A 57,671-nucleotide genomic window follows, 5' to 3' on the forward strand; every position below is an offset into this window, starting at 1 on the left:
TCTTTCCACTACAACCATAAGCCATGCTGCAAAAATAACTGCAAACAATCCGCCTCTTCCAGGCACTAATGCTTCACCAAACAATTTTACGTTTGCCATCGCCGGATTGAAAATTAGAATACCAGCAATTGCCCCAAGAACCGGTGTCCCGCCAAATTCTTTCGCTGTATTCCAGCCGACTAAAATTCCTAAGAATGTAAAGATACCGCCGCCAATGAGTAGTAACATTTGTAACCACGTTGCATTTGGATCAGCACCAGCGTTTTTCGCAAAGTTAGCAACCCCGTTTATAATTCCTGACGCAACAAGACCTGGAATTAATGGGATGAAAATACTCCCTATTTTTCGTAAAAAGTTTTTCACCGGTGTATTATTTTTCTTCTTAATCTCTGATTTCATCTCTTGCCCAATATCTTCAAGGTGATGATCTGCTACCTCACCAATTCGTAGTCCTGTCAAACCTTCCATTTCAGCTGCTACTTTATTTACTGTTCCTGGACCAACGACAACTTGAAGCGTCTCATCTTCTATAACACCCATAACGCCTTCAACTTTTTTCAAAAGGTCCATGTTTACTTTACTTTCATCATGAAGCGTTAATCGTAGTCTCGTCATACAATGAGCAATACTACGAATATTTTTTATTCCTCCAAGTTGCTCCGAAATTTCCTTGGCCATTCTCTCTTCTTTCTTCATAATAGAATCCCCCTCCCTATTATTTTATAGTGCTTTCTTCACAAACCCTTTAGCGTATTTTAGTTTCTCCAGTGCTTCCCCATATTCGCACTGCAACAACACCATAACAATTGCAGCTTTTACGTTACGTTCTGCCTTTTCATAATACTCTGTCGCTACTTCATAACTAGCGCCTGTTGCTTCCACAATAATTCTTTTTGACCGTTCTACTAACTTTTCATTTGTGGATTGAACATCTACCATTAAGTTTTTATATACTTTTCCTACACCAATCATCGAAGCTGTTGAAATCATATTCAGCACTAATTTTTGTGCTGTACCAGCTTTTAAACGCGTTGATCCTGTTAATATTTCTGCACCTGTCTCTACTTCCACATTTAACTTTGCATATTTACTTATTTCAGCATTTTTATTACAAGAAATACTCGCTGTACTCGCTCCTACGCTCTGTGCGTATTTCAAGCCGCCGATTACGTAAGGAGTTCTGCCACTTGCAGCAATTCCAATCACTGTATCTTTCTCATTTAATCCAATACTTTTTAAATCTTCTTCCGCTAACTCTTCGCGATCTTCGGCACCTTCCACCGCTTTAGTAAACGCTTTCAATCCACCTGCTATAAACCCTTGCACCATTTTATCATCCGTGCCAAATGTCGGCGGACATTCCACTGCATCTAGAATACCTAAACGACCACTCGTACCAGCACCAATGTAAATTAAGCGTCCCTCTTCTTCAAAAGATTTAATAACAGTCTGTACAACCTTTTCAATTTGTTCTATCTCTTTTTCAACTGCTAACGCAACAGTTCGATCTTCTTCATTCATACTTTGCAACACTTCTTTTATGCTCATTTCATCCAGATTCATTGTTTTCTCATTACGATGTTCTGTCGATAAATTTTCTAACATATTGCCACCCTCTTTGAAATTATATTTCACACTTTTATTATAACTTTAAGAAACTAAAAATCAATAACTCTTTCTTATTTTATGAAATAAAATTTCACTACATGACATATTTTTGTCAAAGATCATAAAGTGAAACTTTAATCAGTGGGGTTTTGTTCATCCCCACTGATTATTAGCCCGCACCAATCGGGCTTTTACGGGCAGTTGATCCCCCACCTAACTTTCTTTGCTTCCGCTGAATTTTGAAGTGGGGGGCTTACTACCCGTTAACGGGATAAAAAAAAGATGAGTCTCCTCATCTTTTCTTCTACTTTAACTTCCGTAACCGCAGCGCTTCTTCTCGCGTCTCCATAAATTGATCCAATACTTTATTACCAATTCGATTGAAAGTAATAACATATAAAGCATCAATCATATTCAGTTGCGTCATTCTCGAAGCAATACTCGCAATACGATGATCTTGTTCTACATCTGGCATACAAAGGCGAATATCCGCTTCTTTATATAGGGGTGATGATTGATCTAATTTCGTAATTCCAATAACAGTTGCACCTTGTCTCTTTGCATACTGCGCCATTTCAAGCACATCTTTCGTTCGACCAGATGTTGAAATCGCAACAAATATATCGCCTTCTTTTAAATTTGTCACAAGCGGCAACATCATATGAAAATCAGATAGCATCATCGCTGTAAATCCAAGCCGCGTAAATTTATAAGCCCCGTCCATTGCTGGCGTAGCTGATCCGCCTACGCCGTAAAATATAATTTTATTCGCATTTACAATAAGATCTGCAGCTTTCTCAAGTTCCCTCTTATCTATTGCAGTAACACTCGCCTCAATTGCAGCTTTATTCACATAAGTAACTTTATTAAATAAATCATACGGTCCATCTTCTGTATTCATCACTGAAAAATCGTTAATATTATAATCAGCAATCGTTAATTCACGAACGAGTGCTATCTTAAATGCTTTAAAACTTCCGATTCCAATCGATTTACAAAAGCGAACGACACTCGCTTCACTTGCGCCTGCATTCGTTGACACTTCTTTCGTCGTTAAATTCGGTATAATCTCTGCATTCTCCATTATGTACATGGCAACCTTCTTCTCAGCTGGTGAAAATTGATCCATATTACTTTCAATTTTAAATAGTAATGTTGAAGCTTTCACTATTTAACCTCCACTTCTTACGGTTGCGTTCACTTATTTTCTCTTGCTTCAAGAAGGTAATAACCATCATCGCCAGGAGGATGAAACACATTTACAATGCGATTCCCTTTTTGATAAACAGTTCTTTCCCCTTCTGTCCACTTCTTTTCCCAACCGTTCATCCAAATCGCAACATCAGGTAAAAAAGCAGTATATTTCAGCTTCTGACCGTACTCACCATCTGCTTCTTCCGAAAAAATAGAAACCGGAAAATCTTTCACTTTTGATTCTTTCCATGCAGTAAATGGTATACATACTGCAATAAGTACGATTACACCGATAACCTTCTCCTTCGTAATCTTCACACTTCCCTCTCCTTGTCATATCACATACATAGATTTTACCATAATTACAAACCCTTCATGCTATATGACTATTGCTTTTGGGAATAAAAAAGAGCTTACCTACATCAGATAAGCCCTTCCCGTCTATACAAAATATTTCTTCAAAAGTGGCGGTGTAATAATCGTCGTCAATATAACAACAATAACAATCGCTGTGAAATTTTCTTTCGCTAATAAATTCGCCGTAAGTCCATTTGCAGCGATGATAAGCGCTACTTCACCACGTGATACCATCCCCGCGCCAATACTAATAGAAGATTGGAGATTAAACCCTGTCAGCCTTGCTCCTAAACCTGATCCGATTAACTTTGTGAAAATCGCAATGAGAGTCATAATAATAATGAACCAAAGCTGGCTTCCAATGCCTTGAAATGTAATTTCCATTCCGATACTTACGAAGAATACTGGAACAAATATTGCATAAGCGATCGGTTCAATTTTATGTTCCACTTCATGCTTATACTCTGTTTGAGAAATAGCAATTCCTGCTGCGAATGCTCCAATAATGCCTGCAATTCCCATCATTTCACTGTAATAAGAAAAAGAGAAGCAAATAATAAGAGCTGCACTAATTAACGCTTCTGTTACACGAAGCGGGACAAGCATTTTCATAATCCAAGGAACGACTTTCCAAGCAATAAAAACAATACTTACAAAGAAAATAATTTTCTTTACAATGACCAGTGTTATATTCACATCTTGTGTTCCTAAAAAACTCATTACAAATGCTAATAAAATAACGACAATGACATCATCAAATACGGCAGCACCTAAAATTGTTGTACTTTCTCTCGTATTCATTTTTCCTAGATCACGTAGCGTCTGCACCGTAATACTAACCGATGTTGCGCAAAGTAATAACCCTAAAAAAATGGCATGGGATTGTATTAATCCAAACAGCAATCCTGTTACATAACCACCGATGAAAGGAAAAATAATTCCACCGGCCGCTACTGCAAACGACGATTTCAAATTCCGATTTAACTCTTCTAAATCTGTTTCAAGTCCCGCCATAAACATAAGTAACAAAACACCAATCTCACTCAATTCATCAATCAGTTCAGAACTATTAATAATACCAAGTACAGCCGGACCGATAATAATACCGACAATTAACTTACCAAGTACAGAAGGCTGACCAAGTCTTACACTAATGTCACCAGCTAATTTCGTACAAAGTAAAATGACGACAAGTTCAAAATAAAATAACATAGCATCTGCTCCTACTTTAACTTTAATCAGTGGGTCGTTAACCCCCGTCCATTTCTGCAAGTAGTTTCCCCTATTGATCCGCATTTTATTTGTCATATTTTTATTTGACAAAATATTCTGAATTATATTAAGATTAATCCAGCAATTTTAAAAAACTACATACCATAACTGCACCTCCACTTCCTTACTTACTCTTTTTTAATGGGCTCATACTATAGTCGCAGTTATGGAAATGAAAAAACGGGGGGAGAGTCCAAAGTGAAGTCATTATTACGAAAAAAAGCGCTTAGTACTGAATCACCAAAGCAGCTAGCTAGAACATTAACTGCACTCGATTTAACATTTTTAGGAATCGGCGCCGTAATTGGGACAGGGATCTTTGTATTAACAGGTATTGTTGCAGCAAAACATTCTGGTCCTGGTATTATGCTATCATTCCTTATTGCTGCATTTACTTGTGCTTGTGTAGCCTTTTGTTACGCTGAATTTGCTTCTTCTATTCCTGTCTCAGGAAGTGTGTATACTTACGCATACATGACAGTCGGAGAAGTCGTCGCCTTCATCGTCGGATGGTGTTTAATGCTCGAATATTTACTTGCCGTTGCAGCAGTAGCTGTCGGTTGGTCTGGTTATTTGCAATCATTACTACAAGGGTTCAATATACACCTGCCCGCCATAATCGCCTCGGCCCCCGGCGTAGGAAAAGGTGGTCTCATCGATTTACCTGCTGTCTGTATTTTACTTCTTATTACGGGCCTTTTAAGTTTTGGTATACGCGAAAGCGCACGCATTAATAATATTATGGTTCTTATCAAGTTAGCCGTTATTATCGCCTTTATCGTAGCAGGTGCAAAATATGTAAAACCCGAAAACTGGACACCGTTCATCCCATTCGGATACGACGGTATTATTACTGGGGCTGCCACTGTGTTCTTCGCCTTCTTAGGATTTGATGCAATCGCAACAGCTGCAGAAGAAACGAAAAAACCGCAGCGTGACTTACCAATTGGTATTATCGGTTCTCTTCTTATTTGTACTGTTTTATATATGATCGTATCTTTCGTTTTAACAGGTATGGTTCCTTATACGCAATTAGACGTTTCTGATCCAGTTGCATTTGCATTGCATTTCGTTGGTGAGGATACAATTGCAGGACTACTCGCTGTTGGAGCGATGACTGGAATGACAACCGTTCTCTTAGTCGTTATGTATGGACAAGTTCGCGTTTCGTATGCGATGAGCCGTGACGGTTTACTTCCAAAAGCGTTAGCACGTGTAAATAAAAAAGTAAAAATCCCTTTATTAAATACGTGGATTACTGGCGTTGTTGCTGCTTTATTAGCAGGCCTTTTAGACTTACATTTGCTAGCGAATTTAGTAAACATCGGCACGTTAACAGCCTTTACATTCGTTTGCTGCGCAGTACTTATTTTACGAAAAACACACCCTGATTTAAAACGTGGATTCCGTACACCTTTCGTACCTGTATTACCAGTTGTCGCGATTCTTTGCTGCTTATATTTAATGATCAATTTGTCTAAAACAACATGGATTAGCTTTGCAGTTTGGCTTATAGTCGGCTTATGCTTCTATTTCTTCTACTCTAGGAAACATAGTCATTTAGCTATTGAAAAAACAAATGATGAAAAGAAAAAAGCATAACAAAATAGCTCGCCGTTTTAGCGGCGAGCTATCTTTCTGTACTATTATATTTTTTCGTCAACGATTGTAAAATGAAAAATATGCCGATGCAAGCTGTAAACCATGCCCAATTTCCTATTGATGTCGAGTATTTAACCATTCCAATACCTACAAGCAATAGAAAAATAATCACCTGATATATGAGCTTCCACTTTTGCATATATTCCCTCCTTTACTTCGTTCCCTTCTTTTTATTCTTCCAGGCATTCAAACTATCAAAGAAAAAGTTAATAAATAACGTTCCTAGTCCTGCTAATAAGAAAGTCATTAAAAATAAAACCCAAATACTTTTCTCTTTTAAGAGATAATATCCTACAAGGAGCACAACCGCGATCCATACATATTCAAGAATTCTTTTTAGCTTTTTCTGTTCCAAATTATTCGCTCCTTTTTTCTATGCTATTTTTAGTATAACAAAAAAGAAGCCTATCATGATAAGCTTCTTTTCTTCTCTCTTACTTGTTTATGCTTTTTTCAACGAGTGAAATTGCATATTCCATCGTACGATTCATTGTTTCTACCTGTGTATCTTTTACTTTTACATCTTTCACTACAGCTTCTGCCACTGTAATTTTTTGACTCAGTGCTTTCACTGAACCGTCCGTTACGTTTGCAGCTTGCGCCTTTTTCACTACTACTTTTGCAGATTCAATATGAACTTGTAATTTTTCTTTCAATGTTTTCGGTTGTTCTACTACTTTAGATTGTATAAATGTTTGATTTGCAGTTTTTAATTCATTATACGCTTGAATAATTTGCTCTCCATTACTTGCTACATTTTCAAACACTTGTTTTGCATTATTATAGCTTTTCTCTAGTTCTTGAAATGCTTCCTTTGAATATTGACCTGGCTTATCACCAAATTCATACGTACCAGCTAACACTTCTTTTACTTTTCCAAGTTCTTCAAATAACGCATTTACTTGCTCTAACTTCGTACGGTTAGAAAACTCATTGTACGCTGCTAATACTTCTGAAGAACTTAACGCTTTACTATATAATTTCGCAAGCGCGATTTTACCGTTTAACGGAATACCACCATTGCCGTTACTATCAGGATCAGCTCCAAGTGCAAATGGTACATTTGGATGATACACTTTTCCTGTAGCTGGTTGGCTATTTACTTTTTTACCATCGACATAAATAGCTACTTCACTTCCGTTATACGTTCCTGTTAAGTGATATGTTTTGTTTGCTTCTAATTGAACTCCAACACGTTTATAACTGCCGCCAATGTGAGCCCATAATTCAACATAGCCGCTTCCTGTAGACTCAAATCCAATTCCACCGCTCTCTGTATTTTGCAAAATACCTTGTCCACGGATTTGATTCATTGAAAATACCGTTTCTAACGTAAATGTATTTGCTACTTTCTCTTTTTGTGCTGCTGAAAATGGAAGGTATCCAAATGTATTAGATTGTCCGTTTAACTTCATAACATTCTTTTTCAATGCTTTATCATATTCAATAGTCACATTGCCCTTCACATCACCTTTTGTTCCAAATGGTGAATTGTCTTTAAATGTACCATCTGCAAAATTCACATCAAAAACATCAGCCTTTGGCACTTTTACATTCGGATCAATATCATCTTTTTTCGTAGTAATTTCTGCCGTTAACGGTTGCGCACTTTCATTACCAAACGAATCAATTGCAACGACTTCAAGTGTATATGTTTTCCCGCCATCTAACCCTGCAAGCGTAAACGTAAGATCTTTCGGCACTGGATCACGATAAAACTCTGAGAATGCTAACAATTTATTCTTTATTTCTCCCGTTTGCTTATCTCTAGCTTGTACACGGTAAGAATGAACAAGAAGGTTGTCCAACGCTTGTGGGAATGTTACTGTTGCTGCATTTGCTGTTACATTTGATACAGCAAGCTTTGCATCCTTAGCAAAGTAAGGCTTTTCTTTATCACGATCTTCTACATGTGTAAATGTTTCTTTCTTTGCTGGTAATTTAATTTTCCAAGGCTCGCCTGTCCAAGAATTTGTATGGAAATCACGGCGATTAATCGTCACTTCTTCTTCATCTACTTCTACTAATAAACCTTGGCTTAACGTACTAGCTCCTGGCGGGATATTCCCTTGTACTTTACCACCTTCAACTTCCATATAACTTACTGAAGATGTACCAACTGATGTAAAGTCTTTTTGATGTATCGATCTCGGATCATCTAACGGATAATGTGAATGACCTGAAAACGTAATAACTTGTGGATATTCTTTTAATACTGCATTAATTTTTGCGCTATCTTGCGTTCCCCATTCTTGGCTACCGTATACTGTATCTTTAATGTGCTGATGTAAAAATACAAAAATCGGTTTTTCTGGATCATCTTTTTGTGCTTTTACCATTTCTTCTTTTAACCAATTAATTTGCTTGTCCGAATAATAGCCATGAGTTGTTCCATTCTCGGGAGACATAACAAGGAAGTGATAACCTTTTACCACTTTATGATAATAAATTGATTCCATACCTGTTTTTTCTAAGAAACGCTTCTGTGCGCCCTCTACAGATAAACCGTTCCAATAATCATGGTTACCAAGAGAATTCATTCTCACGGCATCTTTATTTGCATTTTCATTATACACTTGCATGAAACGATCATATTGCTGCACTGACCCTGTATCCGTGAAATCACCTACAATAACAAATGCATCTTGCTTTGGTGCTAGTGTATTAAATTGTTCAATCGCTCTTTTCCAGCGAAATGTATCATCTGTTCCACTGTTTTTAATATGCACATCACTTACAACTGGAAAAACTATCTTCTTCTCACTTGATGCCCTTTCTTGCTTTTTCTCTTCCGCCTTGACTGATGTACTCCACGGAAATGATACGAATGCTAATACAAAAACCATTAATAATCCAATAAGGCCTTTTACTTTTCTTAAAGCATTTCTGTCCACTTGAATCCTCCTCATAATAATTGATTCATTACAAGGGCTATTTTATCTAATACATGTTAATGTCGTTTAAATAACAAATGAACTTTATTAGATTTTTGTAAATATACAGTTAATTAGAAATTAAGTCCAACATTCCTCGTACTATGGTATACAACCACCTTTTGTCTAAAAGAGTCTAATCATTCTTTTCCTATGACCATTTACATATAATCTTTTCTATAACACTAATGATAAGTTAAGGTTTAAGCCTATTAGACAATCTTAATTTTTAATATTTCCTTCTTTTTTTAACACATCGGCCATGCTTTTACATTTAATAGTAATAAAAGACAACTTAAAAGGAGGGGTTGTATTGAAGAACAAAAAAAATATTGGCTGTTTCGCTCCTTTATCTATCATTTATCCAGACCCTTGTCCACCGCCCCCTCCTCCAAATCCAAATTGTGAACGAGTAACAAATGAATTTGCAGGAAATTTCCTCATAACGAATAACACCATCCCCTCTGTCAAAGATGGATCACAATTAATGATACTGTGGCAAAGTGATGGGATACTACTTATATCAGGTACTGTCTCGGTTTACAATAGTACTAGCAGCACGGAAGCAATTATGATTCAAATTGTTGGAGCAGTAACTAATGTTTTCACTGTGTTTCCTGGTAATACAATATCTTACACAGGAAAAGACTTAGAGTCAGTCAGTATTATCAATATACAAAGTAACCCTTCACTATATTTAGAAGGTAAGTACTGTTGCGAATTTACATGTTGCTTATAGAATACCAATTTCATTGCTTTCTCAATAAAAAAGCATACCATTTACGGTATGCTTTTTTATGAAATCGGATAACGTACAGTAATACAAAACTCTCCTTGATTAACAGTTGTTCCTGTCGTAGTAATTCGAACAGTCGTAAAATATCGGACAGTGAAAGTACCACTACTTTGCGGTTGTACAGTAATTGTATCAATTACTGTAGCTCCAACTAAAAAATCAACTGTAATCGGGTTCGCACCTACATCATATTTCACGTAACCTGAACCATATACTTCTTGCGTGATATTATTTGTATATACAATTTGAGTACCAGCACCTGTAATAGACCAGTCTGTACATACTTGGTCTTGCACAAGTGTTTTATTAGAACAACAAGACAAACTGGAACTTCTCATTCCCATTTCGATCCTCTCCTATTCTGCTATGAAAGTGGATAACGTGTTGTAATACAAAATTCTCCCTGATACGTTCCAGCAGGTGTTGCAGGTAACACAACTTGTATACTATCAAAGCGACGATACGTAAAAGCAATACTCGTTCCTGGGTTTAATGTTTGTGTATCAATTGTACCCCCAGCAGAATCAAGCGCTTCTACAGTAATTGGGCCTGGTCCAACATCATATTTAACAAAACCAGTACCAACTACGTTTTGGTTAATATTATTTGTATAGAGAACATTATCAATTGCTGTTGCAACTACAGTAGCAGACCACGGACTACACACTTTATCTTGCACATAATTTTTATCTGGACAACAAGTTAATGCTGACCCTAAGCACTCACAAGACATAGTTGTTTCCCCTCTCTCTTTTATATTCCCTATATGTGTATGTCCCTCAGAGTCTTTTGCCTGTACTATTCATCTATTTTCAAAAAATATTCAAATGACTAGATAGATTCCGTTTTGTTTCTTTTCTTCATATATTTATAGACAAAGATACTAGCAACAATAAGAATAACGCCTCCTAATATCGGTAGCATATATTGTCCAACAACATCCGCTGCTTTTTCCCAATGCGGACCTAATTTCATTCCAAAATAAACATACAAAGTCGTTAACGGGAACATTGCTACAAATGTATATATGCTAAATTTCCATATGTTCATTTTCGCCATACCACACGGAACAGAAATAAGCGTTCGAACCCCTGGTACAAAGCGTCCAACAAATGCTACAACTGGTCCATATTTCTCAAAGAAATCATCTGCTTTTTGAATTTGTTCTTCTTTAATAAAGAAGTATTTTCCGTATTTTATTAATAGCGGACGACCACCATAATAACCAAGTGCGTATAACGTTAACGGTCCTGTCGTTCCGCCAAGTGTTCCAGCTAATACAGCTAGCCAAAAATTCATATCTCCCTCGTATACCCAATACCCAACCATAGGCAAAACAACTTCTGCCGGAATAAATTCGAACGTTAAAGCCAATACAACTCCAAAATAAGAAAACTGCTTTAAAAACTCGATTATATCTAAAATCATTTGCTCCATATTTTAACTCCTATCCTACGTTTACGTTATGCTTTTCTTGTAATTGAACTGGCGCCATTTTTACAATTCGGTTCAAAATAAATAACACAATTCCAATATCATCTAAAATACCGATAAACGGTAGGAAGTCTGGAATTAAATCAAGCGGCATCGCAACATAACCAACTAAAAAAGCAACAGATAAAATTTTCTTCTTTATTGAAACCTCTTTTGAAGTAAAAAAGTCAAATAGGAATGGAACAAATCGGCGAACATGAAATACAACTCTTAATCTACTAATAAGTTTTTTCATTTTTATATCTCCTCTCTTTGTATACGAAAAGGACCCTACCAAATATGGTAAGGGTCCTCAAAAAGACAGAAAGGGGCCTTTACCATTGCTGGTAAAGGTCTCACTAACAACGAAACGTTGCCAATAAAGCCGAGGGTTTCTCCCTGTAATGACGACTTTACTGTAATAAGTTACTCCCCTTTATACACAATTTTATACACTCACATTAAAATATTTCAGAGGGCTTGTCAATATATTTTATATCCCAATCCCTTTCGTAAAAAACAAAAAACGTATAGGAAATTTCTTACTATCTCATAATATACATAATCATTTTTGAACGAAAGGAGATGTTTCATTTGCATACCGTCTGGAAAGGTGCACTTTCACTTGGACTATTAAATATAGGAATTAAACTATACAGTGCCGTAGAAGAAAACGATATAAAATTTTTAAGCCTCCATAAAGAATGTTTAACACCTATTAAATATAAAAAATTTGCTCCTGATTGTACGGATGAAGAAATTGATGATAACGATATTGTAAAAGCCTATGAATACGCACCTCATAAATATATTATTATGGATGAAAAAGAATTAGCTGAATTACAACAAGCTCATGAACCACGATCCATTCGTATTATATCTTTTGTCCAAAATAACGAAATCGATTCTGTTCTTTATGATCGCTCTTATTTTATAGGTCCTACCCCAGGACATGAAAAATCGTATTTATTATTAAAAGAAGCTCTTGAACGTACAAATAAACTTGGGCTTATTCATATTTCTATTAGAAAAAAACAACATTTAGCTATTATCCGTAACTTTGAGGATGGTCTTATGTTGCAAACTATTCACTACCCTAATGAAATTCGCGCTATAACAAATACACCTAACTTACCAAGTAACGAAAATTATCCGATTCAAAAACAAGAACTCACAGCAGCAATCAATTTAATCCACCATCTTACAAATCCTTTTGAACAAGAGATGTATACAGATGAGTATAAAGAAGCCCTTACCGAACTAATCGAAAACAAAATTGAACAGCAGGAAAAAACCGAAACAATCTCTCCAGCTCCGAACATCATTAATATTATGGAGACATTACAGGCAAGCATTGAACAAGCAAAAATAAAAAGAGACAATAAAACAGAAAAAGAGGCCAAATAAAATTGACCTCTTTTTCTTTAAAGCGGATTACATTTCGGCATTTCAAGTCCAGACGATTGAGCTAGTTTTAATAAGTAGTAACATTCTTCTCTTGCCATATGATCTGCCATTCTAGCTGATAATGCACTTAATACTTCATGAGATAACTCGAGCTCTTCCACTTCATGTAAAAAATGCGAAAATAATTTCAATTCAAGTGAAACATCTTTCGTAAACTTCTTTAATGCAGGAAAATGATGCAGCTCTGTCCGTAAATACCCTGTCATTTCAACTGCCTTTAAGTAAAATTGTTCAAAATGCTTCGTAAATTCTTCGCTTTTCTCTTTCAATCTTTTTTCAACAAGATCTAATCCACCAGAAATAGAGCCTGCATGACCAGCCGCATCCGTTAACCAAACGAGATGATAATGTAATTCATGAAAAACAGGCGGAACTTCCCCTTTCTTCAAAAACTCTAAAACTGTTATATACTCTTCCACTTCGTTTACCATATGATTAATAAAAGTTGGCGTAAAATGAATCGTAATTTTCCCTTCCAGCTGTTTCTGTATAATATTTAATTTAAACGCCCGAATCTCCTTAGCGGCTTGTTCTGCCTCTTTTGAAAATGCCATCAGATTCACATTCCGAACTTTATTTAACAAATTCGTAAATGTTTCAACAAAGTAAGTAGCTTTTTTTATATCCTCTTTTTCCTTCGGAGCTAATGCATCCAGTAAAAATTGTGCATGATCAGTAAGTACCTTTAACCAAAATTGATGCTCAAACAACGCACTTTCTTCATAATTTCTCTCCACTAAATCCCCTCCGTCTATTCATCCTTCTCTATCACTTGAAGTTTATATCCATCCGGGTCTTGTACCACAATACTCTTCTCACTTTTGTTTTCTGTATATGCGATTTTATAAAATACTAACCTCTTCTTTACATTCCCTATGTTAGAAATTGAAAAGGTTAGAACATCAACTGAGTCCGTAACACTCTTCTCACGCCCGCCCAAACTGCGATTCATCACAAAACTAATTCTCGTTGAATCAGTATCATACCAAACCCCTGTAATATCTAATTGCGGCCTTTCTGAACTAGGTGTTATCCCTAAAATCCCTTCATAAAAATACAGAGTTTCCTTTAAGTTCTTTACTTCCAATACAATGAATTGTTTCACAGTCTCCACATTCATTCCCCCCGTACCTATTACTTTTTTATATGTGTCATAAATGCTCATTATGTCTGAATACAATACGTAGTAATGAACATGTAAGGAGGTTTATTCGTGAATAAATATATGAGATCATTCGTGCCCTATCATAGCCCTCTCGATCCTTGTCCTCCTATCGGAAAAAAATATTATTCTACTCCTCCTAATTTATTTTTAGGCTTTCAACCGCCAAACTTGCCGCAATTCACACCAAAAGAAGCACTACAAAAAGGGACTTTATGGCCTGTTTTTTATGACTATTATGAAAATCCTTATAAAAAAGGGCGGTGACTACTGACGTGAATCAATCGCTACCAGAAGAATACTATCAGCTTTTACTGGAGCTTCAAGAATTAGACTTTGTACTAGTTGAACTCACTCTTTATTTAGATACACATCCAGATGACACCGCTGCGATTAATCAATTTAATGATTTTTCCTATAAACGGAGAGTATTAAAACAAAAGATGGAAGAAAAATACGGACCACTCCAACAGTTTGGAAATAGCTATTCTAATGCCCCTTGGGAATGGAGCAAAGGTCCTTGGCCATGGCAAATATAAAGGAGAGAAACTATGTGGATTTATGAAAAGAAATTACAATACCCAGTTAAAGTGGGAACTTGCAATCCCGCACTTGCAAAATTATTAATCGAGCAATACGGTGGTGCAGATGGAGAATTAGCTGCTGCACTACGTTACTTAAATCAACGTTATACAATTCCTGATAAAGTCATTGGCCTACTTACTGATATTGGTACAGAAGAATTTGCTCACCTTGAAATGATTGCTACGATGGTTTATAAGCTGACGAAAGATGCGACCCCTGAACAAATGAAAGCTGCTGGTCTTGACCCTCATTACGCTGATCATGACAGTGCTCTTCATTACCATAACGCTGCTGGTGTTCCATTTACTGCAACCTATATACAGGCTAAAGGTGATCCAATTGCCGATCTATACGAGGATATTGCAGCTGAAGAAAAAGCACGCGCAACATATCAATGGCTCATTAACTTATCAGATGATCCAGATATAAATGACAGCCTACGCTTCTTACGTGAACGAGAAATTGTCCATTCACAACGTTTCCGAGAAGCAGTTGAAATTTTAAAAGAAGAACGCGATAAAAAAATATTTTTTTAAAACACGTATCCTAGCGATATGTGTTTTTTTATGTTAAAAGTTAAATCCTTCCTATTAAACATATAAATAGTATATTTATTCGATTTAATGCATTATTTTTTAATATTTTCAAAATTCCCTATTGCTTTCTAGTCATCAGACCTTTAAAATAATAACAGTTACTCGACAAATTATTTGAATTTTCGACAAAAACACTCATTAGGAGGATTTTCTTTATATGCATACAACTTTAAAACCAGCGCAAATACTTTCGATTAGTTTATTACTATTCGCAGTTTTCTTCGGTGCTGGTAATATGATTTTCCCGCCCCTTCTCGGTCTTTCTTCCGGAGAAAATATGTGGGTTTCCATTACAGGGTTTATTATTACAGACGTCGGTTTATCTTTACTTGCTATCGTTGCTGTTGCCCTTGCTGGTGGTAGTTTTAACACTTTAGCGAGCCGTGTTCATCCAAAATTCGCAGCAGTATTCGCTATCATTATTTATCTTTCAATCGGCCCACTATTTGTTATTCCACGAACTGGATCTGTATCTTATGAAATCGGGATTGCACCACTTTTCCCAGATCAATGGTATTCTATGTTAGTTTTTAGTGCGATTTTCTTTACAGTCGTTTACTTCTTATCATTAAATCCATCCAAGCTAGTAGATCATATCGGTAAAATATTAACGCCAATTTTACTTGTAATTATTGCAATTATGGCAACAAAAGCGATTCTTTCACCAGGGACGTTTGCAGAACCTATCGGTGACTATAAAGACATCCCGTTTTTCAAAGGATTTCTTGAAGGATTTTTAACGTTAGATGCAATTGGCGCTCTCGTACTATCAACAATTGTTGTAAATGCAATTCGTCAAAACGGTATACAAGAGAAGAAATCTATCGCGAAATATACAATCATTTGCGGAAGTATCGCTGCTCTATTCTTAACAATTGTTTACTTCTTACTCGGTTATATCGGAGCTTCAAACGGAAACTTAGGGCAATTCGAAAACGGTGGTCAACTATTAGCTACTGTTATGTATCAATTCTTTGGGACAAGCGGTAATATTTTATTAAGTATCGCCATTATCTTCGCTTGTTTAACAACGGCAATTGGCGTTGTAAGTGCATTTGCAAATTACTTCACAACAGTGCTAACAAATGTTTCATACAAAAAGCTTGTGCTATACGTTTGTATCTTTAGTTTCGTTATTTCAAACTTAGGATTAAGCTTATTAATTAAAATCACACTACCTGTATTAATTATTTTGTACCCAATTACAATCATTTTAATTTTCGTATCATTTATCGATAAATATACGAAACGTAAACCTTCTGTCTACATCGGAGCGATGATCGCAGCATTTATTATTAGCTGTATTCACGCACTTGATAATGTGGAAATGATACCAGATTTTATCGCTAATATCGTACACACCATTCCTTTTTATAACTTAGGAATTGGCTGGATCATTCCAGCAATAATCGGTGGTATAATTGGATACTTTATTCCGCAAACAGAAGCTGCAGGTGAAGTTTCTACAAAATAAAGAAAAGAAGCAAGCATGAAATCCATGCTTGCTTCTTCTTTCTCTTCACATCGTATGCTTAAAAGTAAATAACTCTTCTTTTGACTGCACAACAGATTGTTCCTCTTCTACAACATCCTTCTTTAGCTCTCCGCCTAACCTTACTTTCAACATCGCCTCTTCTATACTTTTCACAATCATATTTCCTGAAAAAATAGTAAGCCCAAAAAATGTAATTGGGACGAGAGGAATCCATGGATGCACTGTTAATGATCTAAAGTATACTCCAATTAAACCTGACCATTCATGCGTATAAGATTCCACCTCTTTTATAGGTCCACCAAACGTAACAGTCCCACCAAAGAACACTTCAAGTAATCCTAAGTGCAGTAAAATAGTAAGGCTCTGCGTAAACTGTTGAAGAAATACGAGTATAAAAGTCATATAGAGATGCGGAAAAAGATGTTTTATAACAATACGTCTTCTCGATCCGCCTAATATGCGCGCGGCATCAACAAATTCTTCCGTTCGCAATTTACGAACTTCCTTCGCAACATACAGTGCAATAACTGGCATTACAAGCAGTACAAGTAATACCACTTGAAACGAAGCCCTTTCAAAAAAGGTTGTTGTCTCCTCTCCGCTTCCAAATGCATTTGCAGATTGAAGAAAAAAATACGCAATCATAACTGTCGGAATAACTGTAAAACTATCAAAGAAAGCCTCAATTTTTGAAAATCCTCTTTTTATATACGTTCCGAGTACGACACCGAAAAACACACCTATTACCATTCTAAGTGCCGCAATTAAAATAGATATACCAATCGTCCACTTCGCGCCCTCAATGACTAAATGTAACAGGTCATACCCTTTCCGGTCTGTCCCGAGTAAAAATTGGAATGAAGGTGGAAACGGTGGCACTTGTGGATTTTCATCCGCATCATATTGCAATGTAACTTGTCTAATATGTCCATCATTCCATAACGTATTTCCGATGCTCAAAAGAACTAATAGGAGAAGAAACCCAATGCTTATCCAAAATCTTTTATCACGTTTTATATACGTCCACATATTATAATCTCTCCTTCATCGCAGCCGGAATGAGATAATGAAACAATTTAAATAAAATAAAAATCGGAATATATATAAGAAGCACACTAACGATGAAAACCTCAACTCTAATACCAAAATACGATTTCAAAAACATAAAAATACCACCCGTATTAAAAATCCATTCTATAATATATAAATTAGATAACATAAAAAAGATATTCGTTTTTGCAAAGAATAATGTACTAAGCAACACATTTCGTAAAATATGACGATTTAAAATATGAAAGCGCCCCAGCCCTTTCGCCTTAGCAAATAGTACATAATCTTTTTCTAGTTCATTTTCAAAACGAAGCACGACCATTTTTACAAACATAATCGTAGTCGGGATGCTCAAACACAATATTGGCAACCCCCTAATCGACTCGCCTCCAATTGAAGCAATTTGAAAAGGTAAAAAACCTGTTTGTTTAAAAAACCATACAACTAAAATTTGTGATACTAAAATAAGAAGAATATCTGGAATGGATTCTAGGAAGATAAGAAATGATTTAATTCGATGTTGTATACGCGGTGAACTACTCATAATTACATAAACGATACAAAATGCTACAAATAATGAAATAAAAAAAGCAGCCAAAAAAATAATAATCGTTTCTTTATAATGGACGAACAGCTGCGGAAATAAAAATTTACCTTTCACATATTGCAAATTGGAAATATCCATTAAGTTCACAAACACTTCTTTTAAACTCTGTATGTACTCTGATGCATGCAGCTCAAATCCATAAAATAATTTCGGCAGTGCTCCTAAACAAATAATCCCCAAAATCGAAATAAGAAATTGAATCGTCACTTCCATCCCATTCAAAAATACCTTTTTGACCATTTTCGCCCTTCTCTCTCTATAATTTACCTCTTAATTTTATTCTTAATTTTCTGAATTGTAAATATTTTAAAGGCAAAAAATCACTAGGCTATGATCCTAGTGATTCTTTATGCGCATGCCTTTCTCTTTTCGCAAACGGCATATACAAAATGAAACATCCAATAAGCGCAGCTATTTCTAATGAAATAATATAGTAAGGATGCGGCCCTAACATATCGAGTAATGAAGCTGTTTCTGGCTTATGAGCTAAAAACATATAATTACCACCTGTTTTGTAATTCACAAACGAAACAAGCGGAATCAATATGTTTAAAAATATCATCGTACGCTTAATAGATTGCAAGGTCGGTCTATAGCCTTCCACCCAAGTCATAAAGAGTGGTGCCCAAATAAGCAATACATGCGCGATAAAATATTCAATGAAACGAAAATGCGGAAAAGCATATTGCAAATTTGGTGTTAAAATGGCTTGTGATGCACCAATAACTCCCGTAAAAAATACAATCTCATATATTCGATAACTTTTCGTTACAATCATAATCGACGCTAACAACAAACTAATTGTACATAACTCAAACGGTAATGAAGTAGCTAGCTCAAAAATCCCCGCTTTCCACTCCCACATATGAAGCCCAATTTCACTACCTATAAATAAAAATGCAATCGCATATCGAACCGTTATATTCCACTCATTTTGACGTAATAAATCTTGGTATTGATACAGAAAAAATATCCCCACCAACATAATAAATAATATAATGGCATGTTGCCTTGAGTATGGAATAAACGGTTTTAATGGATGCGCACTAAAATAAGCTTCCATCTTCCTTCCTCCTCTCCTTCATACAATATTATTGTAAGAAAGAAACAACGAGTCAATTCATTTGCTTACAATAGGACAACCTCCACCTTACATTTACATATTCATACCTTACAAAACTGTAAGGTTATTGTAAGCTAAAACGATTTGTCAGATTCTTCACCTCTTCTATACTTAATGTAGATACTAAAACGAACGAAAAGGTGATAAATAGATGAAGAAGAAAAATAAAGTGTTAATTACTAGTGTAGTAGCAATCGGAATTGCAGCTGGATCATACTTTGCATTTGCTGGGGGCGGTTCCGAAGTAGCAATGGCATATAGCGGATACAAAGTAACTGAAAAACAAATCCAAAACGCGCAAAAATTTGGTGGCGAAGTTATTCCAAATGGAATTGAAACTATTTCATTCGATCCAACAAAAGGAACATATGAATTAGCTGTAAAAAAAGGCGATGAAGTGAAAAAAGGTCAGCTTCTATTTAAATACAATGACCCGACTGCTAAACAAGGTGTAACAGAAGCAGAAATGCAAAAGAAAATCGCCCAAAAAGAAGTAACGTTGTTCCAAAAACAAATTGATGCGGCGAAACAAAAATTACAAAAAGATAAAAATGCAGGCCTTCCTGCTGAAGCATTAAAAGCATCAGAAGCTGAAGTTGGGCAATTAGAATCACAACTTGAAATGAAAAAGTTTGAAGTTGAAAAAGCTGATGAAATGATTAAAGCAGCAAAAGAGAAAGTAAACACTCTTTCTGTAACAAGTCCTGCTGATGGCGTAATTGATGATATCGTGAAAACTGCTGACGAAAAAACAGGTATGAGCGGGGTTACTCTTCGTCACGCTGGTCAATTTAAAGTAAAAGGTCAACTTTCTGAATATGAGCTTGCTAGTATGAAAGTTGGGCAAGAAGTAACTGTTTCATCAAAAACTGTCGCTGGTAAGACTTGGACAGGAAAAGTAACAGAAATCGGTTCTACACCATTAAAGAGCATGGATGAAAATAAAACTGTTTCTAACTATCAATTCACTGTCACATTAGATAATAGTGACGAATTACAAAACGGCTTCCACGTTTACGTAACAAGTAAATCTGGCGAAGCAACTGGTACAATTGTTCCGAAAAGCAGTATCGTGAAAAAAGGTGACAAAAATGTTGTCTTCGTTGTAAAAGACGGTAAGGCGAAAGAACAAGCAGTTACTGTTGAATTTGAGACTGATAGCGAAGCAAAAGTTTCTGGAGTGAAAAAAGGAGAGGAAATTATCTCTAAACCTGAAAAAGACTTAAAAGATGGTATGGAGGTTGTCGCCCAGTGATTAACTTAAAAGGCATCACGAAATCCTTCCAAAATGGTGCAGAATCCGTTCAAATATTACACGGAATTGACGTAACACTGAACCAAGGAGAATTCACTTCTATTATGGGACCTTCTGGTTCTGGTAAATCAACATTAATGAACATTATCGGTTGCTTAGATAAACCGACGACAGGTACGTACGAACTAGCCGGTCAAAATATTTCAAACATGACTGAAACAGAACTTGCACACGTACGTAATAAAGAGATCGGATTCGTATTCCAAAACTTCATGTTATTACCGAGACTTACAGCGCTTCAAAATGTAGAACTACCTCTTATTTACGCTGGAGTCGATAAAAAAGAAAGACGCGAGCGCTCATTAGCTGCTTTAACAAAAGTCGGTTTAGCTGATCGCGCTACTCACTTACCGAACGAATTATCAGGTGGACAAAAGCAGCGTGTCGCTGTTGCACGTGCAATCGTAAATAACCCAAAGTTCATTTTAGCCGATGAACCGACGGGGGCACTTGATACGAAAACGAGTACACAAATTATGGACCTCTTTTACGAATTAAATAAACAAGGCTCAACAATTATTATGATTACCCATGACCGTGAAATCGGGGAAGCTGCAGCACGTCAAATTGTAATTCGTGACGGAAATATCGTCCAAGATTGGAGAGGTTAATTTTGAATACGAGTGAAAATATACGCATGGCCCTTTCCTCTATCTTTGCTCATAAAATGCGTTCTATTTTAACGATGTTAGGTATTATTATCGGTATTAGTGCCATTATTACTATCATTTCAATGGGTGATGGTACAAACGCAAAGTTTAAAAAAGAATTAGGCCAAGGAAAAGATAACGAAGTAACGATTTACTACAACAATCCTGATTACGGAACAGATAGTGCCAAAATCACACCTGATATGCTAAACCGTCTGCAAACTGTACCAGGCGTTAAAGATGTGTATCCAGACGTAAGTATGAAAGTAAAAGCATCTGCTGGTTCAAAAGATGTAAATCTTGATTTAAAAGGTGGAACAGGCGCCTTTATGACAGATTCGAAAATAAAATTAGTTCACGGTCGTGAATTAAATGACAGTGAACTAAATCAAGCAATCCCTGCTGTTATATTAAATGAAGAAGCTTTCAACAAATTATTTAGTAGTGGTTGGGAATCAAATCAATACACAGATATAAAAGGAAAGCCGTATAAAATAGTTGGTGTATACGAAACGAAAAATGACTTTGGAATGCCTATGCCTGAAGGTTATACATCACTTGAAAATGCGCCTGTCATTTCAGGAGTAAATGAGTATGACTCTGTAAGATTAACAATGACCTCTCCGACAGAACGTAAAAGTGTAGAAAAACAAGCTGTTTCTGTTTTAAACGAAATGAAAGCTCCTAAATTTGAGCACAAATTCGAAGCACAAGATTTAGGTGAATTTACGAAACAACTAGACGAATCAATCGGTATGATGAAAATGGTATTCGGTGGTATTGCCGCTATCTCCTTACTTGTTGGTGGTATCGGTGTAATGAACATCATGCTCGTATCTGTAACAGAACGTACACGTGAGATTGGTATTCGTAAAGCACTTGGTGCAACACGTGGTAAAGTATTAACACAATTCTTAATCGAATCTTGTATATTAACAGGACTTGGTGGTTTCATCGGATTCATGCTCGGTATTTTCTTCGCTTGGATCGTCTCAATCTTTGCTGGATGGCCACTCGTTGTCTCAAAAGAACTTGGACTTCTTGCAGTAGGTATCTCAATGTTAATCGGTATTATATTCGGTTTACTGCCAGCTAACAAAGCTGCCAAACTGGATCCAATTGAATGTTTACGATATGAATAAACAAAAACGTAGGAGTTTACACTCCTGCGTTTTTTATTTATCTACTAAATTGAGTTTCTTCTATTATATATGTTTCACGTTACAACTATCATTCAAATGCTCTTCATTATTTATAGATACTAAGGCTATTATCTAATTCTATTATTGCAAAAATACTATGTAACAGACGAAAATCAAGGCGTAATTTTTTCCATACTTCGACTGATTTTGTAACAATTATATCGATATTTTATTAAATTTCACCTCATTTATATATTTTCACGCCTAAAAAGATTATCGTTTCATAACTAAATTTCCATTCAAACAGTAAAATAAGCTATTTTTGTAACACTATAGATATCATCAAGAAATATTACTGTAACATTATTAACGTTACAGTAATTGAAATACTACTCATTTTGTGTTTCATATGCCCTAATACGCCAAAAAACAACAAGGAAGCGCTATTAGGAAATTCATGGAATTGTTACAGAATATTAATGCCCCATTACGAAAGCTTTGTAATTTTATGTTTTTCTCAAATAAGAAAATAATGGTTGCTATAATGAGGTCAACGAAAACAAATGCAATGGAGGCTATTATGAAAAAATTTATGGGTATAGCAACAGCAGCGGTTTTTGGTCTTGGGATTTTCACAACATCTGCTAAAGCAGAAACAATCGTAACGACTGACGTACTAAACGTACGAGAAAACCCAACTACTGAATCAAAAGTTGTAGGAAAATTATTAGATGGATATAAAGTAAATGTTTTACATACAGAAAATGGTTGGTCAAAAGTTCAATTGAATAGCGGTAAAGAAGCTTTCATAAGCGCTGACTATACAAAAGACACTTACTACGTAACAGCAAACGTATTAAACGTACGTGCTGGGGCAAACACAGACTCAGAGATTCTTGGTAAGTTGAAAAAAGATGATGTAATTGAAACAACACACCAAGTACAAAATGATTGGATTCAATTTGAATATAACGGAAAAACAGCTTATGTTCATGTTCCTTACTTAACAGGTAAAGCACCAGTTAAAGTTCAACCAGTAGCTAAAGTTGAAAAAACGACTACAGTTCAAGATACAGCTAAAGTTCGTGAAGCGGCTAAAGCTCAGGAAGTAGCTGAAACTCAAGCAAAAGCTAAAGCAGTGGAAGCAACTAAAGCTCGCGAAGCAGCTGAAGCCCAAGCAGAAGTTAAAGCTCAAGAAGCGGCTAAAGCTCGTGAAGCGGCTAAGGCTCAAGAAGCGGCTAAAGCTCAGGCAGATGCTGAAGCTCAAGCAGAAGTTAAAGCTCAAGAGGCTGCTAAAGCTCGTGAAGCGGCTAAAGCTCAAGCAGATGCTGAAGCTCAAGCAGCGGCTAAGGCTCAAGAAGCTGCTAAAGCTCGTGAAGCGGCTAAAGCTCAAGAGGCAGCTGAAGCTCGTGAAGCAGCTAAGGCTCAAGAAGCAGCTGAAGCTCGTGAAGCGGCTAAGGCTCAAGAAGCGGCTAAAGCTCAAAAACCAGCTACACAACAACCTGTTGCAAAAGAAACTGAAACAAGTGCACCATCATCTTCTCGTGAGTTACGTGTTGTAGCAACAGCTTACACAGCAGATCCACTTGAAAATGGTTATAAAGCAGGCGACCAAGTAAAATCAGCTTTAGGCCACAACTTAACAGCTAATCCAAACATGAAACTAATTGCAGTTGATCCAAGTGTCATTCCATTAGGTTCAAAAGTATGGGTTGAAGGTTACGGAGTAGCAATCGCTGGTGATACTGGTGGAGCTATTAAAGGTAATAAAATCGACGTTTTAATGCCAGATAAAGGTTCATCAAGTAGCTGGGGACGTAAAACAGTTACAGTTAAAGTATTAAACTAGTTAGTAAAAAAAGGAGTCAGTCTTATCGTTGAGACTGACTCCTTTTCTATAATTATTACATTCTTTCTTTCTCTTGAAAGTAAGCAATATTGTCTCGAAGCCATTCCCTCTCTGATATAAATAAGTTCCCTCGTTTTTTATATACTTTATCAAATATCTTTAAAACTTCTTCATGATTAGCAAACTTATGTAAGAAACGAAGAGCAATGATAATCTCTGCTTCATCCGTAGGCTCTACTTCATTTTTACGTCTTCTAGCAACAATTTTATTCACACGTTCGCAAATTGCTCTCATTGCCATTTCGTCGCCATACGTATAAATAGCTCGAACAGCTTCATATTTCACCATAACATTTCTATCATGTAAAGCTTCAATATAAACTATTTGTAAGTCCGATCCCCCTATTTTTGCTAACACCTCAATAACAGTTGAACGCACATAGGCACTATTACTATATAAAAGCTTTGTTAACGGCAGAATCGATTGCTTCGTTCCAATCTCAAACAATGTATAACAAATATGTGTAATCTCATCTTTATTTTCTTCAGTATCCAGCAACTTTAGCAACGCACTTTCCGCTTCTAACGATTTATATAACTTTAAGGAAGAAACTGCCCAATAACGAACACTATCGTTTTTATGATAAATATACGGAATGATTTTATTTGTACTACTTACTTCTGGCAATGTATAAATATTACTAAGCAGTTCACTTAACAAAGTCGGGCTTTGTTCACATTCCAAACGATCTATAAGATAATCAGCAATATAGATTTTCTTCGTATTGATAGCGAGTTTCGTCATTACATAATATATATCTTTCTTCATAGCTATTTTTTTTGCTTTGGTTACCTTCTGCTGTAAATAAGGAAAAGTTAATAAGTCATTTAACGCTTTTGCTTCATCATACGCACGATGCCAAATCTCTGTTTCTTCATCAGCCATCCGCCTTAATAAATCATCTATATACTCTCCCATCTCCTTCTCTCCCGTCCAAATTAAGTCTATCTCTTTGCATTCTATATACAATAGATTACTATTTCAACAGAAAAAAGAGGATGCCACAGCATCCTCTCTTTCTCTTCCCTATTCCACACAAGTAAACTGCGTCCAAGCTCCTACATAATCTAGTAAGAATAACTCCTCTTCCGCAATTGTACCGACGATATTTTTCCGTTCATCTATCGGCATTTCTTTCAAGATGATTTGCAGTTCACCTTTATACTTTCCGAATGAGTTATTACCAATTACAACTTGCCCTCTTTCCTGTAGCACGCTTTCACGCACTGGGAAGTCATAGTCTTTGTACTTTTTACGTACTTCTGTAGAACGTACCATATACTCTGTTATGTCGCCGCGTCTTACGTGTAATTCTTGCAGCGTAGCTCTCTTCTCTACTTCAGTCGCTTCGTCTACAAAGTGCACTTTTAGCTGTAACATGTAGCGATTTAAGTTTCCTAGTTTCTCTAACTCTTCCTCACTCGCATAAGCATTTCCGATAATGACATCATCAATTAACCCTGTTGCCCATAAATGCTTCGCTTGTACTTCAATTGGTAAATTACGATGCTCTTCTAATGTACATAATCCATCGTTAATATCCCATGGACCGATGTTTGCGACATGTGATGTAATAAAGGCTGCACTGCGAATACCATGCTTTTTAAAGCGTTCACTGCAGCGAATGAAATAATCGTACGGAAGACCAGTGAATTTTTGCGGATAAAAATTATGGCAACCAATTAAAGCTGATTTATTCGCTTGATGCGAAAGAATATTTTCTAAGTACGCAATATCGTTACTTACATTTAACTCAATTTTTAAACCGTACGGATTATTCGTCATTTTCGCTTCAGTTAACCCGTCGAAGCCTACATCTAAACGAATACCGTCTGCACCTAACTCCGCGAAGAATGATAAATCGCTATAACTAATACCAAGCTGATCAAAAACAGCCGGAGCTACATCTAAAATAACTTCCATATTGTTATCTTTTGCGTGATTGATAATCTCTTTAAATTCAGCTACAATTTCTTCTTTCGGACGATTCACAGATAACAAACAAGTAAATATTCTTGAAAAACCGTGTCGTGCCGCTGCGGAAATATAAGCCATATCTTTTTCTTTCGTTGAATGTTCTGGATAAAGTGAAATTCCTAATTTACGCTCCATGCTTTTGCATCTCCTTCACACGTTGTATTAATGCCATGCTCGTAAATCTATATTTTGCAGATAAACACGTTGCACATAAAATTGTCGGTACAATAATTACGTACGGTGATTGCAATCCTAACATTACATATGCACCCATTGAACAACCGATAAATAAAACTGATACTAGTAGTAACACTAATAAAGATTTACTTTGTACCCATTTCGAATAATGGGCAATACACTGTCCGACCACGAATGTAATTAAGATGATAATTGCTCCGAGCATTCTGTTTTCTCCTCTCCTGCTAATTGTTGTTTCTCATACATTTTGAAGAATGGATAGTAAATAACGAACGAGATAACAAAGTTAACAAGTACAAGTACACCAGCCATAATTGTCCAGTCCGTACTAATCACCGCTGCAATTGGTGCTAACATCGTAAATGGCAGTTTCGCCATCATAAGTGGAATCATACCTGAAACAACTGCGAAATATGATACTGTCGTTGTCACTAACGGTGTAATAACGAACGGAATAATTAAGATTGGGTTCATTACAATTGGTGCACCGAAAATAATTGGTTCGTTAATATTGAATAAACCTGGTACGAATGATAATCTACCTAACTCTTTTAGGAACTTAGATTTAGAGAACATAAACATAATTACTAAAGCTAACGTTGAACCTGATCCGCCAATCCATACGAACCATTGAATGAATTGCTCTGTAAATAAGTTTGGTAACTGATGTGCATTTCCTGTAGCCGTGAATACTTCCATATTTTCAAGAATTGCCGAATCCCACATCGGACGAATAATTGGTCCTAAAATCGCTGGTCCATGTATACCGAATGACCAGAAAAACACGATTAAGAATACTGTTAATAAACCACCGAATAAATTATTTCCTACTAATACTGATTTTAATGGTGCGATTAAATATGTGATCGTTGTATTCACATCAAATTTCAAACCGTAGCGAATACCCCAGAATAAAAGAATAACTGCTAGCGTTGGAATTAATGCTGCAAACGAATTTGAAACTGCGGGTGGTACACTATCTGGTAATTTAATCGAGATATTATGCTTAATCATAAAATGATAAATTTCTACTGCAATTAATGCTGTAACAATTGCGCCAAATAAAGACGTTGCACTTAATGTTCCTACTGAAATATATCTACCTGCATCAATAACACCTGGTACCGCTTTCGTAATTTGAATTGGTTCCACTGATGCTAGTAAAAAGGCGAGTACAGATAATAACCCTGCACTTAACTGATTGAGCTGATAAAAGTTCGCGAGCGAAGCCCCTACACCAAACGCCGCGTATAATGCCATTAGTCCTACTGTAAATCGGAATGGAATATCTAAAATATGGCGAAACGGTGCAATCCATTCCATATATGCATCAATTGGTAAATTTAAAAAGATAACGAAAAATGATCCGACGATCGTTAACGGCAATGTAGAAATAACCCCGTTTCGAATTGCTAATAAATGTCGTTGTCCTGCAATCTTTTGCGTTGTTGGCATAATCTTTTGTTCCATAAAACTCATAAACCCATTCATCAATAGCCCTCCTCTTTCTCTCTACTATAAAAGAATGAAATAAACTTTATAACATTATAATGTTTATATTTAAAAAGATATAATTATGCTAAAACTAATTGTTCTGCTTGCTTAAGCACCTTCAAACCATCACACATGCCATAATCTCGTTGGTCTATAATCGCAACTGGTATATTGTATGAATTTGCAAGAAACTCTACAGCTGGAAATAAGTATTTCACCTGTGGGCCAATTAAAACGACATCGGCTTCCTTAATTTCAAGCTTCACTAGTTCTGAATCAACCGCCTTAATTTTATAATTCTTCCCCTGTTTTTTTGCCTCTTCTTGCATTTTTCTTACGACCATACTCGTTGACATACCTGCTGCACAACATAATAAAATGTACATCTTATACGGTCACTTTCTCTTCTACTCGTTTATGAAGAGCAATAAATTCTTCAGCCAGTTCTTTCACTGTAATTGCATTCATTAAATGATCTTGTGCGTGCACTAACAGTAAACTGATTTCTGCATGATTTCCTCTTGCCTCTTCTTGAATTAAATCCGTTTGAATACGATGCGCTGCTGAAATTTCCTCACTAGCAAGTTTCATCTTTTCACCGGCATTCCCGAAATCTCCTTGTCTTGCAAAAGCAATTGCTTCAAGCGCCGCACTTCTCGCATTGCCACCATGTAAAATTAACGCAAATGGAGTTTGCATATCAGACATTTTAAATTCCCCCAAGCTATATGTTTTCTATATTTTCATCTTATTATGAAAACGCATACAATTAAACATAAAAAACTTCCGTTATGTAACGGAAGTTTTTATATACTTTTTCAAAATGATAATAAAATCTCTTGAAAATCTTCAATTACCTCGGTCTGAGTAAGTTTCTCTATCGTAGTTTGACTAGACATAATATCATATAAAAAATCATAAAGCCTTTGCAAATCTTCATTATTATTGCGCTTTACACTAAATAAAATAATTACTTGTACTTTTTTATCTCCCCAATCAACAGCCTTTTCAAGTGTGCAAAACATCAAAAAAGTTTCCTCACTTAATAACTGCATCGGATGCGGGATTGCAACTGAATTCCCAACCGCTGTCGGAGACGTATTTTCTCTTTCCATAACAGAAGCATAAAAGTTTTCTGGTACATAGCGTTTCTCAGCAGCTTTCTCACATAAAAACTGAATAACATCCTCTTTCGTAGAAGCACTATGATTTAAAAAGATTAAATCTTCCTTAATATAAGGCTGCACACTAGTATTCACATGCGTAAACAACCGCTGACCAATCGATTTAATCTCTTTATCATCAAATATTGAATTCACTTTTATAACTGGAACAGGCAAGCCACTCGGTATATGAATCGTACTAATAATACAATCTATTTTTTCTTTATAAAGATCTTCTACTTTCAATTGATAATAGCCTGTAATACCTACAATCTCTAATTTATCTCGGAACTGTGATAAAATTTTATATTTTAATAGTTGTGCACTTCCTTGACCAGTCGCACAAACTAATAAGCATCTTTTCTTTTGATTTTGCTCCTGCAAACGGCTCATAGCTCCGCCGAAGTGAATTGCAATATAACCAATTTCACTTTCAGGGATCGATTCACCCGTATATTCACCAATGATATCTCCAACGAGAACCGCAATTTCAAAAGCATACGGATAATTCTTTTTCACTTCTGCCAAAAGAGGATTTCTCGTATTTAACTTATACTTCAAACGATTTAATAACGTTTTTAAATGAATACCAAATCCAAATAATAATTCCTCATCATAATAAAAAATAAGATTCCGTTCTTCCGCTACTTTAAAAAGAATATGTTGCATAAATGCATATATATCTTTTCCTAATAGCTCTTCTACATTTTCATAGCGATTTCTCGTTGTAACAGCAGTACTTAATAAATGCATCGTCACATATAATACTTCTTCTTCTGGAAATGAAAATTTTAACTCTTTCTCTAAATCTCCTAAAATTTGCTTCGCAATTGTATATTCTTTCTTTATTATAAGTTCTGATTGCTCCACATGCAGTCCTTTCATATAATGTTGACTTTGACAACGCTTTAATGCGATTGCAATATGAATGACTAAATTATCAATTTCTATATCAGATAAATATATTGTTCCGCCTTCAATATACTTTAATATAATTGAACGAATGAGTGATATATGCGGTAGCGATAAATATGTCTCCGTCTGCTCAAATTGCTCATGAAACGGAGTATGATCATAACGCGGTAAACCATATTGTGATAAACAAGAACGAATATTAAATTCCTCTCCAACAATACGTATACCATAATACGGTCTCTTCTCAATTTGTAATTTATAGCGACCACATATATCTGTAACATCTTTCATAATTAAATTGACCGTTGATTTGCTCACATACATCTCTTCCGCTAATTCTGAAAGCTTCACATATCCCTCTGTCATTAAAACACGCTGCAGAATGTACGCTATTCTTTCTTCATAAGAAGTTGGGATCTTTTCCGTCTGTTTTTGAAATAGACTCACACAAAAGTCTTCAAATTTCTTCTTTTTTATAATTTCTAATTCGTACCCATTCCCTCTTTGCGATTCGATTTTCGCTCCGTTTTCTTCCAATATATCATTTAATAATTTTATATCCTTTTGAATCGTCTTCGTTGATACATGTAAACGGCCTGCTAAAAAAGCTCGATTTAACATCGATTTCTCTTCTAAAAATTCCTCTAAAATAGAAATTAATCGCTGATGCACCTTTGTCATAGCTCTTCCTCTCGCTCTTTATATATAAAGGGGGAAAAGCTGCTGAAATCAGTAGTTTTTCCCCTTTATATTCTCTCTATTTCTTTAATGTAAATCCGAATTTATCCCATGCTTGTAAATAGTCTAGTAAGAAAATCTCTTCTTCTACAATTCGACCAACTACATTTGTTTTTCCTGTATTCACCATATCTTTTAATGCAATTTGTAATTCGCCTTTATACTGACCATATTGTTCATTATCAATTAATAAATCTCCACGCTTAATTTCACGCGTATTATGAGGTTTAAACTCTTCTTTTTTATATTTCACACGACTTTGTGTAGAACGAATCATATATTCAGATACATCTCCGCGATAAAAATGTGGTTCGTCTAATACGATAATTCTTTCTAGTTCTGTCGTTGTATCATATATTTCTATATCAAATGTTTGTTTCTCTTTATTTAATGCACCTAGTGCTTGTAATTCTTCTTCTGACGCATATGCGTTTGCAATAATAACATCATCAATTAATTCCGTCGCGAATAAATGTTTCGCCTGTGTTGTCATCGATAATTCACGATGCTGCTCTAATGTACATAACCCTTCTGTTACTGGCCAAGGTCCGTATGTTGCATCAAATGATGAAATAAAAGCAGCCGTTCTCATACCGTAATCTTTAAATTGTTTCGAGCATTTAATGAAATGATCGTATGATAACCCTGAATAACGATGCGGATAAAAATTATGACAACCAATTAAATTTTCACGATTTGGTCTGTGACTCATAATGTTATCTACATACTTCGTACCATTGCTCATATTAATCTCAATTTTCAAACCATACGGATTATAAGTCATAATTGATTCTTCTAATCCTGAGAAACCGACATCTAAACGAATACCGTACGCACCTAATTCATGGAAGAATGATAAATCATTATACGAAATACCTAATTGTTCAAAAACAGATGGACTAATATCAACTAATACTTGGAACCCTAATGCATTCGCATGAGAGATCGTTTCTTTAAATTCTTCTATAATTTTCTCTTTTTCTCCATCCACAGATAATAAACATGTGAACACACGTGTAAATCCATATTTACTTGCTAATGTTAAATACTCCTTATCTTTCTCTACTGTTGAATGTTCTGGATAAATAGAAATACCTAATCGTCTCATATGTACACGCCTCTTTCTTCATCATATTGTAAACCTTTTCAAATATATGTAGTGAAAAGTATATATCCCCTTCTTGTTCACTACTCTTTTGAATCCGCTTTCTTTAAAGAAAAAACAATTTCTATCATTCTTAACACCTACAAGTCTATACATCTATACTTTACATCTTTTTTTCATAGTTGTGTAGCTTTTACACAAATTTGTCAGTTTTTCACCTTAAAAATTGTTATCCGTTTTCAAGACACCTTCCTTGACTGTTGCATTGGCCAATACATATACTCGAAAGAAAAGAGAAAATTTTATATAGGGGATGAATATATGGGAGAAGCAATACTCGTAAAACGAGAACCGTTATGGACAAAAGAGTTTGTTGCTTTAATTTTTGCAAACTTATGTATGTTTTTAGGGTTTCAAATGTTAATTCCAACCTTACCTGTTTATGTGAAAGAAATTGGTGGCACAAGTTCCAATATCGGATTTGTTGTCGGCATGTTTACCGTTGCGGCACTTTTTGTTAGACCGCTAACTGGGAACGCCTTGCAAAAATTCAATAAAAAAATCATTTTAATGATCGGTACTGCTATCTGTTTACTCGCTATGGGCAGTTATCTTTTCGCCTCAACTATCTTTCTCTTGCTTGCTGTTCGTATTTTGCACGGAGCTGGTTTCGGTATTACAACGACTACATATGGAACTGTCGTTTCTGATTTAATTCCCTCAGCTCGCCGCGGAGAAGGCATGGGATATTTTGGCCTTTCTGGAACAATTGCAATGGCCCTCGGTCCACTTATCGGACTATGGCTTATGCAAACATATAACTTCACAATTCTTTTTTTATGTGCATTATCGTGCACAATTGTTTCATTAATATTAACGAAACTACTTCAAATCCAAAAAACGAAACAGCCTCCACAACAATCATCTAGTACTTTTCTCGATGGATTTATTGAGCGTAAAGCTTTACTTCCTTCATTATTAATATTATGTATTACATTAATGTACGGAGGAATCGGAAGTTTTATCACACTATTTGCTACAGAAGTCGGCATAGCTGATATTAGTCTCTTCTTTTTATGTAACGCACTAGCAATCGCTGTGACTCGTCCATTCTCTGGAAAGCTATATGATGCGAAAGGCCATACATTCGTCATCATTCCGGGAGTTATTATAACATTTACAGGTATTATTTTATTGTCGTATACGACGACAATTCCGAGCTTAATTATTGCTGCAGCATGTTACGGAAGTGGTTTTGGAGCGATTCAACCTGCACTACAAGCATGGATGATTGACCGCGTAGCACCGCATCGACGCGGCGTAGCAACGGCTACATTCTTCTCCGCATTTGACCTTGGAATCGGCGCTGGAGCGATTATATTTGGATTTATTGCTCATTTTACAAACTATGCAACTGTATATCGTTATTCCTCTCTATTACTTATTGCTTTTCTCTTCATTTACATTACAAGCATAAGAAAACAAAAGCATGGCGATAAAAACACGGAAAAAGCTGCTGGATAATTCAGTGGCTTTTTTTATCGTGTTAAAAGAATTATTTCCCCTCGTTTTGCTGTTATAAAACTACATGCATTTTCCTACATATTTTTTTAACTTTCATCAAAAAATATACGATGAACTCGCAGACGCTTTCCTTAATATTCGACTGAACAACATTATTCTAAAAAGTGTGATTTCTTTACAAAATTAAGATTTATACAAAGTAAAAACCAATGAAATGCAGTTGTTTCTTTAAGGGATTGTAAACTTTTCTTTCCTTTGTAAATTTAGTGTAAATTTTACTAGCAAACCGTTTACAGTGACTCAAGGTTCAGTTAATAATTACATCGTACATGAAATTTAAGGAGTGGAATGCGTGGAATATAATGTTCAAGATATGATCTTCCAGTTCATTGGTGGATTAGGTATTTTCTTATTCGGGATTAAATACATGGGCGATGGACTGCAACAAGCAGCTGGAGATCGTCTTCGCGATATTCTAGATCGTTTTACAACAAACCCACTTATGGGTGTACTAGCAGGTATGTTAGTTACTGTATTAATCCAATCCAGTTCAGGAACAACCGCTTTAACAGTCGGACTTGTAAGTGCCGGATTTATGACATTAAGACAAGCAATCGGTGTTATTATGGGTGCAAACATCGGTACGACAGTTACTGCATTTATTATCGGAATTAAAATCGGAGAATACGCTCTCCCAGTTATGGCAATTGGAGCAATCTTACTATTCTTCTTTAAAAATAAAAAAGTACATTCTGTAGGTCAAGTTGTATTCGGTTTTGGTATGTTATTCTTCGGTTTAGAGTTAATGAGTGCAGGTATGAAACCTCTTCGTTCTTTAGAATCATTCCAAGAATTAACAGTTAGCATGAGTGATAATCCAATTTTAGGAATTGTTGTCGGTACAGTCTTTACTTTAATTGTACAAAGCTCAAGTGCAACTATCGGTATTTTACAAGAACTATTCGGTCAAGGTGCAATCGATTTACAAGCAGCTCTTCCTGTATTATTCGGTGATAACATCGGTACAACAATTACAGCTGTATTAGCAGCAATCGGTACTTCAATTGCAGCAAGACGTGCAGCATTAGTTCACGTTATCTTTAATATTATCGGTACAATTATCTTTACAATTTTATTAATACCATTTACAAGTTTAATTCAATATTTCCAAACATCATTAAACTTGAATCCAGAAATGACTATTGCATTTGCACACGGAACATTTAACGTAACAAATACAATCATTCAATTCCCGTTCATTGCAGTGTTAGCATGGATCGTAACAAAAATTATTCGTGGTGAAGATGCAGCGATTGACTTCAAACCACAACATTTAAATCCAATCTTTATTGAACAATCTCCAGCCATCGCTTTAACTGAAGCTCAAAAAGAGATTATCCGTATGGCTGAGTTCTCATTACATGGATTAAAAGAAGCAAATCAATTTTTAAATACACAAGACAAAAAACACGCAAACATGGCTACTCAATTAGAAGGAGCTATTAACAATTTAGATAAAAAAATTACCGAGTATTTAGTTTTACTATCAGAAAAGCCACTTTCACCTACAGATTCTGAAAAACATTCTGTTTTAGCAGGTGTTGTTGGAGATATTGAACGTGTCGGTGATCATGTAGAAAACCTTGTAGAACTTGTAGATTTCCAAATTTCAAACCGTGTTTCACTATCAGATGAAGCATTAGCTGAATTAAACGAAATGCTTGAGTTAACAATTTCAACACTACAAGACTCAGTTGAAGCTTTAACAAACTTCGATACTGAACTAGCTCAAACTGTTATTGCCAAAGAACGCAAAATCGACCAAATGGAACGTGTTCTTCGTAAACGTCACGTATTACGTCTAAACGAACGCAGCTGTTCAGGTGATGCAAGTATCATCTTCGTCGATATGGTAAGTAACTTAGAGCGCATTGGCGATCACGCTGTAAATATCGCTGACGGTGTTTTAGGTGAACAAGGAAAAATCAATCTAAAACAATCATTATAATAAGAAAGAGACGCTAACTTAAGCGTCTCTTTTTTCATTATATTTTAACAACTGTTCTTCCTTTTAACTTTCCTTGCAATATAAGTGCAAACTTCTTCTCTAATTCTTCTAATGTACATTCTTCTGTATAAGATAGTAACTCTTTATTTCCCCATTCTTTCGCTAAAAGCGTCCAAACATCTCTTCTCACATCTACTGGGCATTGCACGGAATCTATCCCTAAAAGGCTTATGCCTCGTAAAATAAACGGATATACCGTTGTTTGTAGTTCCTGGCCTGCCACATTACCGCATGTCGTTACACAACCACCATACTTTACTGTTTTTAAAGCTGTTTCTAGCATATGTCCACCTACAGTATCGATAACTCCCGCGTATATCCCTTTTAACATCGGTCTTCCTGATTCATCATTCAATTCCGCGCGATGAATCACTTTTTTCACTCCTAGACGTAGTAGCATATCTTCCTCTTCCATTTTTCCTGTCGCTCCTACTACGTTAAACCCTAACTTACTTAATATACTAACAGCTACACTCCCTACGCCGCCTGTAGCACCCGTTACTAAAACATCTCCCATACTAGGCTTGATTCCTGCTCCAATAAGCTTATATACCGACAAAGCCGCAGTAAAACCTGCTGTCCCATACATCATACTTTCCTTTAATGACATTCCTTCCGGTAAAGGCACGACCCAAGATGATGGCACGCGAATATATTCTCCGAAACCACCAGAGGTATTCATACCTAAGTCATATCCCGTTACAATAACTTGATCTCCTGCTTTAATGGTAGCATCTTCACTACTCACAACCACTCCTGCAGCATCAATTCCTGGCGTATGAGGATATGTTCTCGTAACACCCTTATTACCAGTAGCTGAAAGAGCATCTTTATAATTTAATGAAGAATAATGAACTTGTATGAATACGTCTCCCTCAGGTAAACTACTTACTTCTCTCTCAACAACTTTTCTTACAAACTGATGATTTTCCTTTTCGTTCACAACGATTGCTCGGAATGATGTATGATTCATTATGCTCTCTCCTTTATCCGTCAAATTCTTCTTTATTATATAAAAGAAATAAGTAAGCTTACTCATCTCTTCTTGGCTATATTTCAACAAATCTTACTTCTCTATCACTTTCTCACAATATATATTTTCATTTCTACTAAAACAACTTATACTTATTCTACATCTCAAAAATATAATATAGAAAATCTGACTTTTTATAAATATATTGAATTTTTACGAAATGTAAATGTTTTGTAATGTTTTTTTTCGCTAAATTTCATTATAATAAGTGGATATGAGTGTCGTATTTCAATCCAAATGAAGGAGTACAGGAAATGGAGCAAAACCCATCTTTGCAAGAAAATACACGCAATAAACCGAAAAAAAATAAGAAAAAAATAAAAATTATTATAAGCGCTATACTATTCGTTTTATTAATAGGCGGCGGTTATACTTGGTTTTTAGTAAATAAAGCATCTTCTGCTGTTCGAAATGCCGCACACGATTTAGCACGCGGTGATAAATCTGATTTACGTGATAAGGCTGTAAAACCTATTACAAACAATGTCTCTGTTTTAATAATGGGTGTTGATGAAAGCGATGTCCGTGGAAAAGAATATGGTGAAGCTATAAGAACAGACGCGCTTTTACTTGCAACATTTAATAAAGATAGCAAAACTGTTAAACTATTAAGTATCCCACGTGACACATATACTTATATTCCAATAGAAAAGAAAAAAGATAAAATTACACACGCTCATGCATTCGGTTCTGCTAAAAACGGAAAAAATGGTGGACCACAAGCAAGCATTGATGCAGTTGAAAAATTAATGAATGTTCCTGTCGATTATTTTGTAAAATTCAACTTTAAATCATTTATAAAAATCGTCGATGACTTGGGCGGTGTTGAAGTTGATGTACCAGTTGAATTTACTGAGCAAGATAGCAATGATAATGCTGAGGCTATTCACCTAGAAAAAGGTGTTCAAAAGCTAAATGGCGAAGAAGCTCTTGCTCTTGCTAGAACAAGACACATCGATAGTGATGCAATGCGTGGACAACGTCAACAACTCGTTATCGAGGCTATTTTAAAGAAGCTAACAAGTGTTGGTTCTGTAACAAAAGTTGGCAACATCATTGATGATATTAACGGACAATTCGTTACAAACTTAACATTTGATGATATGCTTTCATTCTATAAATATGGATCGGATTCGGAAATTGAGAAATTACAAATCCAAGGTGATGATTGCTATATGGCAAAAGGTGACGATACTTGTAGCAAATCTGCTGGTGGTGGTCGAACTTACTACTACAATCCAGATAAAAAAGAATTAGCTAATGTTACAAATGAACTTCGTACTCATCTTGGGCTACCTGCATATACAAAGTCTGACTCAGACTCTGATTCGAAAAAGACAAAAGAATCTAAGTCTGAAAATTCAAGTGAACGCGAATCAAGTAACAATGAAGTGAAAAATAAGAACAAAAATAGCAGTGAAGATACAGAAACATCGTCTAACGACAATGAATAGTAAAGAAGCCGTACTCTATGGAGGTAGAGTACGGCTTCTTTTTATTTCTTCAGAATTAAAAATCAGAACTTTCTAACTATCTTTTTTAATATTTTTAAATTATAATAAATAGTAGCAATCTATTCCAATTATCAGGGGGCTTATACATATGAAAGCTGCAGTAAAACATAACATCTCAGATTTTAAAGACTACTTAAAATCCAACGATATATACATGGAAGAAAATATAGATGAAAATGATGGCTCTGTTCATTTTTCAGTAGGATTAGAGACTGAAGCTGGCGCAAAGATTCAACTTATCGCTGCTTTCCAAAACGAACATCCTACGGTGGATATATACTGCTTCAATGTTGCTCACGTACCTGATGCAACATCAACAAATGATATTTTACATGTCATCAATGAATTAAATACATCTTATCGCTTTGCAAAATTCACATTAAATAAGCAAAATGCAATTGATATTTCAACATCTCTTGCATTCTCAGAACCAAACTTTAATCCAGCACTTGTCTTTGAACATACGAGAATGCTATATAAATTAGCGAATGACGAATATAAAAACTTAATGAAAGTTATTTGGGCATAAATAAAAGGATGGGCTGCAAGCAGCCCATCCTTTTATTTCGATATCATATCAATCCACATCTTAACAGCAGTGCCGACAATTAAAATCGATAACATATATTGTAGTACTTTTTGATTTATCCTCTTCCCGACTCGCGCTCCAAGTGGCGCAGCAAATATACTTGCAACCGCAATAATTAGAGCTGGAATGATAACTACTTGTCCAGTAATCACTTTTCCAGTCGTAATCCCTACTGAGGAAATAAACGTAATAGCGATAGATGTCGCTATCGTCATGCGCAATGGTAATTTTAAAATAACTAGCATAATAGGAACTAAAAGAAACGCACCTCCAGCTCCAATAATGCCCGAAACACCTCCTACAATAAACGCTAACACACTTGCTAACCATTTATTATACTTAACTGCTCCACTATTATTTTTCTTCGGTACAAACATCATCATAGCTGCAATGGTCGCCAATACTGTATAAACAACATTTACAGCGTGTTCATCTAATAGATTTGCACTAAAACTTCCTATAAAACTTCCTATTAATATACTAGCTCCCATATACACAACTAACATTTTATTCATATCAGTACTTTTCCGATATGCCCAGGCACCTGCAAAAGTTGCAAAGAATACTTGTACTGCTGTAATACCGCTCACTTCATGTGACGTATAGCCAGTAAATCCTAACAATACCGGAATATATAAGATCATCGGATAATTAATAATTGCACCGCCAATTCCAACCATTCCTGATATAAACGATCCTATAAACCCAATTATAAAAAGTAATAATACTCCACTCACCTTACATCCCCCTCCTTCTAAAAAGAAGGTGATTAAATGAATAAGTTTACATTCCCATCCGAAGCATCTGCTAAATATGCCCCTACACCTGCAAACTCTACGCCTTCCATAATCTCTTCCTCTTTTAACCCTAATAAATCTACTGTCATTTGACAAGCTACAAGTTTAATCCCCTGTTCTTTTGCCAAATCAATTAAATCTGGCAAAGGCATTGCATTATGTTTTTTCATAATGCCTTTAATCATCTTTGGTCCCATACCAGCAAAATTCATTTTGGATAACCCCATCTTATCAGCACCGCGTGGCATCATTCTTCCAAATACTTTTTCTATAAATGTTTTCTTTACATTCACATGTTCATCTTTCCTTAAAGCATTTAATCCCCAGAAAGTATGAAAAATAGTAACCTCTTGATCATACGCCGCTGCACCATTTGCAATAATATAAGCAGCCATTGCTTTATCGTAATCTCCGCTAAATAAAACGATTGTTGTTTTCTTCTGTTGTTCCATATTGTTCTCCCTCCAATTACCTATAGGGGTATTTTATCATTTATAAAAAGGCTCAAATCATGTATCTCTGTACTATACGACTTTACCTTCCCATGCTAACATACCACCTACCACATTGATTACTTGAAAACCGTAACTTTCTAAAAATTGAACAGCTCTTGCACTTCTCCCGCCTGAACGACAAACGATAATATATTCCTGATTTTTATTTAATTCATGCATACGAAACTCTAATAGTCCTAGTGGAATATTACATGCTTCTGGAATTTTCCCTTCAGCTACTTCTTCTACTTCACGTACATCCACAATATTTACCACTTCTTTACGCAACAATTTTTCTTCTAATTCTTTTGTAGTCATTTCTTTCATTTTAAATTTCCTCCTCACAAACCATTCATACCACCTGAAACGTTTATTACTTGCTGAAACCCTAGTTTTTTCAATACCTTTGCTGCTTGCTTACTTCTCATTCCACTTTGGCAAATAACGATTACTTCCTTATTCTTATCTAATTGATTCGCCTTACTTGCTAGATCATTTAGGGGGATATTTTGAAAGCCTTTCATATGATTCCCTCTATATTCACCTACTGTACGGACATCAATAAAATACTTCCCCTTTTTCCCCACTATACTTTTCAATTCTTTGCCATTTATATTTTGAACACCTTTCACTGGTAAAAATCGTGAAATAACAAACCATGCAGCAAGTACAATGAAAAGCGTACTTAATATTGTGTTCATATAACCAACCTCTCTATATTTACAAAACTATTGCTTCACTACGCCTTCCTAATCCAAAACTTCAGCACATCGCCTTCTTCTTCAAGCTTTACGATGTCATGGCCACATTTATTTGCCCACGCTGGAATATCCTTAACTGACCCTTTATCCGTTACATGTATTTCTAACACTTCTCCAGTTTGTAGAGCATCCATTGCTCTCTTTGTCCTTACAATCGGCATTGGACATGCTAAACCTTTCGCATCTAACACTTGTTTTATATTCATCATCAATTCCTCCATTTTTTATTTATTTCATTATTCGTGCACTGCACAACGATTTGGACCAATCTCCATTTCACGCTCTTTATCCACACTTGGGTGAATTTTACCCATATTGGTTTGACGAATTTCTTCATATGCATTTGGCTGAGGTGGTAAGTTTTCTGTTACAACTTTACGGAACTCTCCCTCATCCTCAATATTTAATCCTGCATTATGCTCAAATAAATCTTTTAATTTTGCACTAACAATACCACTTTCGTTCATTTCACTTATTTTTGAATAATGAGCCGGTAACACAACTAAATTTTGAGATAGCTCTTTATATCGGCTATACAAAGTATTACGTAAATCACTCACCCAATCTTCAGCCTTACCAGCAAGATCAGGACGCCCAATTGAATCTACAAATAAAATATCGCCTGATAATAAATAAGAATCATCTACAATGAATGACGTACTTCCAATCGTATGTCCTGGTGAGTATAATGCGTCAATTACAATTTTAGTACCCCCCACCGTAATAACAGATCCTTCAACAAGCGGTTCGTATGAGAAAACAACTTCCTCTGCATCTTTTGGTGGTAACCAATACGTACCACCTACCTTTTCCGCTAACTTACGTCCTCCAGAAATATGGTCTGCATGTAAATGTGTATCCATTACATTCGTAATCGTAACGCCATGCTCTTTCGCAAATTCTTCATATGCCTCGGCTGTTCTTACTGCATCAATAACTGCTGCTTCACCATTTGAAATGACCATATAAGATAAACAGCCTTTTCCAAGACGGTTAAACTGATACATACTTCCGCCATTTTTTAAATCTCCAACTTTTACAGGCTTTACATGTTCACTCCATGCCTTCATACCACCAGCTAAATAATAAATATTTTCTAATCCAGCCTCTGTTAACTGCTCTGCCACAAATATAGAAGACCCTTCTTTTGCACATACTACTAAAACATCTTTATCCTTAGGTAATTCACTTACAATATGTTCTACACCATCTAACAAATCAAAATAAGGTTTATTAATAGAAGAAACTTGTTTTCCTTCAATTTTCCAATCTTCATAATCCTTCTCATTACGAACATCTAAAATAAACAACTCTCCGAATAAAACTTTCTCTGCAACATCTTTCGCTTTTAACGATTTAACACTCATTTAATTACCCCCATAGGTATATTTTCATTTAAAAAATTTTATTTTTTCACATTCCCTTGCCACTCTAACATACCTGGAATGACATTTTTCACATTTGCATAACCTTGCTCTTTCAACATGTGGCAAGCTACATCACTACGGTTACCAGTTCGGCAAACAACATAAATTTGTTTCGTCTGATCTAACGCTGCACTGTCTAACTCTCCTAACGGCATCGAAATGGCCGATGGAATATGACCAAAAGCGAATTCCGCTGCTTCTCGAACATCTAATACAATACACTCTTCCTCACTTAATAATATCTCTTCCAACTCTGCATTCGTAATTGTATGAGGATACTTTGCTACTTCATTCACTTCATGCTCATGCGCTTTCCTAATGTAATGCATCAAAACATCGCCCTCTTGTTTCGTCCCGATATATTGATGCCCTACTTTATTTGCCCAGCTTTGTATATCTACTGTAGATCCTTTATCTGTTGCCTTAATTTCAATCACTTGTCCTGATGCCAATCCTTCTATCGCCTTCTTCGTTTTCACAATCGGCATCGGACAAGCTAACCCTTTACAATCTAAACTCATATCCACTTTTATACTCATAGTTGATTCCTCCATAATTTATATACACATACCTGTAGGGGTATATTAAAATGTTTTTGAAAATCTGTCAATACTTACGTTTGACAGATTATCGGCTTTTTACAAGTAATTGAACAGCTTCTTTAATTAACTCTTCATTTGAACCATTACCACTTTCAAACTGTTCACGCAAACATTGCTCTAAATTCGTTCCAACAACGAGCCCAATTGTACGATCAAGGGCAGAACGAGATGCCGTTAACTGTGTAATAACTTCTCGGCAATCCTTTCCTTCTTCCATCATACGAAGCACACCACGAACTTGACCTTCAATACGTTTCAATCTATTTTTCATATCTTGATTATATTCCATCCTATAATCACCTCATTACCATTATGTCACTATTTATAACCTATGACAATATATTATACCCTATAGGGTATTTTGTAAACCCCTATTTTAAATTTTCACCTTATATGTTCGCAAAACAAAAAATAAAACCTTAATCTATAAGTTTTTATCTTCCACTAAATCTTGAAGTAGAAGATGAAAAATATCAATATACAACACGTTCTGGCAGTACTGTCCCATACAATTTAAAACCACCATCTACATTCTTTACCTTATATCCTTTTTCCATTAACATGCGCGCTGCAACATACCCTCTCATACCAAGTTGACAAGTGATATATATTTCTTTGTCCATTGGCACTTCATCCAATCGATCACGTAATTCATCTAACGGAATATTAATAGAGCCTTTAATCATTCCTTGTTTTAGTTCATTGGGCTCCCGAACATCTATAAGATATCCACCATTGTCAACAATACGATCTATTTCATGCCATTGTACCGTTTCCACAAAACCATCTACTATATTACTTGCGGCATACCCCACCATGTTTACTGGATCTTTTGCAGAAGAATACGGCGGGGCATATGATAATTCTAAATCTGGTAAATCGATTACAGCTAAGTTTGCCTTCATTGCCGTCGCGATAACATCTATACGCTTATCTACCCCGTCACGCCCTAAAGCCTGTGCTCCGTAAATCTTTCCGCTATCTTTATTAAAAATTAATTTTATTAGCACTGGCGTAGCATTCGGATAGTATCCTGCATGAGAATTTGCCTGTACATGTACTACCTCATAGGGTATATTTAATCGTTTTAATATTTTCTCATTTACTCCAGTCGAAGCAACTGTTAAATCAAAAACTTTAGCCACAGAAGTTCCCATCGTACCTTTATATAAAGACTCCGTATGGCCATGAATAATATCTGCTAACATACGACCTTGACGATTAGCGGGCCACGCTAAAGGAATCATCGTTTCTGTTTCTGTAACAAAATCTTTCACTTCAATCGCATCACCAATTGCATATACATACGGGTCAGATGTTTGAAATTTCTCATTTACCTTTATCGTTCCTCTAACTCCTAATGATAATCCTGCATCTTTCGCTAAACTACTCTCTGGTTGTACACCAATTGCTAAAATAATCATATCTGTTTTTATAACTGAGCCACTTTTTAAACGTACAACAGTCCCATTCTCTTCTAACGCATCTACACCATCTTCAAAAACAAGCTCAACATTGTGCACCTTCATATGCTCATGTACATATGCCGCCATTTCGTAATCAATTGGTGGCATCACTTGATTTGCCATCTCTACAAGAGTAACCTCAATCCCGCGTTCTCTTAAATTCTCAACCATTTCCACTCCAATAAATCCTCCACCAATAACCGTCGCATGACGTGGTTTCTTCTCATCAATATACGCTTTTATACGATCTGTATCAGGTACATTTCGTAACGTAAACAACGCCTTCGCTTCTTCAATGCCCGGAATAGGTGGAACAATTGGTTTCGCCCCTGGTGAAAGAATCAAAACATCATATTCCTCGTTATATGTTTCATCTGTAGTTACATTCTTTATCGTAATTGTTTTCTCTTCTTTATTAATCTTTACAACTTCACTCAATACACGTATATCTAAATTAAAACGTTTTGACATCCTTTCAACAGTTTGTACTAATAACTTTTGTCTTTCTGTAATGACACCGCCAATATAATATGGCAATCCACAGTTTGCGAACGAAATGTATTCACCGCGTTCAACCATAATAATTTCATCTTCCTCACTTAAACGACGAAGCCTTGCAGCTACTGATGCCCCGCCAGCAACTCCGCCTACTACAACAATTTTTCTAGACATATTTCGAACCTCCATATTATTTAATTTTCTCATGTATCACACAGAAAAACCTATACCTGTATGGGTATATGATAGAGTATAAAAAATTTATTTTCAATCAATATGTCTTTCTTTCACAAATTTGAAACAAAAAAAGAACTTAGATATTTCCAAGTTCTTTACGAATGAAGCAATCCATCGTTCTATCGTCATACTTCCTATAATCTCTTTGTAAAACTATACTCCATGTTCCCGCCTAGGGCTGCCACTGTATCACCAGTTTCTCTAAAATCATGTGTATATATTTTTTCAAATGAACCGAAATCTACTTGCTTATAAAATTCAAAACAAGGGAATCCATCATGCTCCCCTTGAATATCAATACTACCATCCTGTTTCACACATACATTTAATACATAATCCACAGGAGGTGCATATACATTTAATGGATTACTTGCACTCGCACTCATTTTGAATTGCACACCTTCAGAATTCCATGTGATATCAGTGCACACAATATTTTCTGTACTTGCTTTCCCTGTTCTTTTACTCACAGAACCATCTGGACTTGTAATCTTCTCGGTCGTAATACCCGTATTCGCATATGAAAACACTTCTTCTTTATAGAAATCAACTACTACCTCTTGCTCAACTCTAGAGCGCATCGCATTTACCGCATACGGTGTGAATTCACGTGAATCACCTTCGAATTGAATTACTTTTCCTGTTTCCATATCCTTCTTAGCCTCAGTCCAAGACATTGGAATAAATACACTGGCTCTAATTTTCACGATATTAGTCATAAGAAACACCTCTATAATTTTATTTTAGATGCTGAATGCTTATTAAATAAAACAGACCATAATTTCAATCCTAAAACCAATAGATTTCTCTTTTACTTTTCTATTTCCTTCTAAAAAATAACGCTATATTTATGTTTAGACTGTCGTTTTAAAGCTATATTCCATCTCTCCAGCTAGTGCTGCTGGGGTATCATCCGTTTTTCTGAAATCATGTGTGTATATCAATTCAAACGAACCAAAATCTACTTGTTTATAAAATTCATAGCAAGGGAAACCATCATGTACACCTTCAATATTCACAGTACCACTTTCATTAGCTCGTATAGTCAAAAAATAATCAGCTGCAGGTGCTGCTGCGTTTAAAGGATTACTTGCACTTGCTCTCATTTCAAATGAAACTTCATCTTCACTCCATACAATATTTGTACATACAATGTTTTCTGTACTTGTTTCTCCCTTTTGATACTCAATTGAGCCATCTGAATTTGTAATCTTCACGGTGACGATACAAGCATCTGCATATGTGAAAATTTCTCTTTTATAAAAATCAATATTCACTTCTTGTTCTAACCTTGAACGCTTTGTGTTCACTGCTTGTGGTGTAAACTCACGTGCATCTCCAGCATATTCAAACACTCTTCCTGTTGCAGGGTCCTTAATAGGTTCCAGCAATGCATATGGTGCAAATACACTCCCTCTAATTTTCACGATATTAACCATGTGAAACCTCCATTGATTCTATATTATATAAATCATTATTTGTTCTACCGACATAATATAGTCAATTTGATTGACTATATTATGTATAGTACAATAGGCATTACATATAGTCAACTTAATTGACTACAAGTGCGGAGGTTATATATATGGATCAAACATTTAACGAGTTAGATCTTACATCGCTTTTATCATTATCATTTAGCACATTAATTACTGAGCTACATGACAAATTAAGTGAATTAGGATTTGAGGATATTAGGCCAGCACATGGTTTTATGTTCAAACGCATCCTTCCTAATGGGGCAACTGGTATAGAGCTAGCTGAGTATTTAGGGATTTCCAAACAAGCTATAAGTAAAATGGTGGATTCTCTTGAGAATAGTGGCTACGTTACACGTAAAACACACCCTACTGATAAAAGGGGTAAAATCATTGTTTTAACCGAACGTGGTTTAGCAGTAATAAAAGCAAAAGAAGAAATAGTAGCTGAAATAGAGCAGCGCTGGATTGAAAACATAGGTACAGAACGAATGCAAATGCTAAAAGAAGATTTAACAACATTCGTTACTAAAGAAAATACAGAGAAATTATCATCAAATATACGACCTGTCTGGTAAACAAAAACGAATCCATTTTAATTCATCTTCTTCAAAATGGATTCGTTTTTCTATAGCTGTATTAAAAATCATGAATTTCTTTACATTTTATTCTACTGAATATATTTTTTACGCGGTATATAATTCCATAACTCTCTTCACAACCAACTCCGCTGTATTCTCCTCCGATGGCATCAATAAATTCGTAACCGGTCCATACACAACAGGGTTTAATTCCACTTCATACCCACCATATGAGAATTCTTCCTTCGTTGGTAAGTAACCAATATATCCATTCGTATATCCACCAAAGAAAGCTAATTCATTTTGAAGATTCTCTTTCACTTCTAATGCCGTTTCCGAAAAAGGTTCCATCGGTACACCTGAAAACATACCATCATTAACTTGAAACAGTTGCACTTCTAAATTGATACTTAATTGCCGAATACCTTGCTTATATTTCTCTAAAACGATAGTAAGCCATTCATCCGTATTCACACCCCACTGCTCTTCAGCTAACTGGGCCATGCTTCGTATCTCATCAATTTCAGGAATATCCTTCAACTTCATTTGCATCGTACTCGAAACTGTTCTTACATTTACAATCGGGCTATAAATAACTGTTGGAAGCATCGTTAATATATGTCCACTAAGTATGTGAGCCATTTGTTTTAATGCTTTCCTTGAACCTCGATACTTCGCATTCACATTACCAGCAGCACCTTGAACAATCATAACAGGACAATTTACGGTCTTCTCAAGAATCTCTCTTGTCATCCCCGGATAGTCTGCTGATAATACATCACTATCACCTTTTAAAACATTCGGATGCGCCGTACAAAATACTACAATCCCAGAGAACTCCTTCGTTTCAGCATCTCTTATTGCTAACATGCCAATTCGTTTATCTACAACACCACCTATATTTGTGCCCATCTTTGCTCTTCCATCAGATGTTCGCTCTCTTCGGTTGACCCCAATATCACCTGTCGTAACACCCCAGCCTACTTCGCATCGCTTCAAGTTTTTATTCGCAGTAACAGCACCGTGTACTACATTATTTACTAAAATCGTTTTATACGACTGTACGAGCGGATTATCACCGACCGTTTCTGGACCAGAGTGGGTATGTGTATAAACAACTGTTATTTGCTCAAATGGAACATGAAGTTCTCTTGCTACTCGCTCACGAATCATATTCGTATCTTCTATTAACATTCCAATATTATCAATGCTTATAAACACAGTTTTCATTTCATCTTTTTCAAATACAAAAACCGTTCCATAAATACGTTCTTCAATATTATTTATTCCTGTCTCTCTATGGTATCCGACAAAATCAATACCTATAGGCGGCGTAATATCCACCTTACCTACCCCTACTTTGCCCATTTGAACCTCTCCATTTCTCTATGTAACTCCCTTTTTTCAAGAATAACATATTTAACTTAGTTCCAAATAAAAAGAACGGACACAGTATCCTATGTCCGTTCTTCCCCTCACACATACTTCCGATGCACCATCTTCCCATCATAAGAAAACACAACGCCCTTACTCTCCACAATAGACTCCATATGCACCGTTCTTCCCCATAGCTGATGAAGATATGGTAATACCTTTTCTAAGTATTTTAAATCGAGCTCGATTCCTTCGTAACTATGTTTAATGTATAATTCTCCGTTCTTTAAGTAGTCTCCATCTTCTACTACTAAGTACGGGAACCCACCATTTGTCCGCATATTTACAAGTTGATCACGCACATTTTCCCATTCTTTATCTATTACTTTATATTCTTTTCCTTGGCGCTGGAATAAGTACATATCTTCTCGCATAACAAGATCTTTATTTAAGTAGTTTCTTAGGAACGATACGTCCCATTCAATTTCGCGTACTTCAAACATTTTGTCACGGCCAGATCCTGGTTTTACGCCTCGTCGCTTCATTTCTTCTGTTGGATTGTTGTACCGTTCTTCAATATCTTCAAAGATTTTAATACCTAGGTAGTATGGATTAATACTTGTTTTTGATGGCTGTACAACACCTGCATTTAATTTCGCAAATTCAATAGCTTCATCAGAGGTTAAGTCCATTTCACGAAGTATGCGTTGATGCCAGTAGGATGCCCAGCCTTCGTTCATGATTTTCGTTTCAAGCTGTGGCCAAAAATATAACATTTCTTCGCGCATCATCGTTAATATATCACGCTGCCAATCTTCTAACTCACGGCTATATTCTTCAATAAAGAGCAGTAAATCTTTCTCTGGTTGTGGCGGCATTTTCTTCTTTTTACGCACATTAGAACGTTCCTGCTTTTTATTGCGATTATCTAAATTCCATAAATCATCGTATTGCGACACCTTTTTCTTTTCTACTTCTTCATCTTCTAAATCATCAATACTCCATGCGAGCTTCGGACGCATAAGCGACGGATCAATATGCTCTTGAATGGCAAGTACGGCATCTAAAAATGTTTCTACCTCTGCCTTTCCGTACTTATGCTCATACGCTTTCACACGGTCTGCTGTTGCCGCCATACTCTCTACCATATCTCGCTTCGTATTTGAAAAACGAATATTATTTTTGAAGAAATCACAGTGTGCTAAAACGTGCGCTACAATTAATTTGTTTTGAATTAACGAGTTCGTATCTAATAAAAAGGCGTAACATGGATCAGAGTTAATAACGAGTTCGTATATTTTACTAAGTCCCAAATCGTATTGTAATTTCATTCTGAAAAATTGTTTTCCAAAACTCCAATGTGAAAACCTCGTCGGCATCCCATATGCACCAAATGTATAAATAATTTCTGCTGGACATATTTCATAACGCATCGGATAAAAATCAAGCCCAAATCCAGTCGCAATTTCCGTAATTTCTGCAATCGCATATTGCAGTGCTTTATCGTCACTTGCTCTCATTATTTTCCCTCCTTACACTTTCCCTTAAGAAAGTGTATGATGGAGAACAAGCTTTCATGAAAAATAAACGTAGTTACTTCATTTATTCAATTTAAAGATTTAATATCCCCCTCATTCATCACCTATTTATAAATCTGAAGGATATTCAGCTGCTTGTCTAATTAATTTTTTAGTTTTAATATTGACATTATATAAAATAAAAACGATTAAATAAGATGATGGTTTATACTACATCGTCCTATTTATTCAATATGTAAATTCTTTAGCCTTTTCATACTTTCAAAAATTCTTCAATTAAAATTCTCCTCTTTAGTTTATGAAACAGGTAGCCTACCTCTCTTATTGATTAATCTTTCGTTTCAAATTTGTCATGGATATCACATCCTGATAATGCCATTCAATCAATTTAACTTTATTTCCCTTACATTTTTCTTTTTTTAATGCATCGAGTTTTTGACGATACAGAAAAGTATCTTCTCCTCCAAAAAATTCAACAGGCTCATAATGTTATTGTCCTTGAAATTCAATAGCAGTTTTCAAACTAGAAATATACACATCAAGAGACTATTTATCAAGTCAATCTGCTCTATACTGGAAAATTGCGTCCGGATAATGTTTTACTACGAGTTTAAATAACTCCGCTTCATTCTTCCATTTAACCTTCGCATCTCCACTTAACATGAGTTGTTGATAAATTTCTTCTCGATGTCCTTTATCATCTTGGATACAAATTTGTGTATATCCTTTCCCCCATAAAATCTTACTTTATAATAAATAAAACGATACAGCGGTGGCATTTGCCCATAGTCATGAAGAATTTTCATCTTTTTACTCCAATCATTTGATAGTATCTTTCATTATATAATCCTCGTTATTTCCATCTAAATTCCTGCATAATATCTGAATACTTTTTCTATACTCAATTGTTGTTATCCTGTTTCAAAATATATAAAACCTCACTAAATTGTTCCTAATGTTTATGCTCTGAAGAATGATTTGTATTATTGCAATTCATTCTTATAATGTAGTTACTTCTGGCATTACGCTTTAACCTTTTTTGAATTTCTCGACTCCAACTGCTCTGTAATGTTCCTTTGTAATTTAAAGCTTGCTGTATCAAATCCCATTGATCCTCACGCTTTAAGTCATAAAAATTTTTCTCTTTTAAAACCCACTTGAGCTTTTGTAATTTGTCCGTTGTTAAACGATCAATGTGTCTTTGTGGCAGCACCACTTTTTCGTACAATCTATCTTTCAAAAATGAATGTAATTTCAACTTTCGAATCTGTTCTAAATTAATAAAGCTACCACTGTTTTGATAAGCCTTTTCAATAACACTTATTGGAATATCAGGGTGAATGAAATATCTTTTAATATCAGATTTATTGACCCCTAATTTTTTCGAAATTGTATCTATGCTTTTTTCATCATAAACCATTTGACTGATTAATATGTGTTTATCTATCCATTTGGTAACTTGGTGATGGAACATTCTCTGTAACAACTTCAACCTTTGTTCTGTCTCATTAGAATAAGGCTGTACAACGCAATAGACTGTATTATATTGTAGGTTCTCGAGATAAGCTATATATTCTGGAAACCCTGACACAAGCCAATATTTATCCTCAAACTTATCTTTTTCAACTATGATGCTACTACTTAACATACTTCCTTGTTCCAAAGCTCGAACTAGTTTCTTCACAGCACTTTTTGAAACATGTTCAGCATAAATAGGGACGATGCTTTGTATTTTCACCAACTCTAAGCGAATATTACTAAGCTGCATGTTCTCTTCTCCCCTTCTTTTATTTATAAACCATATGAAAAAGGAAGAATGTCTTATAACAAAAAGGTACTGAAGCCTATTAGGACGACAGTACCTTTTTGTTATAAATTCACTTCACAATATTACCCCATTATTTAGTATTACGCATTCAAAACCCTATTAATTATTTTTAAGCCTAGCTAATCTCCGTGATAATTTACACTCTCTAACAACTCTCTTAATACATCTTCCACATCATTTATACTTTATTTTAAAATAATTAGATTTGGTTCATTTAATTGTTTAACATCATTTTCTATATCTTCATCACTATTTCCAAAAATATCATGCAAATTAAATACTTCCTTTTAAACCTTTCTTAAAATAAGACATCAGTACTTTAACCTCAATATACTCAGTTGGAACTTGCTATCTTTAATTAAAAACTGAATACCTTGTTACCTTACTATTTCTTCAGGAGTAATTAAAACTCATTTCTTTCTAATTGGATCAAAAAAGCATTTTTGTCCATTTCTTATAAATATTTTTGGAATTTCATATTTGTTATACCTTACAGATTAATACATGATTTCTACCCAATTCAATCTTTCTATATTTCAAACATACATATAGAATTTTATGTTAAATCAATCTAACATTTCTTGTTTTTCACAAAAAACCTGTAATATCCTTCGATAATATTGTAATATTTTAATTATATTATAGGAAAATTTTATCATGAAGGGAACGATTTGAATGCCATTACCATTTATTCCATTAGCTGTTGCTGCTGGTGCTGCAGTTGCCACTGCAGTCGCTGGAAAAAAAGGACATGACTCATACAAAAACATGAAAGAAACAAAGAATATTGCTCAATCGATGGATAAGCAATACAAAACTGTATTTAATATATTTGATCAAGTACGTCAAGATACAAATACTCAATTTGAAAAGTATGGAGAATTAAAACTGAATATTCTTAATGGAACAATGAAAGAATTCATTTCAGAATTCAAGAAGTTAAAAAATGTTGATTTTACAGATAAAACAACTATTGATTCTCTAGAAGATGTTTCTGATTCTAAACACTTCATGCAAGAAATAGAAAAACAAGTCATCGCTGCATCTGATCTATTAAAATCTGGCGTTTCTGCAATTGCTGGCGGTGGACTTGCAGCTTTCGGAGCACTCGGAGCAGCAACAACATTTGGTGCCGCTTCAACTGGGACAGCTATTGCTTCTTTAAGCGGAGTAGCAGCGACCAATGCAACGTTAGCATTTTTAGGTGGTGGATCACTGGCTGCTGGTGGATTAGGAATGGCTGGTGGCATGGCTGTTCTAGGTGGAATTGCTCTTGCTCCTGCTTTAGCATTAGGAAGTATGATCTTTGCTGCATCCACTAAAAAGAAGCTAGAAGAAATGAAAATTAAAAAAGAAGAAGTTTCAGTAGAAATGCAAAAATTACAAAGTGCCACTTCTATCTTAAAAGAGATAAAATTGTACACTATTAAATTATCAAACTTAACAACTGAAACAACTACACTTTTTGCTGATTATATTGCAACAATGAGTTCTATCATCGATGAAAAGGGTATCGACTATCGTAACTTCTCCGATGATGAACAACTTGCGATCCGTTATACTGCTGAACTTGCAATTATTTTGAAAAAATTATTAGATACACCTGTTATTGATGAAGGTGGCAACCGATCCAAAACCTTGGAAAATATTCTTAAAACCACAGAAAAATCAATTAAACACATGTACTAGGTAATTGCATATGAAGAAAAATCTAGATATTCTCGCAACTCAAATTGTAGCTGAGCAAATTGAGCGCTATGGAAATGCTACTATTGAAACATTTGCTGGAATGGATACACTAACCAAAGTAGCAAAACAATATATGAACTGTTCACCCAATATCACACAAGGACGGCTTTTTGAAATTCTTGAAGCAACCAAATTTAATAAAGACGCAGCCTTAAAAGGTGAAAGTTTGCGTGCTTTTACAACAGACTCTTTAGGAGATCCACATGCCGCGGCTGATATCTTAATCAAAGATGGGGATACATTAATTAAAGAAGTACAAGCAAAGTCTGGTGCTAAAGCTGCATCACTAGCAAGAATGGTATCGAGCGAAAAGTATGGGGATATGGATCGTTTAGTTAACAGTGAAAAAGCTGATAAAGTAAAAGAATTAGTTGAGAAACGTGCAAATTCCCAAAGTATTTATGCAAAAGACTACGAACAAGCAGCTCCTCACATAAACGGAAAACTAGAAGCAAACAACATTACAAGTGGTGGCACTACATATGAGGAAGCTTTAAAAGCTACAAATCAACCACAAACATACGCACTAAAAGAAAAAATATATACATTTGCTGAAGGAACATTCTCTTCTATGATGAATGGTGCTTTAGCAGGGGCATGTGTAGGTGGCGGAGTATCACTTGTACAACAAACTGTTGAGATTTGTAAAAGCGAAAAGCAAATAAAAGATGGATTTATACAAGTAGGAAAAGATAGTGGCAAACAAGCTGGAAAAAGCGCTGCTGTTGCAGGCATTGCTCATGGCATTAAATTTATTGGTAAAGATAGTGTGATGATGAAAGGAAACGTAGCAGCAGCTCTTGCTTCTTCAGCTGTTCGACTAACGGAAAGCTCCTACCAACTCATAAAAGGAAAATTATCTATTGAAGAATTTTTAGAAATAGTTGGTGAAAACGCTGTTACTACTTTTTCTGGAATTGTATTCAGCGCAGCAGGAGCAATGCTTCTCGGTCCTGTCGGTGCAGCTGTCGGCGCCACCGTCGCTATGCTAGGAATGAAACAACTTTATGGAGCATTCACTCGTGCTCAACAAGAATTGGAATTAACAATTGAGGAACGAAAAAGAGCTGAAGAATTAAGTAAAGTCCTTATAGATTACATTAAACAAGAAGAAGAACGTATTTGTAACTTTTATCAAGAAACTGGTGCAAAAATAGAACACGTAACTGGATTGGTTAAACAAACGATTCATACAGGTGAAAATATAGAAGCGACTATTCATCAACTTGCCGAAAATTTAAACGTCTCGTTTAAATTTAAAAATCAAGATGAGTTCAATTCATTTATGCTAAGTGAAGAGTCATTCATATTATGATAACTTTTCCTTGTACCCAATGTGGAATCTGTTGTCAAAACATACAAGGTATTGACTCCCTATCTCATTTAAACAGAGGTGATGGCTGTTGTATCCATTATGATATTGACAATCGGTCATGTAAAATTTATGAAGAACGTCCTCTTCTCTGCAATATCGAACTAGCATATGAGGAGCTTTTTAAAAAATCTATATCAAAAAAGGACTTTTATCTCCTAAATGCTAAATCATGTAATGAATTACAGGAAATGCATAACATCTCTTCCATATATAGAATTGATATTAAACAAATTGATGAATAAATACAAACAAGCACATCCTAATTGAGGAATGTGCTTGTTTGTATTTATTCTCCCTACGCCTATTTAAATTAATTACATATTTATGATTATCATATAAAAGAGTAGCTTCTCTACATAAAAAATATAACAAATAAACCTTTATTCTCAAAAATTATCAACATAGCTAGATTGCTATTTCATAGTCTTCTCAAAAACAAAAAACATCCTTGTTTTTAACAAGGATGCCTCACCTATTTAACCTTCAATAATCTCCATCTTCTCCGTAATCGGAGTACGAGCTTTTCCTTCTGGTGCTTTATCGAAATAGCCGATATGAAGAATTCCAACGATACGTTGGCCTCTTGTTAAACCGATTCCTTCTATAAATAATGGATTGTAGTTTAATCCGCCTGATTTCCAAACACAACCTAATCCACGTTCCCAAGCAAGAAGTTGGAAGTTTTGCATAAATGCACATGTTGCAGCGTAATCTTCGTCACGCTGAATTTGACGTGGATCTTCATTCATATATACAACGATTTGTGCAGGTGTGCCTAAAAAACGATCTGATAAAATTTTACCGCGTTTCGCTCTTTCTTCTTCTGTGAAAGAGTTTAATACTGCGTCTACTAATTTCTTGCGGCCTTCTCCAATGTATAGTTTACAATTCCATGGTTCACGGTGCTTATGATTAGGTGCCCATGTTGCGTCGTTTAATAGTTCAATTAATAAATCTTTTTCTACTGCTTTATCTGTAAATGTACGTACAGAACGTCTTTCTTTAATCACATTTGCGATGGAAGTATATGTAGTCATATTTATCTCTCCCTTATTTTTATCTATATGTATAAGTTTATCGTTAGTATTGATATTGATTTTCAATTTCGATTATACCTTAGTTTTTTACTATTAATCAATGTTTTATGTTGGAAAACTTCTAAAAACGTCATTTCATGCTGTGAATAAAAAAACTTAGCTTGTTCACAAGTATTTCACATTTTATGGAAATGATATGTGTACAGTTTTCTACATTATCCATCTAGGAGGAGTTTACATGTACAAAAAAATCGCTGTTTGTATGACTATGGCAGCATTATTATGCGGGATATCCACCTTCCCTATATCCGCTGCCACGCCAAAAGAAGTAACACTGCATCACCATAACCCAATTTCAGAAGAAGAAATGCAATCGCTAGAAAAACTCGGCTATAACAAACATGAAATTTGGAAAGCTGCTCATATTGCAAGAATTAGTAATAAAGAAATAAAAGATGTTTTAGCTTACTATAAGCAAAATAAATCTTGGGAGAAAACAGCCGAGCATTTCGGTATAGATCCAAGTAAGCTGAAAAAGCATCATATGAATAAAGAAACAAAGCAAGCACTGCTACAACAGTTAGCAACTATGCAAAAATCCACACCGGATCAGCTAAAGCAAAAAATGAAAGAATATAACATCAAATTGCGTCATCTTACTGTGTTAACAATCATCTCTCAAAAAAGCAATACTCCTCTTGATGATGTATTAAAGATGAAAAAAGATGGAATGGACATTAAACAAATTGCCGAAAAATTAAATGTAAAAAGAGAAGATATACGAGCGGAAATGATGAAATTAGTGAAGTCGATTAAGGAAAAGAAAACAAATTAATATACCAAAAAGGAAGAGATTTTCAATACTCTTCCTTTTCTTTATGAACTTTCAATTTTCAAGTATAAATTCCCGTCTTTCCCAAAAACTAACACAAGTAAATGATGTAAGTTAGGGGTGAGAAAATGTTCGGTTTATCATCTAAGAAATCAAAAAAGACTAGTACAAAAACACTTTGTTCTATTCCAGAATTTATACAAACCATGAAAGAATCAAGTGATTTTGTCTCTTATAACATACTTAAAGATGAAACGTTGTGCTTGTTTTATTATAAATCTGTCGTGGAAGCACTTATTATTAAACAATTTATTTTAACTCCTATAAAAAAAGAATCGGAACAAATCCAAAACATCTCTGATTTATGTAATATCATCTCTATTGAAGACATTATTACCTCCCCTTCTATTGATGATATTCGTGAAAAATTATTAGGTGGATATATTTTAATACGATTAAAAAACAATGCGAATCCTGATCAATATGCTTTAATTCGTGCCGAAAGTACTGTTTTAGGAAAACGATTATATAACGATACAGAAAATGAGTATAGTGTAATCGGGCCTAAAATCGGTTTCGTTGAAAACCTTGATACAAATATCCACTTATTACGCCGAAATATCGTAACGGAGCAACTCATTTTTAAAGAAGTTACCGTCGGATCTATATCAAAAACGAAAGTAGCAGTTGCTTATATAGAAGGAATTACAAATGAACAATTTGTCAACACCGCAATTCAACGGCTAGAAGACATTGACTTTGATGTCCCATTTGATTCAACTATGATTGAGCAATTTATTAGTGATAATAGCAATTCACCTTTTCCTGTTCTATTGCCTACAGAACGATTAGATCGAGCTGTATTTGCATTAATTAACGGGG

Annotated in this window: 62 protein-coding genes (2 of these 62 only partly in view); 21 read left to right on the plus strand and 41 right to left on the minus strand. The window is 35.4% G+C overall.

Features of this window, described 5'->3' with window-relative positions; all coding sequences use genetic code 11:
• From HMAS_RS19945 to HMAS_RS19965, 5 genes are all read right to left on the minus strand, one after another.
• Positions 1–696, minus strand: partial view of a PTS transporter subunit EIIC gene (locus HMAS_RS19945; protein ID WP_000711297.1) — the 5' portion only. It extends 669 nt beyond the left edge of the window; the window shows 696 of its 1,365 coding nt (coding positions 1–696); its start codon is at positions 694–696; the stop codon falls past the left edge of the window.
• Between the two features lie 24 nt (positions 697–720).
• Entirely contained in the window at positions 721–1,605 is an 885-nt protein-coding gene (gene murQ, locus HMAS_RS19950) for an N-acetylmuramic acid 6-phosphate etherase (RefSeq protein ID WP_000892348.1), read from the minus strand.
• A 307-nt stretch (positions 1,606–1,912) separates the two neighbouring features.
• Positions 1,913–2,776 (minus strand): MurR/RpiR family transcriptional regulator, encoded by an 864-nt coding sequence (locus tag HMAS_RS19955; RefSeq protein WP_025709947.1) that lies wholly within the window; start codon positions 2,774–2,776, stop codon positions 1,913–1,915.
• A gap of 29 nt (positions 2,777–2,805) precedes the next feature.
• Positions 2,806–3,120: a hypothetical protein gene (locus HMAS_RS19960; RefSeq protein WP_000704958.1), complete on the minus strand. Its 315-nt coding sequence runs from the start codon at positions 3,118–3,120 to the stop codon at positions 2,806–2,808.
• A gap of 123 nt (positions 3,121–3,243) precedes the next feature.
• A complete protein-coding gene (locus HMAS_RS19965; protein WP_061113410.1) occupies positions 3,244–4,467 on the minus strand; it encodes a cation:proton antiporter in 1,224 nt (407 codons plus the stop codon).
• A 105-nt stretch (positions 4,468–4,572) separates the two neighbouring features.
• On the opposite strand from HMAS_RS19965, the gene HMAS_RS19970 reads away from it, so the two are divergent.
• A complete protein-coding gene (locus HMAS_RS19970; RefSeq protein WP_002197441.1) occupies positions 4,573–6,033 on the plus strand; it encodes an amino acid permease in 1,461 nt (486 codons plus the stop codon).
• 28 nt (positions 6,034–6,061) lie between these two features.
• Here the strand turns inward: HMAS_RS19970 and HMAS_RS27810 are convergent, their stop codons facing one another.
• The 3 genes from HMAS_RS27810 to HMAS_RS19980 all read right to left on the minus strand — a co-directional run bounded on the left by HMAS_RS27810 (position 6,062) and on the right by HMAS_RS19980 (position 8,987).
• Positions 6,062–6,232, minus strand: a complete 171-nt coding sequence (locus HMAS_RS27810; RefSeq protein ID WP_001174840.1) for a hypothetical protein — start codon at positions 6,230–6,232, stop codon at positions 6,062–6,064.
• Between the two features lie 12 nt (positions 6,233–6,244).
• The gene (locus HMAS_RS19975) at positions 6,245–6,448 is read right to left on the minus strand and encodes a hypothetical protein (protein WP_000435803.1); all 204 of its coding nucleotides are present in this window, start codon (positions 6,446–6,448) and stop codon (positions 6,245–6,247) included.
• 79 nt (positions 6,449–6,527) lie between these two features.
• Positions 6,528–8,987 carry a LamG-like jellyroll fold domain-containing protein gene (locus HMAS_RS19980; RefSeq protein WP_025709946.1) on the minus strand — a complete coding sequence of 820 codons (2,460 nt, stop codon included), beginning with the start codon at positions 8,985–8,987 and terminating at the stop codon, positions 6,528–6,530.
• Between the two features lie 352 nt (positions 8,988–9,339).
• On the opposite strand from HMAS_RS19980, the gene HMAS_RS19985 reads away from it, so the two are divergent.
• Complete coding sequence (locus tag HMAS_RS19985; RefSeq protein WP_000791330.1) at positions 9,340–9,765, plus strand: S-Ena type endospore appendage; 426 nt, start codon at positions 9,340–9,342, stop codon at positions 9,763–9,765.
• A 56-nt stretch (positions 9,766–9,821) separates the two neighbouring features.
• Here HMAS_RS19985 and HMAS_RS19990 read toward each other — a convergent pair whose 3' ends face one another.
• The 4 genes from HMAS_RS19990 to HMAS_RS20005 form a co-directional block, all read right to left on the minus strand.
• The gene (locus HMAS_RS19990; protein ID WP_000525814.1) at positions 9,822–10,166 is read right to left on the minus strand and encodes a DUF3992 domain-containing protein; all 345 of its coding nucleotides are present in this window, start codon (positions 10,164–10,166) and stop codon (positions 9,822–9,824) included.
• 20 nt (positions 10,167–10,186) lie between these two features.
• Positions 10,187–10,555 carry a DUF3992 domain-containing protein gene (locus HMAS_RS19995; protein ID WP_025709945.1) on the minus strand — a complete coding sequence of 123 codons (369 nt, stop codon included), beginning with the start codon at positions 10,553–10,555 and terminating at the stop codon, positions 10,187–10,189.
• 98 nt (positions 10,556–10,653) lie between these two features.
• Positions 10,654–11,259: a DedA family protein gene (locus HMAS_RS20000; protein ID WP_000437066.1), complete on the minus strand. Its 606-nt coding sequence runs from the start codon at positions 11,257–11,259 to the stop codon at positions 10,654–10,656.
• A 10-nt stretch (positions 11,260–11,269) separates the two neighbouring features.
• Positions 11,270–11,551, minus strand: a complete 282-nt coding sequence (locus HMAS_RS20005) for a YkvA family protein (RefSeq protein ID WP_000733852.1) — start codon at positions 11,549–11,551, stop codon at positions 11,270–11,272.
• Between the two features lie 338 nt (positions 11,552–11,889).
• Between HMAS_RS20005 and HMAS_RS20010 the strand changes: the two genes are divergently transcribed.
• A complete protein-coding gene (locus HMAS_RS20010) occupies positions 11,890–12,702 on the plus strand; it encodes a Ku protein (protein ID WP_000557745.1) in 813 nt (270 codons plus the stop codon).
• Positions 12,703–12,719: 17 nt separating this feature from the next.
• Here HMAS_RS20010 and HMAS_RS20015 read toward each other — a convergent pair whose 3' ends face one another.
• Positions 12,720–13,499 (minus strand): DUF2935 domain-containing protein, encoded by a 780-nt coding sequence (locus tag HMAS_RS20015; protein WP_000440975.1) that lies wholly within the window; start codon positions 13,497–13,499, stop codon positions 12,720–12,722.
• A gap of 14 nt (positions 13,500–13,513) precedes the next feature.
• A complete protein-coding gene (locus HMAS_RS20020) occupies positions 13,514–13,927 on the minus strand; it encodes a VOC family protein (RefSeq protein WP_001986206.1) in 414 nt (137 codons plus the stop codon).
• 48 nt (positions 13,928–13,975) lie between these two features.
• On the opposite strand from HMAS_RS20020, the gene HMAS_RS20025 reads away from it, so the two are divergent.
• The 4 genes from HMAS_RS20025 (at position 13,976) to brnQ2 (ending at position 16,579) form a co-directional block, all read left to right on the plus strand.
• Entirely contained in the window at positions 13,976–14,191 is a 216-nt protein-coding gene (locus HMAS_RS20025) for a spore coat associated protein CotJA (RefSeq protein WP_001046257.1), read from the plus strand.
• Positions 14,192–14,199: 8 nt separating this feature from the next.
• Entirely contained in the window at positions 14,200–14,463 is a 264-nt protein-coding gene (locus HMAS_RS20030) for a spore coat protein CotJB (RefSeq protein ID WP_001076510.1), read from the plus strand.
• A 12-nt stretch (positions 14,464–14,475) separates the two neighbouring features.
• A complete protein-coding gene (gene cotJC / locus HMAS_RS20035) occupies positions 14,476–15,045 on the plus strand; it encodes a spore coat protein CotJC (protein ID WP_000265273.1) in 570 nt (189 codons plus the stop codon).
• 217 nt (positions 15,046–15,262) lie between these two features.
• Entirely contained in the window at positions 15,263–16,579 is a 1,317-nt protein-coding gene (brnQ2, locus tag HMAS_RS20040; RefSeq protein WP_000557552.1) for a branched-chain amino acid transport system II carrier protein BrnQ2, read from the plus strand.
• 45 nt (positions 16,580–16,624) lie between these two features.
• Here brnQ2 and HMAS_RS20045 read toward each other — a convergent pair whose 3' ends face one another.
• The 3 genes from HMAS_RS20045 to HMAS_RS20055 form a co-directional block, all read right to left on the minus strand.
• The gene (locus tag HMAS_RS20045) at positions 16,625–17,629 is read right to left on the minus strand and encodes an ABC transporter permease (RefSeq protein ID WP_000269948.1); all 1,005 of its coding nucleotides are present in this window, start codon (positions 17,627–17,629) and stop codon (positions 16,625–16,627) included.
• Between the two features lies 1 nt (position 17,630).
• Positions 17,631–18,497 carry an ABC transporter permease subunit gene (locus HMAS_RS20050; RefSeq protein ID WP_000239675.1) on the minus strand — a complete coding sequence of 289 codons (867 nt, stop codon included), beginning with the start codon at positions 18,495–18,497 and terminating at the stop codon, positions 17,631–17,633.
• An 88-nt stretch (positions 18,498–18,585) separates the two neighbouring features.
• Entirely contained in the window at positions 18,586–19,320 is a 735-nt protein-coding gene (locus tag HMAS_RS20055) for a TIGR02206 family membrane protein (RefSeq protein WP_000388681.1), read from the minus strand.
• A gap of 211 nt (positions 19,321–19,531) precedes the next feature.
• Between HMAS_RS20055 and HMAS_RS20060 the strand changes: the two genes are divergently transcribed.
• The 4 genes from HMAS_RS20060 to entC all read left to right on the plus strand — a co-directional run bounded on the left by HMAS_RS20060 (position 19,532) and on the right by entC (position 24,336).
• Complete coding sequence (locus HMAS_RS20060) at positions 19,532–20,635, plus strand: efflux RND transporter periplasmic adaptor subunit (RefSeq protein ID WP_000728830.1); 1,104 nt, start codon at positions 19,532–19,534, stop codon at positions 20,633–20,635.
• Positions 20,632–21,306 carry an ABC transporter ATP-binding protein gene (locus tag HMAS_RS20065; RefSeq protein ID WP_000609104.1) on the plus strand — a complete coding sequence of 225 codons (675 nt, stop codon included), beginning with the start codon at positions 20,632–20,634 and terminating at the stop codon, positions 21,304–21,306. Before HMAS_RS20060 ends, HMAS_RS20065 begins: the two co-directional genes overlap by 4 nt.
• Positions 21,307–21,332: 26 nt before the next feature.
• Complete coding sequence (locus HMAS_RS20070; RefSeq protein ID WP_001986269.1) at positions 21,333–22,487, plus strand: ABC transporter permease; 1,155 nt, start codon at positions 21,333–21,335, stop codon at positions 22,485–22,487.
• A 457-nt stretch (positions 22,488–22,944) separates the two neighbouring features.
• Positions 22,945–24,336, plus strand: coding sequence for a cell wall-binding protein EntC (entC, locus tag HMAS_RS20075; protein WP_016121940.1), 1,392 nt, complete (start codon positions 22,945–22,947; stop codon positions 24,334–24,336).
• A gap of 55 nt (positions 24,337–24,391) precedes the next feature.
• Here entC and HMAS_RS20080 read toward each other — a convergent pair whose 3' ends face one another.
• The 8 genes from HMAS_RS20080 to HMAS_RS20115 all read right to left on the minus strand — a co-directional run bounded on the left by HMAS_RS20080 (position 24,392) and on the right by HMAS_RS20115 (position 31,990).
• The gene (locus HMAS_RS20080; RefSeq protein ID WP_025709941.1) at positions 24,392–25,315 is read right to left on the minus strand and encodes a HEAT repeat domain-containing protein; all 924 of its coding nucleotides are present in this window, start codon (positions 25,313–25,315) and stop codon (positions 24,392–24,394) included.
• Between the two features lie 108 nt (positions 25,316–25,423).
• Positions 25,424–26,509 (minus strand): DUF871 domain-containing protein, encoded by a 1,086-nt coding sequence (locus HMAS_RS20085; RefSeq protein WP_000440054.1) that lies wholly within the window; start codon positions 26,507–26,509, stop codon positions 25,424–25,426.
• Positions 26,499–26,777 carry a hypothetical protein gene (locus tag HMAS_RS20090; protein ID WP_000900048.1) on the minus strand — a complete coding sequence of 93 codons (279 nt, stop codon included), beginning with the start codon at positions 26,775–26,777 and terminating at the stop codon, positions 26,499–26,501. Before HMAS_RS20090 ends, HMAS_RS20085 begins: the two co-directional genes overlap by 11 nt.
• On the minus strand, positions 26,753–28,063 hold the full coding sequence (locus HMAS_RS20095) for a PTS sugar transporter subunit IIC (RefSeq protein ID WP_001013053.1): 1,311 nt from the start codon (positions 28,061–28,063) through the stop codon (positions 26,753–26,755). The genes HMAS_RS20090 and HMAS_RS20095 overlap by 25 nt, the downstream gene beginning before the upstream one ends.
• Positions 28,064–28,146: 83 nt before the next feature.
• Positions 28,147–28,452, minus strand: a complete 306-nt coding sequence (locus HMAS_RS20100) for a PTS sugar transporter subunit IIB (protein WP_000275642.1) — start codon at positions 28,450–28,452, stop codon at positions 28,147–28,149.
• Position 28,453: 1 nt separating this feature from the next.
• Positions 28,454–28,774 carry a PTS lactose/cellobiose transporter subunit IIA gene (locus HMAS_RS20105; protein WP_001282173.1) on the minus strand — a complete coding sequence of 107 codons (321 nt, stop codon included), beginning with the start codon at positions 28,772–28,774 and terminating at the stop codon, positions 28,454–28,456.
• Positions 28,775–28,884: 110 nt separating this feature from the next.
• Positions 28,885–30,825 carry a BglG family transcription antiterminator gene (locus tag HMAS_RS20110; RefSeq protein WP_025709940.1) on the minus strand — a complete coding sequence of 647 codons (1,941 nt, stop codon included), beginning with the start codon at positions 30,823–30,825 and terminating at the stop codon, positions 28,885–28,887.
• Positions 30,826–30,901: 76 nt separating this feature from the next.
• Complete coding sequence (locus tag HMAS_RS20115) at positions 30,902–31,990, minus strand: DUF871 domain-containing protein (protein ID WP_001253353.1); 1,089 nt, start codon at positions 31,988–31,990, stop codon at positions 30,902–30,904.
• Between the two features lie 318 nt (positions 31,991–32,308).
• On the opposite strand from HMAS_RS20115, the gene HMAS_RS20120 reads away from it, so the two are divergent.
• Together HMAS_RS20120 and HMAS_RS20125 are read left to right on the plus strand one after the other, a co-directional pair.
• Entirely contained in the window at positions 32,309–33,511 is a 1,203-nt protein-coding gene (locus HMAS_RS20120) for an MFS transporter (RefSeq protein WP_000503239.1), read from the plus strand.
• A 352-nt stretch (positions 33,512–33,863) separates the two neighbouring features.
• On the plus strand, positions 33,864–35,519 hold the full coding sequence (locus HMAS_RS20125) for a Na/Pi cotransporter family protein (RefSeq protein WP_000456269.1): 1,656 nt from the start codon (positions 33,864–33,866) through the stop codon (positions 35,517–35,519).
• Positions 35,520–35,556: 37 nt separating this feature from the next.
• Here HMAS_RS20125 and HMAS_RS20130 read toward each other — a convergent pair whose 3' ends face one another.
• Entirely contained in the window at positions 35,557–36,552 is a 996-nt protein-coding gene (locus tag HMAS_RS20130; protein WP_001016959.1) for a YhdH/YhfP family quinone oxidoreductase, read from the minus strand.
• Between the two features lie 314 nt (positions 36,553–36,866).
• Between HMAS_RS20130 and HMAS_RS20135 the strand changes: the two genes are divergently transcribed.
• Both HMAS_RS20135 and HMAS_RS20140 read left to right on the plus strand, forming a co-directional pair.
• Positions 36,867–38,066: an LCP family protein gene (locus HMAS_RS20135; RefSeq protein ID WP_000437391.1), complete on the plus strand. Its 1,200-nt coding sequence runs from the start codon at positions 36,867–36,869 to the stop codon at positions 38,064–38,066.
• 148 nt (positions 38,067–38,214) lie between these two features.
• A complete protein-coding gene (locus tag HMAS_RS20140) occupies positions 38,215–38,655 on the plus strand; it encodes a hypothetical protein (protein ID WP_000642362.1) in 441 nt (146 codons plus the stop codon).
• A gap of 32 nt (positions 38,656–38,687) precedes the next feature.
• Here the strand turns inward: HMAS_RS20140 and HMAS_RS20145 are convergent, their stop codons facing one another.
• The 11 genes from HMAS_RS20145 to HMAS_RS20195 form a co-directional block, all read right to left on the minus strand.
• Positions 38,688–39,452, minus strand: a complete 765-nt coding sequence (locus HMAS_RS20145; protein ID WP_000017251.1) for a sulfite exporter TauE/SafE family protein — start codon at positions 39,450–39,452, stop codon at positions 38,688–38,690.
• Positions 39,453–39,484: 32 nt separating this feature from the next.
• Positions 39,485–39,964 carry a DsrE/DsrF/DrsH-like family protein gene (locus tag HMAS_RS20150; protein ID WP_000437742.1) on the minus strand — a complete coding sequence of 160 codons (480 nt, stop codon included), beginning with the start codon at positions 39,962–39,964 and terminating at the stop codon, positions 39,485–39,487.
• A gap of 72 nt (positions 39,965–40,036) precedes the next feature.
• Complete coding sequence (locus tag HMAS_RS20155; protein ID WP_044306906.1) at positions 40,037–40,333, minus strand: rhodanese-like domain-containing protein; 297 nt, start codon at positions 40,331–40,333, stop codon at positions 40,037–40,039.
• Positions 40,334–40,347: 14 nt separating this feature from the next.
• On the minus strand, positions 40,348–40,707 hold the full coding sequence (locus HMAS_RS20160) for a rhodanese-like domain-containing protein (protein WP_001092318.1): 360 nt from the start codon (positions 40,705–40,707) through the stop codon (positions 40,348–40,350).
• 38 nt (positions 40,708–40,745) lie between these two features.
• Positions 40,746–40,976, minus strand: coding sequence for a sulfurtransferase TusA family protein (locus HMAS_RS20165; RefSeq protein WP_002093886.1), 231 nt, complete (start codon positions 40,974–40,976; stop codon positions 40,746–40,748).
• Positions 40,977–41,003: 27 nt separating this feature from the next.
• Positions 41,004–42,134: an MBL fold metallo-hydrolase gene (locus HMAS_RS20170; RefSeq protein WP_025709936.1), complete on the minus strand. Its 1,131-nt coding sequence runs from the start codon at positions 42,132–42,134 to the stop codon at positions 41,004–41,006.
• A gap of 38 nt (positions 42,135–42,172) precedes the next feature.
• Positions 42,173–42,733 (minus strand): sulfurtransferase TusA family protein, encoded by a 561-nt coding sequence (locus tag HMAS_RS20175; RefSeq protein WP_025709935.1) that lies wholly within the window; start codon positions 42,731–42,733, stop codon positions 42,173–42,175.
• An 88-nt stretch (positions 42,734–42,821) separates the two neighbouring features.
• Positions 42,822–43,085, minus strand: coding sequence for a metal-sensitive transcriptional regulator (locus tag HMAS_RS20180; protein ID WP_000456206.1), 264 nt, complete (start codon positions 43,083–43,085; stop codon positions 42,822–42,824).
• Between the two features lie 184 nt (positions 43,086–43,269).
• A complete protein-coding gene (gene cdr, locus HMAS_RS20185) occupies positions 43,270–44,934 on the minus strand; it encodes a CoA-disulfide reductase (protein WP_044306905.1) in 1,665 nt (554 codons plus the stop codon).
• 197 nt (positions 44,935–45,131) lie between these two features.
• Positions 45,132–45,716: a DUF3238 domain-containing protein gene (locus HMAS_RS20190; protein WP_044306904.1), complete on the minus strand. Its 585-nt coding sequence runs from the start codon at positions 45,714–45,716 to the stop codon at positions 45,132–45,134.
• 135 nt (positions 45,717–45,851) lie between these two features.
• The gene (locus HMAS_RS20195; RefSeq protein ID WP_044306903.1) at positions 45,852–46,436 is read right to left on the minus strand and encodes a DUF3238 domain-containing protein; all 585 of its coding nucleotides are present in this window, start codon (positions 46,434–46,436) and stop codon (positions 45,852–45,854) included.
• A gap of 146 nt (positions 46,437–46,582) precedes the next feature.
• Here HMAS_RS20195 and HMAS_RS20200 point away from each other — a divergent pair, with 146 nt between their 5' ends.
• Positions 46,583–47,053, plus strand: coding sequence for a MarR family winged helix-turn-helix transcriptional regulator (locus HMAS_RS20200; protein ID WP_044306902.1), 471 nt, complete (start codon positions 46,583–46,585; stop codon positions 47,051–47,053).
• Positions 47,054–47,161: 108 nt separating this feature from the next.
• On the opposite strand, the gene HMAS_RS20205 is transcribed toward HMAS_RS20200, so the two are convergent.
• The 3 genes from HMAS_RS20205 to HMAS_RS20220 all read right to left on the minus strand — a co-directional run bounded on the left by HMAS_RS20205 (position 47,162) and on the right by HMAS_RS20220 (position 51,736).
• Positions 47,162–48,424: a neutral/alkaline non-lysosomal ceramidase N-terminal domain-containing protein gene (locus HMAS_RS20205; protein ID WP_069604138.1), complete on the minus strand. Its 1,263-nt coding sequence runs from the start codon at positions 48,422–48,424 to the stop codon at positions 47,162–47,164.
• A gap of 107 nt (positions 48,425–48,531) precedes the next feature.
• Positions 48,532–49,950: a stage V sporulation protein SpoVR gene (gene spoVR / locus HMAS_RS20210; protein WP_116344985.1), complete on the minus strand. Its 1,419-nt coding sequence runs from the start codon at positions 49,948–49,950 to the stop codon at positions 48,532–48,534.
• Between the two features lie 970 nt (positions 49,951–50,920).
• Entirely contained in the window at positions 50,921–51,736 is an 816-nt protein-coding gene (locus tag HMAS_RS20220; protein WP_116344986.1) for a hypothetical protein, read from the minus strand.
• 735 nt (positions 51,737–52,471) lie between these two features.
• Here HMAS_RS20220 and HMAS_RS20230 point away from each other — a divergent pair.
• The 3 genes from HMAS_RS20230 to HMAS_RS28380 are packed head-to-tail and all read left to right on the plus strand — an operon-like array spanning position 52,472 to position 55,162.
• Positions 52,472–53,485 carry a hypothetical protein gene (locus HMAS_RS20230; RefSeq protein WP_001130767.1) on the plus strand — a complete coding sequence of 338 codons (1,014 nt, stop codon included), beginning with the start codon at positions 52,472–52,474 and terminating at the stop codon, positions 53,483–53,485.
• Positions 53,486–53,495: 10 nt separating this feature from the next.
• Positions 53,496–54,860, plus strand: coding sequence for a hypothetical protein (locus tag HMAS_RS20235; protein WP_116344987.1), 1,365 nt, complete (start codon positions 53,496–53,498; stop codon positions 54,858–54,860).
• The gene (locus HMAS_RS28380) at positions 54,857–55,162 is read left to right on the plus strand and encodes a YkgJ family cysteine cluster protein (RefSeq protein WP_116344988.1); all 306 of its coding nucleotides are present in this window, start codon (positions 54,857–54,859) and stop codon (positions 55,160–55,162) included. The genes HMAS_RS20235 and HMAS_RS28380 overlap by 4 nt, the downstream gene beginning before the upstream one ends.
• Before the next feature lie 234 nt (positions 55,163–55,396).
• Here HMAS_RS28380 and HMAS_RS20245 read toward each other — a convergent pair whose 3' ends face one another.
• Positions 55,397–55,957: a nitroreductase family protein gene (locus HMAS_RS20245; protein WP_116344989.1), complete on the minus strand. Its 561-nt coding sequence runs from the start codon at positions 55,955–55,957 to the stop codon at positions 55,397–55,399.
• Between the two features lie 238 nt (positions 55,958–56,195).
• On the opposite strand from HMAS_RS20245, the gene HMAS_RS20250 reads away from it, so the two are divergent.
• Both HMAS_RS20250 and HMAS_RS20255 read left to right on the plus strand, forming a co-directional pair.
• A complete protein-coding gene (locus HMAS_RS20250; RefSeq protein WP_069604139.1) occupies positions 56,196–56,792 on the plus strand; it encodes a hypothetical protein in 597 nt (198 codons plus the stop codon).
• 125 nt (positions 56,793–56,917) lie between these two features.
• On the plus strand, positions 56,918–57,671 hold the 5' portion of the coding sequence (locus HMAS_RS20255) for a spore germination protein (protein WP_116344990.1). 764 nt of this gene lie beyond the right edge of the window; the window shows 754 of its 1,518 coding nt (coding positions 1–754); it begins with the start codon at positions 56,918–56,920; its stop codon lies beyond the right edge, outside the window.

Origin of the sequence: Bacillus sp. HMA207 (genome assembly GCF_003402455.1) — a bacterium.
GTDB classification, from domain to species: Bacteria; Bacillota; Bacilli; order Bacillales; family Bacillaceae_G; genus Bacillus_A; species Bacillus_A cereus.

Bases quoted from the DNA above. Each gene is read 5' to 3' on its own strand.
- murQ (WP_000892348.1), bottom strand. From the start codon at position 1,605: ATGTTAGAAAATTTATCGACAGAACATCGTAATGAGAAAACAATGAAT.
- HMAS_RS19965 (WP_061113410.1), bottom strand. From the start codon at position 4,467: ATGACAAATAAAATGCGGATCAATAGGGGAAACTACTTGCAGAAATGG.
- HMAS_RS19970 (WP_002197441.1), top strand. From the start codon at position 4,573: ATGGGCTCATACTATAGTCGCAGTTATGGAAATGAAAAAACGGGGGGA.
- HMAS_RS27810 (WP_001174840.1), bottom strand. From the start codon at position 6,232: ATGCAAAAGTGGAAGCTCATATATCAGGTGATTATTTTTCTATTGCTT.
- HMAS_RS19990 (WP_000525814.1), bottom strand. From the start codon at position 10,166: ATGGGAATGAGAAGTTCCAGTTTGTCTTGTTGTTCTAATAAAACACTT.
- HMAS_RS19995 (WP_025709945.1), bottom strand. From the start codon at position 10,555: ATGTCTTGTGAGTGCTTAGGGTCAGCATTAACTTGTTGTCCAGATAAA.
- HMAS_RS20000 (WP_000437066.1), bottom strand. From the start codon at position 11,259: ATGGAGCAAATGATTTTAGATATAATCGAGTTTTTAAAGCAGTTTTCT.
- HMAS_RS20005 (WP_000733852.1), bottom strand. From the start codon at position 11,551: ATGAAAAAACTTATTAGTAGATTAAGAGTTGTATTTCATGTTCGCCGA.
- HMAS_RS20020 (WP_001986206.1), bottom strand. From the start codon at position 13,927: ATGAGCATTTATGACACATATAAAAAAGTAATAGGTACGGGGGGAATG.
- cotJC (WP_000265273.1), top strand. From the start codon at position 14,476: ATGTGGATTTATGAAAAGAAATTACAATACCCAGTTAAAGTGGGAACT.
- brnQ2 (WP_000557552.1), top strand. From the start codon at position 15,263: ATGCATACAACTTTAAAACCAGCGCAAATACTTTCGATTAGTTTATTA.
- HMAS_RS20045 (WP_000269948.1), bottom strand. From the start codon at position 17,629: ATGTGGACGTATATAAAACGTGATAAAAGATTTTGGATAAGCATTGGG.
- HMAS_RS20050 (WP_000239675.1), bottom strand. From the start codon at position 18,497: ATGGTCAAAAAGGTATTTTTGAATGGGATGGAAGTGACGATTCAATTT.
- HMAS_RS20055 (WP_000388681.1), bottom strand. From the start codon at position 19,320: ATGGAAGCTTATTTTAGTGCGCATCCATTAAAACCGTTTATTCCATAC.
- HMAS_RS20060 (WP_000728830.1), top strand. From the start codon at position 19,532: ATGAAGAAGAAAAATAAAGTGTTAATTACTAGTGTAGTAGCAATCGGA.
- HMAS_RS20070 (WP_001986269.1), top strand. From the start codon at position 21,333: ATGGCCCTTTCCTCTATCTTTGCTCATAAAATGCGTTCTATTTTAACG.
- entC (WP_016121940.1), top strand. From the start codon at position 22,945: ATGGAATTGTTACAGAATATTAATGCCCCATTACGAAAGCTTTGTAAT.
- HMAS_RS20080 (WP_025709941.1), bottom strand. From the start codon at position 25,315: ATGGGAGAGTATATAGATGATTTATTAAGGCGGATGGCTGATGAAGAA.
- HMAS_RS20085 (WP_000440054.1), bottom strand. From the start codon at position 26,509: ATGGAGCGTAAATTAGGAATTTCACTTTATCCAGAACATTCAACGAAA.
- HMAS_RS20090 (WP_000900048.1), bottom strand. From the start codon at position 26,777: ATGCTCGGAGCAATTATCATCTTAATTACATTCGTGGTCGGACAGTGT.
- HMAS_RS20095 (WP_001013053.1), bottom strand. From the start codon at position 28,063: ATGAATGGGTTTATGAGTTTTATGGAACAAAAGATTATGCCAACAACG.
- HMAS_RS20100 (WP_000275642.1), bottom strand. From the start codon at position 28,452: ATGTACATTTTATTATGTTGTGCAGCAGGTATGTCAACGAGTATGGTC.
- HMAS_RS20105 (WP_001282173.1), bottom strand. From the start codon at position 28,774: ATGTCTGATATGCAAACTCCATTTGCGTTAATTTTACATGGTGGCAAT.
- HMAS_RS20110 (WP_025709940.1), bottom strand. From the start codon at position 30,825: ATGACAAAGGTGCATCAGCGATTAATTTCTATTTTAGAGGAATTTTTA.
- HMAS_RS20115 (WP_001253353.1), bottom strand. From the start codon at position 31,990: ATGAGACGATTAGGTATTTCTATTTATCCAGAACATTCAACAGTAGAG.
- HMAS_RS20120 (WP_000503239.1), top strand. From the start codon at position 32,309: ATGGGAGAAGCAATACTCGTAAAACGAGAACCGTTATGGACAAAAGAG.
- HMAS_RS20130 (WP_001016959.1), bottom strand. From the start codon at position 36,552: ATGAATCATACATCATTCCGAGCAATCGTTGTGAACGAAAAGGAAAAT.
- HMAS_RS20135 (WP_000437391.1), top strand. From the start codon at position 36,867: ATGGAGCAAAACCCATCTTTGCAAGAAAATACACGCAATAAACCGAAA.
- HMAS_RS20140 (WP_000642362.1), top strand. From the start codon at position 38,215: ATGAAAGCTGCAGTAAAACATAACATCTCAGATTTTAAAGACTACTTA.
- HMAS_RS20150 (WP_000437742.1), bottom strand. From the start codon at position 39,964: ATGGAACAACAGAAGAAAACAACAATCGTTTTATTTAGCGGAGATTAC.
- HMAS_RS20155 (WP_044306906.1), bottom strand. From the start codon at position 40,333: ATGAAAGAAATGACTACAAAAGAATTAGAAGAAAAATTGTTGCGTAAA.
- HMAS_RS20160 (WP_001092318.1), bottom strand. From the start codon at position 40,707: ATGAACACAATATTAAGTACGCTTTTCATTGTACTTGCTGCATGGTTT.
- HMAS_RS20165 (WP_002093886.1), bottom strand. From the start codon at position 40,976: ATGATGAATATAAAACAAGTGTTAGATGCGAAAGGTTTAGCATGTCCA.
- HMAS_RS20170 (WP_025709936.1), bottom strand. From the start codon at position 42,134: ATGAGTGTTAAATCGTTAAAAGCGAAAGATGTTGCAGAGAAAGTTTTA.
- HMAS_RS20175 (WP_025709935.1), bottom strand. From the start codon at position 42,733: ATGAGTATAAAAGTGGATATGAGTTTAGATTGTAAAGGGTTAGCTTGT.
- HMAS_RS20180 (WP_000456206.1), bottom strand. From the start codon at position 43,085: ATGGAATATAATCAAGATATGAAAAATAGATTGAAACGTATTGAAGGT.
- cdr (WP_044306905.1), bottom strand. From the start codon at position 44,934: ATGTCTAGAAAAATTGTTGTAGTAGGCGGAGTTGCTGGCGGGGCATCA.
- HMAS_RS20190 (WP_044306904.1), bottom strand. From the start codon at position 45,716: ATGACTAATATCGTGAAAATTAGAGCCAGTGTATTTATTCCAATGTCT.
- HMAS_RS20195 (WP_044306903.1), bottom strand. From the start codon at position 46,436: ATGGTTAATATCGTGAAAATTAGAGGGAGTGTATTTGCACCATATGCA.
- HMAS_RS20200 (WP_044306902.1), top strand. From the start codon at position 46,583: ATGGATCAAACATTTAACGAGTTAGATCTTACATCGCTTTTATCATTA.
- HMAS_RS20205 (WP_069604138.1), bottom strand. From the start codon at position 48,424: ATGGGCAAAGTAGGGGTAGGTAAGGTGGATATTACGCCGCCTATAGGT.
- spoVR (WP_116344985.1), bottom strand. From the start codon at position 49,950: ATGAGAGCAAGTGACGATAAAGCACTGCAATATGCGATTGCAGAAATT.
- HMAS_RS20220 (WP_116344986.1), bottom strand. From the start codon at position 51,736: ATGCAGCTTAGTAATATTCGCTTAGAGTTGGTGAAAATACAAAGCATC.
- HMAS_RS20230 (WP_001130767.1), top strand. From the start codon at position 52,472: ATGCCATTACCATTTATTCCATTAGCTGTTGCTGCTGGTGCTGCAGTT.
- HMAS_RS20235 (WP_116344987.1), top strand. From the start codon at position 53,496: ATGAAGAAAAATCTAGATATTCTCGCAACTCAAATTGTAGCTGAGCAA.
- HMAS_RS28380 (WP_116344988.1), top strand. From the start codon at position 54,857: ATGATAACTTTTCCTTGTACCCAATGTGGAATCTGTTGTCAAAACATA.
- HMAS_RS20245 (WP_116344989.1), bottom strand. From the start codon at position 55,957: ATGACTACATATACTTCCATCGCAAATGTGATTAAAGAAAGACGTTCT.
- HMAS_RS20250 (WP_069604139.1), top strand. From the start codon at position 56,196: ATGTACAAAAAAATCGCTGTTTGTATGACTATGGCAGCATTATTATGC.